Below are 55786 nucleotides of genomic sequence, written 5' to 3'. Positions count from 1 at the left end.
CCCTGCAGCTTGTAGTTCAGCTTCATGGAGAGCTGTCCCTTGTCGATGGCATATCCGGCGTAGGTACTGGAGTAGGGGGTGAAAGTGGTGAGCTCCAGGTTGCTGAAGGTGACCGCCACATCGAGCACGGGCTGCTCGATCAGCAGATTGGTGTTGCCGCGAATGGTCACGGGGGCATAGCGGTCAACCTTGCCGTTGAAGGCGAGATCCGAACGTTGGCCGGGAATATTGCTGATATGGCGGCTCTGGCCGCTGAGGGAGGCAATGTCCACCACGAATTCCGGGCTCAGGCTGCGATCGGCAAAGCGCAGGTTGCCCTGTTCGGTGCGGACCTGATCGATGGTAATGCGGGGGACGGGCCCGTTGGCGGGCTCTGTGCTGGCGGCTTGTGGCAGCACCAGTTGCTGGAGGTTGGTGATCCCGTCTTCATTGATCTCGATGCGGGCGAAGGGTTTGCGCAGCAGTATGTCGCCAATCTTCACCTGCTGGCTGATGCCGTCATAGTGCAACCCGCTCAGCTCCAGACGATCTATCTGCAGCAGGCGTTGATTGTCGGCCCGATCAAGCACGAACAACTGGTCTATGTCGAGCCCCCCTGTGACCTCGAGTGTGCTCAGCGCCCCCTCGGCATTGGTGGTCAAGGCCAGTTTGGTACGGCTGGCAAGCTGGCCGTCGCGCACCGTGATGCGCAGCAGATCCTGCAGGTAGGGTTGGGCCCATTTGAGGGGCAGCCCCTGCTGCTTGAACTCGCCCTTGAGGGTGAAAGGGGCCAGGGTGAGATCACCGTCAAATCCGAGGGAACTCTGGGTGTTGAGGGTGGCATTGAGGTTGAGCGGGCTGGGCTGATCAGACTGACTGCCAAGGGGACCCAGCGAGAGGTTCAGTCCGGAGATCTCGCGCAGCAGCGGCTTGCCGCTGCTCGACTCGGTCAGCTTGAACTCCCCCTGGCTGATGCGCGTCTCTTTGAGCGACCAGCGCCAGGGGTTGCCCGGGGCCGGCTTTTTGCCCGAGGGTTTATCCGCTGGCTGGGGGACAAGCAGTGCTGTCAGGTCCAGCTGCTGCGCGGCGTCGAGGGTTGCCGTGACCGCCGGGGCCTTGAGTGCGATCTTGTCGATCCTGACCGACTGCTTGTTGCCATCCAGGGCTATGCCTGCCAATGCCAGCTGTTTGAAGCGGGCAAACTCGGCGCCCTTGTTCTGCTTGAGTTGCCAGTCGCTCAAAGTCAGCTTGCCCTTTGACAACTGCCAATCCAGCCCATGCTTGCCCTGACTGAGCTGGTAGTTCAGTTCGGCGCTGGCCTCGCCCTTGACCAGATTGACCTTGAGGTAGGGGGCCCAGAGCGGCGCGAAGGGCGAGAGCGCAAGCTTGCCGAGACTGAGCTGGCCCTTGCCAGCCCCCGTCATGATATCGAGCTGGCCGCTCGCCTTGAGCGGGCTCTGTTTGTTGAGCCGGGCGGTCAACTGGAAGTGGTTGGTATTTTTCGCCGCAGTGGAGAAATCCGGCAGTTGCAGATCGAGCCCGCTCAGGGTGAGCGGGGGTATCCAGCCTGCATTGTTTTTCTTGCGACTGTCCTGGTAGCTGATTTGACCCTGTACGGCGGCCAGTTTGGCTATCTGTACCAGAAGGGGCTCGCTGCTGGTCGTGACGGGCGTCTGCGAGGGCGTCAGCACGCTGGCCAGGGCATCGGTCAGATTGAAACGTACCTCACCTTTGCTGTCGGCCCGACGGATGAGATTCACCATCGGCTTGGTGAGGGTGGCGTTACTCAGAATAATGGCCTTCTGCCGCCAGCTCTGGCCAAGCTCGGGGACAAGCTGCAACTGCTCGAAGGCGATGATGGGTTGCTGTTTTTCATCGAGCAGCGCCGAGGGACCGATGGCAAGGGAGGGATGGCGCAGGCTGACATGGATCTCCCCCAGCGTCAGGTTCAGACCATAGTGTTTGGCCAGCCAGGCGGGCAGGTGGCGCTGGGTGAGGGTCGGCGCTTGCCATAACAGGACCAACAGGGAGATGAGCAGTGCGGCGAAGAGATAAAGGGTATAGCGCAGCAGGCGGACACGCAGGGGTTTGGGCATGAAGGTCTCCAATTGATGCGCACAGGGTAGCAAGTTTTCAGGACATAATCATGGTGCCGCTTGATGCTGTACGCCGTACTTTGTCCACAGGCGTGCCAGGGTTCCGCTTTTCTTCAACTCGGCCAGCCAGGTTTCCAGCTGGCGGGTCGAGATGTCTGCCGTCGGGCTGAGCAGTGCTCTCAGCTCATACTGCTGATCCCACTTGTCTGACCGCAGCAACTGGGCTGCCAGCTCGGGATACTGTTGGCTGAACTGGTTGAGGTAAGCGAGGTTGAGGATGGCCACCTCGCCGCGCCCCTTGAACAATCCCTGTATGGCGGTGGCATTGTCTTTCACCAGCGTGATGCGAAAGTGCTGCTTGAGCGCGTCCGCATTGGCATTGAAGTCGGCAAATCCATAGTGATAACCGGTGACGCCGATAAGCTTGCGCTGATCAATGTGTTCGAAGAAGGTTTGATCACGCCCGGGCACCTTGAGGGCGACATATATTTCGCCCCCCAGCAGTAAAGGTGGGGTCATGTGAACTTGTTCCGCATCCCAATTCCAGCGGATATCCTCGAACAGCATGAGGGAGAATCGGCCGAGTGCCAGCGCCTGATAGCGATAGGTGGCCGAGGTGGGGACAAAGACGAAACGCACCTCTTGCTGAACTTCGTTGAGCGCCGAGATGAGATCCAGCGTCAGTCCCCGATAGCGGTTTTCACTCTCCTTGACCACGAAGGGAGCATAGGGGTAGCCCCCGACCCGGATCAGGGGGTGGCTCCAGGTCGTGGAGCAGAACAAGAGTAACAACCAGCACCAGCATTTCATCGGGGGCACCAAGATGGTGAGATGATCCCAGATTCGGTTAATCTGCGCTGGTTTTCAAGCTGTTAAGGGAATTTGCACAGCGCAGCTCGGCGGCTTCCAGCTCTGCCATCACCATCTGGATATCCTCCAGGTGCTGGTGCAGGGATTGGCGCTTGGCATTGATGAGCTGGATCATGGAGTGGAGCTGGGTCTTGCTCGAGCGATCCGTGTCATACATGTCGAACAGCTCGCGGATTTCCGCCAGGCTGAAGCCGAGCCGTTTGCCGCGCAATGTCAGCTTGAGGCGGATCTTGTCCTTGTGGCTGTAGATGCGGGTCTGTCCCTCCCGGGTCGGGGTGATCAGTCCCTCATCCTCGTAGTAGCGGATGGTCCTTGGCGTGATATCAAATTCATGGGCCAGCTCCGAGATGCTGTAGGTGATCTCCTTGCCGGGCAGGGACGGTGGCATGGTAGTGACTCCTGTTAGTGCGAGGATGACTGGCAAAGGCGCATCCGCAGCCGCTCTGCATTGGCGTGGAGGGCCTGGCCTACCCGGGAGCCGTTGGGACGGCCGAGCCGTTCGCTTACCCATTGGCCGGTGGCCGCCAGCTTGTCCAGATCCACCCCTGTGCTCATGCCAAGGCCGTGCAGCAGATAGATCACCTCCTCCGAGGCGATGTTGCCGGAGGCACCCGGTGCGTAGGGGCAACCGCCGAGTCCGGCTACCGAGCAGTCTATGGTGCGGATGCCGCGCTCCAGCGCCGGCAGCAAATTGGCCAAGCCCTGGCCGTAGGTGTCGTGAAAATGGACCGCGAGCCGTCCTGCCGGGATCTCGTGCAGCACAGCATCCAGCATGGGGGCGACCGTGCCAGGGGTACCGACTCCTATGGTGTCCCCCAGCGAGATCTCATGACAACCGAGATCAAGGAGTCGCTCGGCCATGGCCGCTACCCGTTTCGGGCGGGTCGGACCATCGAAGGGGCAGGCGATGACGGTGGAGAGATAACCGCGCACCTTGATGCCGAGGCGGCGTGCCTCCTGCACCAGAGGGGCGAAGCGCACCAGTGACTCCTCCACACCGATGCCGATATTGGCGCGGGTAAAACCGTCAGAACAGGCGGTGAACAGACCAATCTCGTCAGCCCGGGCGGCAATGGCGGCCTGCAGGCCTTGCAAGTTGGGCACCAAGGCACCGTAGCGGGTTAGCCCCTTGCGCGGCAGGGCCTTGAACAGTTCGGCAGAGTCGGCCATCTGCGGCACTCGCCTGGGGGAGACGAAGGCCCCCACCTCGATGCGCTGCTGGCCGCTCTCGACGAGACGGGCTATCAGCTCAAGCCGCTGGATAAGGGGCAGGGCATTGGCTTCGTTTTGCAGGCCATCGCGCGGGCCCATCTCCACCAGGCTTACCCTGTCGTCCTGCATGCCAGATTCTCTTTTCATGTACTGCTCTCTTGCGTCTTCAGCGTGCTTTCATCGGCCAGGCCGGCATCGGTAAAACGTACCAGCACGGCGCCCTGACTTACTTGTTCCCCTGCTTTGCATTGCAGGGTATCGATCACACCGTCTTGTTCGGCTTTCAAGACGTGCTCCATCTTCATCGCCTCCAGTACCAGCAGGGGTTGCCCTTTGCTGACGTGTTGCCCGACCTCGACCAGCAGTGCCACTACGATGCCATGCATGGGGGCAATGGCGCCCTGCATGATGGTGCTGGCGTGATCATGATGGGTCTGGTGTGCGTGATCATGGTGGCAAAAGCGAATGCGTTGCCCATCCAGTTGCACCATGAAATCCCTCGCCCCAACAGCCTGTATGGGGTAGCGCTGCCAGCGCCCTGCATGTTGCAGGCGGATATGATCAGCGCCCAGCGCATAGGGAATGTGCTCTCCCTGCCACTCAAGCTTGCCTGCACATTCGGTGAGGCTCAGTACCCGTACCTCCTCGCCGATCTGTACCGCCGCCGTCCAGTTTTTGCGTTGATCCAGACGAAAGCCGGATGCCTGTTGCCAGGGGGCACTGCCTGCACTGCGGCTGGCGAGCCAGAGGGTGGCCAGCGGCCAGGCAAGCTCGGGCACTGCCAATGGTTCTGTGGGGATGGGCCATTGGGTGTGATGGCGCATGGCCAGCACGTCCGGCTCCTGACACAGGCGCAGCAACAAGGGGCCGTTGTGCACCAGGGGGCCGAGTTCCAGCGCACCCAGCGCATCGGCCAGTCTGCCAAAGGCTTCTGCTCGGCTCTGGCCGTGGGCAATCAGCTTGGCAATCATGGGATCGTAATAGGGGCTGACGTCATCTCCGGCAGTCACACCTGTGTCGATGCGCACCCCGTCCGGCCAGTGCAGCCACTCTATGGGGCCGCTGGCGGGCAGAAAACCGGCTGCCACATCCTCGGCATAAAGGCGCGCTTCTACCGCATGGCCGTGCAGGAGCACCTCCTCCTGGGTCAGGGGCAGGGGCTTGCCTTCGCCGACCGCCAACTGCCAGGCCACCAGGTCCTGGCCGGTGACACACTCGGTGACAGGGTGTTCCACCTGCAGGCGAGTGTTCATCTCCATAAAGAAGAATTCGTCCCCGCACAGCAAAAATTCGATGGTACCGGCCCCTCGATAATTGATGGCTTTGGCCGCGGCGACGGCAGCTTGCCCCATGGCTTGGCGCAGTGACGGGAGGATGTCGGGGGCGGGGGCCTCTTCAATCACCTTCTGGTGGCGTCGCTGCAAAGAGCAATCCCTGTCCCCCAAATAGATGGCGTTGCCGAGGCTGTCGGCAAACACCTGCACCTCCACATGACGGGCCTTGGGCAAGTAGCGCTCCAGCAAGACGCTGTCATCGCCAAAGGCGCCCAGCGCTTCGCGTTTCACGGCCGCCAGCGCCTCGTCAAATTCGTCGATCTGTTCGACCAGGCGCATCCCCTTGCCACCGCCCCCGCTGGCCGCCTTGATCAGCAGCGGCAAGCCGGTCAGCAATGCCTGCTCGCGCAGCAGCTCGAGGCGCTGATCCGCGCCGTGATAGCCGGGCAGCACGGGAACGCCGGCTGCCTGCATCAGCGACTTGGCGCCGGACTTGTCCCCCATGGCGAGGATAGCGGCGCCACTGGGGCCGATAAAACGCACACCACGCTGCTCGCAGGCGGTGGCAAAGTCGCTGTTTTCCGACAAAAAGCCGTAGCCGGGATGGATGGCATCGGCGCCTGCCTGCTGGGCGATGCGCAGTACCTTGGCCGCATTGAGATAGCTCTCCCGCGCGGGGGCAGGTCCCAGATGCCAGGCTTCGTCGGCTTCCCGCACATGCATGGCATTTTGGTCGGCATCCGAGTAGAGGGCTATGGTGTGGATGCCGAGCCGACGGGCTGTCTTGATGATGCGCACGGCGATTTCGCCGCGGTTGGCAATCAACAGCCGTCTAATCGGCGTCTGGTTGGTCATGACGGCTCCTCACATTGCGCTGAAAAAGCAAAATGGGATGATGCGCGGCGGGTTTCCTCGCCGCGGTTGGCGATCTGCAGTCGCTTGACGATGTTGCTGTGAGTCATGCTTCATCCTTGAAACGGGGGCGCCAGCTGGGGGGGCGTTTATCAAAAAAGGCCTGCATCCCCTCCTGAGCCTCGAGCCCGACCCGCACCCGGGCTATGGTCTCGACGGTTTTCTCTTCATGGAGGCGGGCGGTATGGCTTTCGATGGCGGCCAGCAGTCGCTTGGTCTCTTTCATCGCCTCCGGGCCGTTGCGACACAGGCGCAAGGCCAGCGCGCGCCCTTCGGCCAGCAACTGCTCCGGCTTGGTCAGCTGGTGCGCCACATTGAGCCGGCAGGCTGTGATGGCATCGAAAGGTTCGGCGCTCAGCATGTAACGGCGTGCCTGGCGCATGCCCATGGTGCGCACCACATAGGGGCTGATCACCGCAGGTACCAGCCCCAGGCTCACCTCGGAGAGGCAGAAGCGTGCATCTTCGCTGGCCAGCACCAGATCGCAGGCACAGACAAGGCCCAATGCACCGCCATAGGCAGCTCCCTGCACCAGCGCCAGGGTGGGGAAAGGGAGCTCATCCAGGGTTTGCATCAGCCTCGCCAGTACCCGGGCGTCTTCCCTGTTGTGTTCAAAGTCGGCGTGAGCGAGATTGCGCATCCAGTTGAGATCGGCGCCGGCACAAAAGTGCCTGCCCTCGGCGCGCAGCAGCAAGGCATGGGGGCGTTCGGCGAGCGATTGACCATGAAGATGGGCCAGTTCGTCGAGGCAATCGAGCAGCCCCAGCATGAGATCGGCATCAAAAGCGTTGTGGCGAGCGGGGCGTGACAGCACCAGTTCGGCCAGGGGCCCATGGCGCTCCAGGCGAAATCCCGCCGGAGGATCATTGAAAAGTGGATCGGACATGACGAACTCCTTACATCCGGAAGATGCCGTATTGCTCGGGTCCCGGCTCAGCACCCCGGCAGGCGGCCAGCGCCAGCGCCAGCACTGTGCGGCTTTGCGCCGGGTCTATGACGCCGTCATCCCATAACCGCGCGCTGGCGTAATAGGGATGACCCTGCTGTTCATACTGGGCGATCACGGGCGCGCGGATGGCGGCGGCTTCCTGCTCGCTCAATACCTTGCCCTCAACGGCCAGCTTGTCCCGGCGCACCTGTACCAGCACACCGGCAGCCTGCTCGCCGCCCATGACAGAGATGCGACTGTTGGGCCAGCTGAACAGAAAATCGGGCTCATAGGCGCGGCCACACATGCCGTAGTTACCCGCGCCGAAGCTGCCGCCGACGATCAGGGTTATCTTGGGTACCCGGCTGCAGGCCACGGCGGTGACCAGTTTGGCCCCATGCTTGGCGATGCCTTCCCGCTCTGCGGTACTGCCCACCATAAAGCCGGTGATATTTTGCAGGAACAGCAGGGGAATGGAACGCTTGTTGCAAAGCTGGATAAAGTGGGCGCCTTTCTGGGCGCTGTCGCTGTGCAACACGCCGTTGTTGGCAAGGATCCCCACCTGCATGCCACAGATGCGGGCAAACCCCGTCACCAGGGTAGTGCCGAACAGTGCCTTGAATTCGTCAAATACGGAGCCATCCACCAGACGGGCGATGAGCTCGCGGGCATCGTAAGGGCGCTTGAGGCTGGTGCCCACCAGACCGTAGAGCTCTTCAATGGGATACCGGGGTTCGTCATAGCCCGGGTCGCGCGAAGCGAAACCCGACGCCGGAATGGTATTTTCCCCCAGATTGCCAACCAAGGTGCGGGCTATGGCCAGGGCATGGGCATCGTCTCGCGCCATGTGATCCGCCACGCCTGAGTGGGCGCAGTGCACCTCGGCGCCGCCCAGGGCCTCGGCGCTGATCTCCTCGCCGGTGGCCGCTTTGACCAGCGGGGGCCCCGCCAGAAAGATGGTGGCCTGTTCCTTGACCATGATGGATTCATCCGCCATGGCGGGTACATAGGCGCCCCCGGCGGTACAGAGCCCCATCACCACCGCCAGCTGGGGAATGTTTTGGGCGGACATGCGGGCCTGGTTGTAGAAGATGCGACCGAAGTGCTCCCGGCCGGGGAATACCTCGTCCTGCATGGGCAGGAAGGCGCCGCCGGAATCCACCAGATAGAGGCAGGGCAGGCGCAGCCGCTCGGCGATGGCCTGGGCCCGCAGGTGTTTTTTCACCGTCAGCGGGTAGTAGGTGCCCCCCTTGACGGTGGCATCGTTCACCACCAGCAGGCAGAGCCTGCCAGCAATCTGGCCGAGCCCTGTTATGATGCCGGCGGCGGGTACAGGTTCGTCATAGACCTGCCAGGCAGCCAGCGCAGAGAGTTCGAGAAAAGGCGAACCCGGGTCCAGCAGCTGGTTGATGCGCTCGCGGGGCAGCAGTTTGCCACGGGCCTGATGGCGGGCGTTGTTGGCCCCGCCCCCGCCCTGGGCTATCTCGGCGAGCCGGGCATTGAGATCCTCGACCAGCGCCTGCATTGCCGTTTTGTTGGCGGCAAATTCCGGGCTGGCCGTGTCGAGACGGGAGTGTATCTGACTCATGCGTTCTCTCCCATCAGCTCCCGACCGATGAGCCAGCGGCGGATCTCCGAGGTGCCGGCGCCGATCTCGTAGAGCTTGGCGTCCCGCAGCAGGCGACCGGTGGGATACTCGTTGATGTAGCCATTGCCCCCCAAGAGCTGAATGGCATCCAGCGCCATCTGGGTGGCATTCTCGGCGGCAAACAAAATGGCGGCGGCGCAATCCTTGCGACTGGTGCGGCCCTGATCGCAGGCGCTCGCCACCGAGTAGACCAGAGCCCGGCTGCTGGCCAGACGGGTATACATGTCCGCCAGCTTGCCCTGTACCAGCTGGAACTCGCCGATGGCCTGACCGAACTGCTTGCGCTCGCGCACATAGGGCAGCACAACGTCCATGCAGGCCTGCATGATGCCAAGGGGGCCGGCGGCCAGCACCACCCGTTCGTAATCGAGACCGCTCATCAGTACCCGGGCCCCGCCGTGCAAGGTGCCGAGCAGGTTCTTCTGCGGGACGCGGCAGTTGTCAAATACCAGCTCGCAGGTACTAGAGCCGCGCATGCCGAGCTTGTCGAGCTTCTGGGCCGTGGTGAAACCTTGTGTACCCGCCTCGACGATAAAGGCCGAAATCCCCTTGGGTCCGGCGCTGGTATCGGTTTTGGCATAGATGACAAAGGTGTCGGCATCCGGGCCATTGGTGATCCACATCTTGTTGCCGTGCAGCACGAAATGATCGCCATCGTGCTTGGCGGTAAGCCGCATGCTGACAACATCGGAGCCTGCTCCCGTCTCGCTCATGGCCAGTGCCCCCACGTGCTCGCCACTGACGAGGGAGGGCAGATAGCGCGCCTTCTGATCAGGGGTGCCGTGGCGGTGGATCTGGTTGATGCAGAGGTTGGAGTGGGCGCCGTAGGAGAGGCCGACCGAGGCGCTGGCGCGACTCACCTGCTCCATCACCAGCACGTGGGCCAGATAACCGAGGCTCACGCCGTCATACTCTTCAGCCACAGTAATGCCGTGCAGCCCGAGTTCGCCCATTTGGGGCCAGAGATCCCGCGGAAACACGTTGCTGTGATCGATCTCGCTGGCGCGCGGCGCTATCACTTTCTGGCAGAAGGCCTCGACCTGATCGGTCAGGGCGCTGAGGGTCTCATCCATCACTGCGTGCATCCTTGCTCTCCTTTGAATGGTTGGTTCTCACCCATCTGACAGCCCCTATGGTCGTAAACAGGGTGTCAAACTGGTCAGTCCATTTGTGAGTTAAGTTTACGTTAGCGTAAACGTAAATTGATTGTTAGTCTAAGGTAAATTTGTCGGGTGGCGGCTGCAAGGTGGCTCGTCCCCCTCCATCAACCGACCTCAAGGAGTGAGCGGCATGACAAGCCAATATCCATTGCAGCCTGCCAGCAAGGAGAGCAGGGCATGAGCAACCATCAGACCCAGTACGGTGATGTGCCGCTTTATATCGGTGGCGAGGCCTGTGCTTCCACAAGCGAGGCGTGGATCGAGGTGACCAATCCGGCGGATCAGAGCCTGCTGGCACGCGTGCCCAAAGCGACCCCGGCCGAGGTGGAGCGTGCGGTGCGCAGCGCTCACGACGCCTATCTGCTGTGGCGGGATGTACCCGCCCCCGAGCGGGCCCGGGTCATGTTCAACTACCAGCATCTGCTTAAAGCCCATCACGATGAGCTGGCCTCCCTGCTGGCCCAGGAGACAGGCAAGAATCTGGCGGACGCCAGGGGGGATGTGTGGCGCGGCATCGAGGTGGTGGAGCAGGCCTGTGGCATCGCCAGCCAGACCATGGGGGAGACAATGGGCAACGTGGCGCGCAGGGTCGATGGCCACTCCTGGGTGCAGCCGCTGGGGGTCTGTGTCGGCATCACGCCGTTCAACTTCCCCGCCATGATACCCCTGTGGATGTTCCCGCTGGCGGTGGCTTGCGGCAACGGCTTCGTGCTCAAGCCTTCCGAGCAGGATCCGCTTACCCCCATGCGGCTGGCCGAGCTGTTCACCGAGGCGGGAGCCCCCAAAGGCATCCTCTCCGTTGTGCACGGAGGCGCCGAGCAGGTGGATGCGCTGCTGTGTCATCCCGATGTGAAAGCGGTCAGCTTCGTCGGCTCTGCTCGGGTCGGGGCTCACGTCTATCGCACCGCCACCGAACACCTCAAACGGGCCCAGTGCTTTGTCGGTGCCAAGAACCACATGGTGATCATGCCGGATGCCAACAAGGGGCAGGTGCTGAGCAACCTGGTGGGGGCCGGCGTTGGCGCGGCCGGTCAACGCTGCATGGCCATCAGTGTGGCTGTGTTTGTCGGCAGTGCCCGCGACTGGATCCCCGAGCTTGCCGCCGAGTTTGCCAAGGTGAGGCCCGGGGTCTGGCACGATCCCGAGGCGGCCTATGGTCCCCTCATCAGCCCGGAGGCGAAAGTCAGGGTAGAGGGCCTCATCGAGGCGGGGATCAAGGAGGGGGCTGAGTGTCTGCTCGATGGTCGCTTCTGCGATGTGGCGGGCTATCCGGTGGGCAACTGGGTGGGGCCGACCCTGTTTCGCGGCGTGACGCCCGAGATGCGAATCTATAAAGAGGAGATTTTCGGCCCTGTGCTCGCCTGCTTGGAAGTAGACAATCTGGACGAAGCGCTGACCCTAATCAACACCAACCCCTACGGTAACGGCACCGCCATCTTCACCGGCTGCGGCGCTGCGGCCCGCAAGTTTCGCCACGAGGTGGCCGTGGGTCAGGTGGGGATCAACGTGCCCATTCCGGTGCCGCTGCCATTTTTCTCCTTCACCGGCTGGCGTGGCTCTTTTTACGGAGATCTGCACGCCTACGGCAAGCAGGCGGTGCGCTTCTATACCGAGACCAAAACGGTGACTGAGCGCTGGTTCGACGAGGATATTCCCACAGGCCCCAATATGACTATCAGCCTGCGTTAAGGGGGGCGAAAAGACACAGGACTTGGCAATGCCGACCGGCGCGAACCTGACATCAGCCTGCGTTGAGCGCGGGCCACAGAGACAACAGACAAAGGATACAAGGAAGCGGACAAGATGGACTTTACCCTGACCGAGGATCAACAGGCTTATGTCGAGGCGGCCACCGCCTTTGCCAATGAGGCGTTCAAACCTCATGCCGCCCGCTGGGACAGAGATCACGAGTTTCCCATCCCTACCATCAAGCAGGCGGCGGCGCTCGGCTTTTGCGGCCTCTATACCCCGGAACAGTACGGCGGGCTCGGTCTGCCCCGGCTCGATGCCAGCCTGATTTTTGAGCGCCTCGCCATGGGCTGCACCTCCACCACGGCTTATCTGACCATCCACAACATGGTGAGCTGGATGCTGGGCAGCTGGCTGCCTGCCGCGGTTGCCGAGGAGTGGGTGCCCAGGCTCGCCAGCGGCGAACTGCTGGGCTCTTATTGCCTGACCGAGCCCGGTGCTGGCTCAGATGCGGCGGCCCTCAAGACTCGTGCGGTGCGTGATGGCGAGGACTACCTTATCGACGGCAGCAAGGTGTTCATCTCGGGGGCGGGCAGTACGGACGTGCTGGTGGTGATGGCTCGCACCGGAGGTGACGGGGCCAAGGGGATCTCTGCCTTCATGGTGCCCGCCGATAGTGAGGGGATTGTCTACGGCAAGGCGGAGGAGAAGATGGGCTGGAACAGTCAGCCGACCCGGGAGGTGGCCTTCAACGGGGTGCGCATTCCCGCCAGCTATCGGCTGGGGCAGGAGGGGGAAGGCTTCAAGTTCGCCATGCAGGCGCTGGATGGCGGGCGTATCAACATCGCCACCTGCTCTGTGGGTACCGCTCAGCAGGCGCTGGACGATGCACTGCGCTATGTGCAGCAGCGCCAGCAGTTTGGCCACCCCATCAGCGAATTCCAGAGCGTGCAGTTTCGCCTCGCCGACATGGCCACCGAGCTGGCAGCAGCGCGCCTGATGGTACGCCAGGCTGCCGACAAGCTGGACAGAGGCAGCCCGGACAAGAGCGCCTGGTGTGCCATGGCCAAGCGTTTTGCTACCGACGTGGGTTATCGCGTCTGTGACGAGGCTCTGCAACTCTTTGGCGGCTATGGTTATATCCGCGAGTATCCGCTTGAGCGCTACCTGCGCGATACCCGGGTACACCGCATTCTGGAAGGCACCAACGAGGTGATGAGGTTGATCATCGCCCGCCGCCTGCTGGCGGATCCCGGTCTGTCACTGGAGTAAGGGGGGCGCCGCTTTTCCTGGAGAGCGCCAAGGCAGGTGATGTGGCTGATCATCGCCCGTCGCCTGCTGGCAGACGCTGGTCTGTCGCTGGAGTAAGGGGACAGGCACCATTGCCTGGACGACGCCAGGGCGGGGGATGGGATTGTGCATCGTCTGCCGCTTGCTGGCGAAGCCCGGCCTGTCGCTGACGTAACATATTATCTGCCTCCGAGACGTCATCAGGCTTTGTGAGCCAGCCGAAGGTTGGCTCCATTCAACCCTGTCATCATGGGGCAGTCTCATTCACAAGGACAATGCAATGACAAGGATCAGGCTCGAATATCATGGTCACGTGGCCTATATCACCCTCGACCATCCGCCCGCCAACACCTGGACCCTGGCCAGCTTGCAGGCCTTCTTGCAGATGATGGTGGAGCTCGACAGTCGCCCCGATGTGGTGGCTCTGGTGATCCGCGGGGCGGGGGACAAGTTCTTCTGCGCCGGCGCCGATCTCAAGATGTTTGCCGATGGCGATCTGGACCATGCTCGCGAGGTTGCCGAGGCCTTTGGTCATGCTTTCGAGGCGCTGGCCCGTTTTCATGGCGTCAGCATAGCCGCCATCAATGGTTACGCCATGGGCGGCGGACTGGAAGTGGCGCTGGCCTGTGACATCCGCATCGCCGAGCTGCAAGCCAAGCTTGGGTTGCCGGAGGCGTCCGTGGGTTTGCTGCCCTGCGCCGGTGGCACTCAGCGGCTCACAGAGCTGGTGGGGCCTGGCTGGGCCAAGCGTATGATCTTGTGCGGCGAGAAGGTCAACGCCACCCTGGCCTACGAGATGGGGCTGGTGGAGGAGGTGGTCAAAGAAGGGCACGCCTGGGACGCGGCGCACCAGATGGCCCAGTTGGTGGAGCGTCAGAGCCCGAGTGCCCTGCGCGCCTGCAAGACCCTTATCAATCAGGGGCGCAGCGGCCCTCGTGATGCTGCCTTGCCGCTGGAGCGCAGCCTGTTTCTCGAGCTGTTTGCAGACGCCAACCAGCGTGAAGGGGTGGCGGCCTTCCTGGAGAAGCGCCCGCCCCGCTGGCAGTATGAAAAATCCAATGGAGTGACGAATGAGTGAATCGGTACGCATAGAGACCCATCCCACGGCGGACGGCCATCATGTCGGCGTCTTGACCCTGGACAGCCCTGCGTCTCTCAATGCCCTGAGCCTGCCGATGATCCAGGCTCTGCAGCGCGAGCTAACGCGCTGGGAGCAGGATCCCGGCGTGGTCTGCGTGCTGTTGCAAGGGGCCGGCGAGAAGGCATTTTGCGCCGGTGGTGACATCCGCTCCTTCTATTACCGCAAACAGGAGGAGAGCGAGCAGGCGCTGTTTGGCTATGCGCGGGATTTCTTTGAGCAGGAGTATCGGCTCGATCACCATATCCACCGCTACGGCAAGCCCCTCATCTGTGTGGCGGATGGCATCTGTATGGGGGGGGGGATAGGCCTGTTCGCCGGCGCCGATTTTCGGGTGGTGACCGAGAAGAGCCTGTTCGCCATGCCGGAGGTGACGATCGGCCTCTATCCGGATGTGGGCGCCAGCTGGTTTTTGAGCCGGATGCCGGGGCGACTCGGGCTCTGGCTCGGGCTGACCGGCGCCCGTTTCAACGGCGCGGATGCCATCGGCCTGGGGCTGGCGGATCACGCCATCGCCAGCAGTGAGCGTGCGGCCTTGTTGCCTCGCCTGGCCGGGTTGGACTGGTGTGGCAGCCAGGCGCCACGGGATCAGCTCGATCTGCTGTTGAGGGGCTTGCAGGCAGAGGCGGACAAAAAGCTGCCAGCGCCTGTGCTTTTGCCCCACAGGGTCAAAATTGACGCCCTGCTGGTCGGTCGCACCCTGCAAGGGGTGCTGGACAGCGTGTTTGATGCCAGCTTCGATCCCGATCAGGGTGAAGGGTGCCTGGCGCAGGCCCGCGAAACATGCCGCAGTGGCAGCCCCATCAGCCGCGCCATTCTGTGGCGCCAGTATTGGCAGGCGCGTCGCCAGTCGCTGGCCGAGGTGTTTGCCGATGAGCTGGCGCTGTCGGTCAATTGCGTGTTGAAAGGGGATTTTGTGGAAGGGGTGCGGGCACTGCTCATCGACAAGGACAAGTCCCCCCATTGGCAGGCGCCGCAAGTCGGCACTGACTGGCTGGATGCCTTCTATCACTGGCCCGAAGGGAAAAACCCCCTGGCGCCTTGAGTCTTGGAGTGTAAGGCGTCAGGGCGGATGAACGGACACAGGTTGCTGGAGATCCAGCACGGCAAGGAGCAAACGAGATGACAAAGATTGGATTTATCGGGCTGGGCAACATGGGGGGCCCCATGGCCGCCAATCTGGCCAGGGCGGGGCACGGGGTCCGGGTATTTGACTTGATGCCGGAGAGTGTCGCCAAGGCGATCGCGGCTGGCTGTATCGCCGCCGGGGATGCCCGCGAGGCGGTGGCCGATTGCGAGGTGGTCATCAGCATGCTGCCCGCCGGTGAGCACGTGCGCGCGCTCTGGCTCGGCGAGAGTGCTGGAGAGAGGGGCGGACAGGATCTGCTGGCGGCCTTGCCAACGGGAGCCCTGGTGATTGACTGCTCCACCATAGACGTGGCGTCGGCCCGCCAGGTGGGGGAAGCGGCGAAGGCGCGGGGCATTCGCTTTGTTGATGCCCCCGTTTCGGGTGGCGTGGCCGGGGCGAGCGCAGGGACTCTCACCTTTATCGTCGGCGGTGAACTGGCGGATTTCGAGGCGGCCAGCCCCATTTTGGCCCACATGGGACAGAACCTGTTCCATGCCGGGGCGCTGGGGGCGGGTCAGATCGCCAAGATGTGCAACAACATGCTGCTCGCCATCCACATGGCGGGCACGGCCGAGGCGCTGGCGCTCGGGGTGAAGGAGGGGCTGGATCCGAGCGTGCTCTCCACCATCATGGGCAAGAGCTCGGGCAACAACTGGAGCCTGGAGCGCTACAACCCCTGGCCTGGTGTGATGGAAAACGTGCCCGCCGCCCGCAACTATCAGGGGGGCTTTATGACCCGCTTGATGGTCAAAGATTTGGGACTGGCCATGGCGCTGGCCGAGCATGCCCACAGCGCCGTCCCCATGGGGGCGCTTGCCCGCAACCTGTTCAACCTGCACGCAAGCCAGGGCCAGGAGAGCAAGGATTTCTCCAGCATCGTCGAGCTCTATCTGGATAAAATGCGGGATCAGTCCAAAGCCGGTTGATCTCGGGTGCTCTGCTCTCAACTCATTCACCCAATCATGTATGGCCAGACAAACTGGCAAGGAGTACCCATGGATATCAAGCAGAAGATCATCGCCGTCACGGGCGCGGGGCGGGGGCTCGGCCGGGCCATTGCCCTCAGTCTGGCCAGTCAGGGCGCCGTACTGGCGTTGATCGATGTGAATCGTGCGGATTTGGAGGTGACCGAAGCCGAGGTGCGCAGTCGCGATGGTCAATGCACCCTGTTCGTCTGCAACGTGGCGAGCGAAGCCGAGGTTGAGGCGACCTTTAGTGCCATCAAAGAGCAGCTCGGCGCCTTGCATGGCCTCATCAACTGCGCCGGCATCCTGCGGGACGGCATGCTGATCAAGGTGAAAGAGGGTGCGCTGGTGGAGAAGATGAGTCTGGCCCAGTGGCAGGCCGTCATCGACGTCAACCTGACCGGCACTTTCCTCTGTGGTCGCGAAGGGGCAGCCCTGATGGCACAGGGGGGGCAGGGGGGCGTCATCGTCAACATCTCCTCCATTGCCCGTGCCGGCAACATGGGCCAGAGCAACTATGCCGCCAGCAAGGCGGGTGTGGCCTCTCTGGTGGTGACTTGGGGGCGGGAGCTGGCCCGCCACGGCATTCGGGTGATGGGCATAGCCCCCGGCGTGTTTGCCACCGACATGACGGCGGCGATGAAACCGGAGGCAATGGCCCGCATGCAACAGGCCATCCCGGTTGGCACCCTGGGGGAGGCGCACCAGCTGGCTGACACCGTGCATTTTATTCTCGCCAATGACTATCTGTCGGGCCGTATGATAGAGCTCGACGGTGGCCTGAGACTCTAGTTTTGTCGTCCACCACTAGATGCCCCTGGCCGCTGGTACAGGGGCATTTTTATTGTGCGCTTGACTCGCGGGCCGGCCCGGCGGCGCTGACGGTCATCTGCATGCCCATGCAGGTCTGATCCGGAAAAACGGGGGCCAGGTCATGGAAAAATGTGAAATATCAACGGGTCTTTCTTAATTTGAACCAGCTCACAGGCACTCGGGGTCAGTACTGTAAAATTGCGCGCGGTCAAGACGGGGCATGATTGACGGTATGAGGGATTGCGGTCGGAATAGTCATGCAATATAGTTGCCGCCTTTTTCACGGGGTACGGATTTTTCGCCCCTCCCATATTGCGCGCAGTATGAATACGGACGCTCTGCCGCCGCCTAATCAAACAGGATTGAGATGGACAAGAAACTAGGGCTTGGCGCCCTCATCTCGCTGGTGATCGGCTCCATGGTCGGCGCCGGGGTCTTCAGTCTGCCACAAAATATTGCTGCTCATGCCAGTGCCGGGGCCGTTGCCCTGGGTTGGGCCATCACGGGTCTGGGCATGATCTGCCTCGCGCTGGTTTACCAGAATCTTTCCATGCGCCGCCCGGATCTCGATGGCGGTATCTTCAGTTACGCCAAGGCCGGTTTCGGCGATTTCATCGGTTTCAACGCCGCCTGGGGTTACTGGCTCTGTCAGCTGCTGGCCAACGTCTCCTATGCCATCGTCGTGTTCAGCGCCCTGAGCTACTTCTTTGACACGCCGGACAACGTCATCTTCGGTGACGGCAACACGCCGGTGGCCATCATACTGGCCTCCATCCTGATCTGGTCGGTGCATGCGCTGGTGCTGCGCGGGATCCAGGTCGCCGCTCTGGTGAACATCATCACCACCATCGCCAAGATGGTGCCGCTCATCGTGTTCTGCGTCGCCATACTGCTCGCCTTCAACATGCAGACCTTCACCCTGGATATCTGGGGCCACGACAACGTGGAGCTGGGATCCGTGATGGATCAGGTCAAGTCCACCATGAAGGTGACACTCTGGGTCTTCATCGGCATCGAAGGGGCTGTGGTGGTCTCTGCCCGTGCCCGTCACCGCAAGGACGTGGGCCGTGCCACCGTGCTGGCGCTGCTCGGTGCCCTGACGCTCTACGTCATGGTGACCCTGTTCTCCCTGGGGGTCATGAGTCAGCCGGAGCTGGCCCAGCTCAAGAATCCTTCCACCGCCATGATCCTTGAAAAAGTGCTGGGTCCCTGGGGTGCCTGGCTCATCAACATAGGTCTGGTGATCTCCGTGATGGGGGCCTTGCTTAGCTGGACAGTGCTGGCAGCGGAAGTACCTTACATAGCCGGCAAGACAGGTGTCTTCCCCAGCTGGTTTGCCAAGGAGAACAAGAACGGCTCGCCGCAGGTGTCGCTCTGGTGTTCCACCTGTCTGGTGCAGATCTTCCTAATCATCATCTACTTCCAGAGCAGCACCTATCTGGCGCTGGTCAACATCGCCACCTCGGCGGCGCTGGTGCCCTACGTCTTCTCTGGTGCCTATGGCCTCAAGCTGGCAATGAAGGGAGAGACCTACGAGGGTCAACCCCATCAGCGCAAGCGTGACCTGCTGCTGGCCCTGGTGGCCACTACTTATGGCTGCTGGCTGGTCTATGCCGCCGGTGTGGAGTACCTGCTGCTGGTGGCGCTGCTCTACAGCCCGGGCATCTTCATCTACTGGAAGGCGCGTCAACACCACGGGCTGCGCGGCCTCAACCGACTGGAGCAGGGGATGACGGCGGCCCTGCTCGGGTGCGCCGTGCTGGCCTTCTACAAGGTGATGGACGGTACCATTCCCTTGAGTTAACCGGCACAATGAAGAGATGGCCCAAGGGCCATCTCTTTTTTTATGCGCGTGTTGGCCTTGGGGCCACAGAGCTGCCTCGGGAAGGAATGTTTATGCTGTTTATGGGTTATCTGTTGCTGGGCGCGTTTGCTGGCATGCTGGCTGGGCTGTTCGGCATTGGCGGCGGTCTTATCATAGTGCCCGTGCTGGTGGTGAGCTTCAGGGCCATGGGATTTGAGCCCGACATCATCACCCATCTGGCACTTGGCACCTCGTTGCCCACCATGATCTTCACCGGTTTCAGCTCGCTGCGGGCTCACCAAGAGGCAGGTGCGGTCGACTGGGTGATGATACGGCGCCTCGGAGTCGGCATGCTGATTGGTGCCTGGCTCGGCGGCATGACCGCCAACCTGCTCAGTGCCAGCACCCTCAATGTCATCATCGGCTGTTTCGCCTGGGCCATGGCATTGCAGATGGGGCTCAACCTCAGACCCAAGGCGGAGCGCCATCTGCCCGGCCCAGTGGGAACCGGCATAGCGGGCACCCTCATCGGCTGGATGTCGGCACTGTTCGGCATAGGCGGTGGCTCGCTGACAGTGCCTTATCTCTGCTGGAACAGCGTACCGATGCGCAACGCGGTTGCAGCCTCTGCGGCCTGCAGCATGCCCATAGCGCTGGCGGGCAGCCTCAGCTATCTCTACGCCGGTTGGGGCCATGCGGACCTGCCCGAGTGGAGTGTCGGTTTCATCTATCTGCCCGCCCTGCTTGGCATAGTGCTCACCAGCACCCAGTTTGCCCGGGTGGGCGCCAGGCTGGCACATCGACTTTCTCCCAAGCGGCTCAAGCAGGCCTTCGCCCTGCTGATGTTGCTGGTCGGGGCGAAATTCATGCTGTTTAGCTGACTCATTCGGCAGATTGTTGAAAAATAAGGCAAACGGTACGCCCGCAGGCAGAAAGCCATTGCAATGAAATGGGACTTTGCTATTCTCCTCGCCGGTGGTCCCATTGGTCCTCTCGCATTGATAACTCGTCAACCTGGTCAGGACCGGAAGGTAGCAGCCAAGGCGGGGGACTCGAGTGCCGGGATGTGGCTGGTGGGGCCACCACCTGTTTCTGCAATTCAATAAGTTACAGCTGATAACCCCCTTCCGACCTCTTGGTAATCCACTTTGTGTGGATGAATCAGGAGTCCTCAAAGTGAATCTCTGGCTCAACTTCCACGGCATCTGGTATTACCGCAAAGTCGCCATACTCCCCTGTGATCGTCGTAAAGAGATCAAAAAATCCCTGCATACCCGAGACAAGCTTTGTGCACGCCACAAGGTCGCCCAGCTGCTTGCCTTTGTGCGTTCCAGAGCGAAGCCCATTCAGTTGCATGCAGACGTCACTGTCGATCCACAAGAGCAATCAGTAGCCCAGCCGACGACTCCGGCGGCCAAACCGCTTGCACCGCTCCTGTCGGTCTTGAGTGACCGTTATCAGAAAGAGAAGGCCCTCTCCTAGGCTCCCAAAGAGCGAAAGAACCAGAAAAACTATCTCGGTTCCTTCATCGAGGCACTCGGCGACAAGCCAGCGGCAGGCTACGGCAAGGCTGATGTGGTCAAGTTCAAAGATAGGCTGCTGAACTCTGGCAAGAGCCCGACCACTATCAACAAGTATCTGCAGAAGCTCTCCCTGCTGTTTAACTGGCTGGCCAATCATCATGAGAGGGTCGTCAACCACTTCGCCGGATTGAAGCTACAGCGGGTCAAGGAGGTGAACTCACGAGGTGGATACACTGCAGAAGAACGTCGCCAGTTTATCGGGTGGGCTGAGCAGCAGGAGCCCCACCGCAGGTGGATAGCCCTGCTGGGTCTGTTCACAGGGGCCCGTGCCAACGAGATCTGCCAGCTCTATGCTGACGATGTGCAGCAGGTCGACGGCATATGGTGCCTGAATATTCGCGGCGGGCGATCAGACCAAGCTCAAGACAGCCAACAGTGCTCGCCTTGTGCCGCTCCATCGACACCTGCTCCAAGCAAGTTTTATCGAGTTCGTGCAGGGAAGGGCAGGGGGGCGACTCTTCACCGAGTTACCTCATCGCCAGGACGGATACAGCCATCTTTGGGGGCAGTGGTTTAGTCGTCATCGCCCTGTAGACAAAGACTTCCATAGCCTGCGGCATACCGTGGCAACATCATGGTGTACCGCTACAGTACGCGGCGGCGATCTTGGGGCATACCAATGGTGCCATCAGCTATGACAGGTACGGTGGTGGCATAGCAGTCGAGAAGTTGCAGGCAGCTATCGAAGAGGCTCTATATGAACGAGCGTAGAAGCTTGCTGAGTAGCGAGTGCGAGAAGAAGGGGCCGGTGTTTGCCCCTATGAGATGATGAACTTGTGTCGCAATGGTTGAGCCGATTGGACGGCATGTTAATGCTAAATCATGTTTAAACAGCATTTTTTGTACTTAAGTTCACTACCACAAGGACAAGGCTCATTTCTTCCCACTTTCTGCGCACGGGGTCGGTTGTCCGAGTAATTACGATCTGGCCTAGAAGTAGATGGGGTCGCACGTGATGTGCCAAAGTTGTTGATTGTCTGTTCTAGGATGATTTGCTGTTCAATGACGACCGTTTTATCGTCTTTCATCAAGGACATTGCGGTCATTACTGTTGTCAGGAAAGCGAGAAGTAGGCCAAGAAAGGTGTAAAGTTCCATTCTTGTTTTTGGAAGAATGTCGCTGATGCAGGCTAACTCAGGAGCTTCATTTTCAATTTGTTCCTGAACTTCCTCTCTTGTTAGTTTTTCCTTTTGGGCTCTATTGAGTATGTTTACGTAACGACTCAATTGTTCAACAGTCTTTCTTGGCGCATCAATTATCTCGATGACATTTCCCAAGACATTGAACACCCCATCGGGGACACTGCCCATCCCACCGCAAGCTGGACAAGGACCAGATTTATTACCTGATAAAGAAAAATTATGGATACTACCTTCAAAAGCAAATCCAGATGGAAACGCGGTTCCACAGTTGTCGCAAATCGCAGGGAAATTGGGCATTCTGCATCCTGTATGATTGCTCAAGTAATGTGCTTAATGTTACCCGTTTGAAGATGGGGCAACAACAAGAAGCTCGCAATCGACATCTTGCGAATTCCATTGGTAAGTTCTGGAAAAATTCGTGAGGACTTTTAAGGCGTTACCTTCACCCCGCTATCCTCCGTCCCCCCTATTTTCTGCCACTCTCCTAGCCGCCTACTGCTCTTCTGTTCTCCTTCATCTTCAGCATGTCCTGCTGTTCGTCTTAGTGGGGCCTTGTTGGCTCTGGTCTTTTGTGTGTATCACCTTACTGGCCGTTGAACACCACAGTCAGCAATCACAAGACAACACAAGGACGAATCAATGAATACCACAGTTGATAAAGTGAAAAACGTTGTGACTCGAAACACCTATGTTTCGCTGAGTGCGAGTGCGGACCAGATTAACTTCAACGAGATCTTCTCCATCACGGATCCCAACATTGCCCCCCAGGCGTTTGCGATGGCGCAGGTTTTCCAGCAGGCGCTGGTGCCCACTGATGACAAGAAGTCGCTTCGCTTTGATGTGCAAACAGCCATAAACCTCATCAAAAAAGCATCCTGAAATGGCGGTGATCAACTTCACCGATCAAGTGGTCGAACAATCCAACTCAGCCGTCCAGTTGATGGTAGACAAGGTGCTGGAGATATTGAGCAAGGTGTTGGGAGTCGTGCTTGGTGCAGCGCCGAAGCAAAAACTGACCGAGTCCATCGCGAGTGCGTTCACCGGCCTGGATGAACAAAAGAATGATGCCTGGATTTTCTGGGAGCACACGACAGCCCACAAGACTACCTATCAATACAACATCCTGTTCGGGGTCCAGTCCAAAGAAACCGGCCTGTTCCTCTATGGCCTGCCGATGGGGATGGAGATCACCGTCGATATCGAAAAGGAAAAAGTCCTTTTCATCACGCTGAAGGACAAAGAGTCCTACCGTGTACATCTGCAATCGCTCTCTGTTGTTGAGATGATCAAGGCGCACAGCAACCTGAAGCTGGCAGCGAAAGCTGGTGGGAAGGATCCGCATCAGGAAGCGCAAGAGTTCTTCGCTCTGCAGAAGAAAAAAGAGCCGGTCCGCATCTAATTACCGACATGCCTCAACCAAAACGCCCTTCTGTGAAGGGCGTTTTTTTATCTGGTGTCATGTGGTGATGTTCTTCTTCCATGTCAAACACAGCCAATACAGCGTGACGCAGGTTGTGTCGAGGGAACCTTCATTACATAACAACAGCCGAGTCATGCTCGACATGAAGGGGATGTTGGAGCGTAAAGCCAGCGCTTTCCTTGGGTTGTGTCGCGCTAGCCTGGGTTATCTCATGTGTTTCTGGCTCACTTGCCAAGGCGCAAGGTATCTGCGCCCATGCCTACAGCGGCCGTTATGAAGGACTAAAAAAGCCCTCTCAGGCGCCAGGCAACCTTATGCACGTCTGGCCCAGTCGTCAGCCGTTATGAGTGACGCACTCAAGGGGCTTGGGTATTGGCACTGACTTGGTTGACGAGTGCATATAGGGGAGCAGACGTTCGGTTTCTTTCTTCACCACCGAGTAGCATTCACAGCTTAATCGCTCGAGTTTGGGACGATCCAGCACAGTGATTTGGCCCCGACGATATTCGATGACGCCCAGTTTTTGCAGTTTCCCTGCCGCCTCGGTGACGCCTTCACGGCGAACACCCAGCATATTGGCAATCAATTCCTGAGTCATCGTCAACTGGTTGCTGGGCAATCTGTCCAGCGATAGCAACAGCCAGCGGCACAGTTGCTGATCAATGGAGTGATGCCGATTGCAAACCGCCGTTTGTGCCATCTGAGTCAACAAGGACTGAGTGTAACGCAGCATCAGATGCAACAAATCGCCGTGGACATTGAACTCGGTCTTCAACAGCTGTCCTTTCATGCGGTAGGCGTAACCTGCGCTTTGCACAATGGCACGATTAGTGGTGCTTTCTCCGCCCATAAACAGCGCGACACCGATCAATCCTTCATTACCGACGACGGCAATTTCGGCAGATGCACCGCTTTTCATCACGTACAAGAGTGAAACGATGCAGTCGAGAGGAAAATAAACATGGTGAAGCGTATCACCTGATTCATAGAGCACCATGCCTAAAGGAAAGTTCATCAACTCAAGATGGGGATGCAATCTGCTATATGTGTCAGCTGATAGCGCAGCCAGCAGGTGATTCTGCTGGGGATGATAATTATCAGTCATACATATTCCAAATGTTAAACAAAACTTTCACCAGCCTATCATAGTCACAGATTGTTTACCTTCGGTATGTGCGCTATCGCACATAGAGGGATATATATACGTGATGAGGATTAAACAAGGGCATTTTATGTGCTCTATCGTACAGACTAGCCTGACTGGCAGGATTATGATTTTGAGTGACAAGGAATATATATACAGTCAATTTCATAGCGTAGTGACAGGGAGGTGGCGGGCTGAAAAGAACCTCCCTGAATAGTGTTTATCCATTCACTCCTGCGTTGACCCGTGTCTTATGTAACACCGCCAGGTAATATTTCAATTCATGGCTGGCGTCCTTTCACCAAGTATCATGCTGTCAGGTCGGATCGTGATTATTTCATCCGCCCTTTGTCATATTGAACGGGAGAGTAATGATGAGTGAACAAAAGCAAGTCATGTCAGGCGAAAGTGTTTCTGATTCGGTTGACGATACCAGCAAGAGGTTGCATGACGCTGTCGACAGTGCATCCAAGACAGTTCATCCTGCGCTGGATAATTTGAGCGAGCGCTCCCATCAAACGGTAGATAAATTAGCTGACGTTGCTATGAATGTTGCCGAATCCATTGAACAGAAAAGCGATAGTCTGCGAGAAATGAAAATGAAACTGTTCGACCAGTGCCGTACTCAAATTAATGACAAGCCGCTCATGGTGCTCGGTATTGCCATCTCCACCGGATTTTTAGTGGGTTGGTTACTGAAGAAGCGTTAATGAACACGGAGCGAATCACAGAGAGTGCGCCCATTCCTGACGCAGAATTGACACCGACGGAGTCGGTGTCAATTACCAGCCTGGCGACCTCTGTTTTTGGACTGCTTGGTGAACAACTGCAAGAGCGATTGCAGTTATTCAGGCTGGAAGTACAACAAGCAGTCAGTAGCCTGATTGGCATGCTTGTCTGTGGTCTGGTCGGGGCTTTTTTATTAGTCAGCTTGTGGTTGATGTTGGCTGCGGCCTCACTATGTTGGTTACTCGAGCAGGGAATGGCTACGAGTAGCGCCTTATTCATCATCAGTGTGGGCAATGGACTCGCCATTGGCGGGGTCATGATACTGTATCGTCGTTATCAGCAGAATATATGTATCGATGCGGTGGCGACCAGCAATGCACCCGTGCCATCAGACGAGTCCTCAACCATGCCTGGAGCACCTTTATGAAGCAGCCTGTAGCGTGTCATACACGCCCCCTTGTTCAGGGCTCCCGCCGGGAGAAGATTGCTATCTTGCGGCAGCGACTGCAGTCCCGTCAGTTGACGATAGTCGGGCTGTCCCATCTCATGAAGCAGGCACTGCAAACGAGGCTCACTCATCCTCTTGTGCTTTGTTCTGCTGCCTGCGCGGGTTTTGTGCTTGGTTATGAGGGACCGCAAAGGCGAGGCGCGCCAGTCACCACCGGCAGAGTGACGTCAAGTTTGGTGTCGGGCATAGATATGTTTTTGCTGGTGTCACGGCTGCTTGGTCAGCCAGAACAGAAAAACAAAGACATGTCACACCGTCAATAACACATGGCAGAATGGCCACATGTTATATTCATGCTCATGAATATATGCTTGCTTAAGCATGGTTATTATAATTCATGAGCAATCACAACCCATTATTTAGGAGAGTATATGCTATATACCCTTGCTATAGTGATGCTTCTGCTTTGGGCTGTTGGTCTGGTAACAGCCACTACCCTTGGTGGTTTCATTCATGTGCTGCTTGTTATCTCGGTAGTTGTTGTTTTACTTCGTATTATCCAAGGTCGTCGAGTGCTATGACATAATCTGACGTGTGCGCTGGTGAATATACTAACGTTAACCAATTTCAGATGTCACATTATGAATGTGGTGGTCAGTTAACTGGGCGTCATGTTCGTTAGCGCACAGACGACAAGATGATATAGCCGTAAATTATAATGTAGCATGCCAATCAATAAGGTGCTGGCTGCTTGGCTCAACAAGCGTGAGTGTGTGGTTATCGTTATTCACAGTAACGCTATACAGAGTTCTGGCACTCACAGACACCATGTTCTAATGAAGCATACATTTCAGTTTTTAATTTGAAGTGTTTAACACTATTTGGAGTAAATATAAAATGAAAACTACAAATCGCTTTTCAATTCTGTTGGCTATCGCCGTTCTGGTCACTGCAGTAGGTTGTGCATCAACTAAAAATAAAGCAGGCACGGGTGAATACTTGGATGACTCAGTGATTACCACCAAGGTTGTCACGGCTATCTTCAATGATCCGGACCTGAAATCAGCCGAGATCAATGTAGAGACCTTTAAAGGTGTCGTACAGTTGAGTGGTTTTGTTAAAGACAGCGCCAATATCAATAAAGCCGTTGTTGTCGCCAAAGGTGTCAACGGTGTCACCTCTGTCAAAAATGATCTGCGCTTGAAATAAGGCAGTGACAGTCACTATCCAAGTTGCCTAATCCAATGACTTGGCCCTGAATATGCCCCGGGGCGGATCTTGTTATGTGATCTTCCCCAGGTCGAAAAGGGCACGCTGATCACCATGTAAATATGTCTTGGTCAGTTTGATAGCGAGGCCGAACGTTGAATTTATGCTCCTGTTCCGGGAGCATTTTTATATCTATTGATGCTGCATTTTCCCGGGATTTTTCCTGCCATCCGGTGGTGATGAAGGGTGTCAGGTGGTGGTCGATTGCTTCAACGACGTAGGGTGGGTCGATCTGGTGCGCGAAGGCTTTGACTGCGTAGTACGGGTGGGCGCGCTGGGAGCCTCGAGTCTGGTGGCCCGCCTCCAGTGAATGAGTTTGGCGCTAATTGAATCGCGACGTCTCTTTTAGAGACGCATTTGGATTTGATGTCAAGTTTGATATTTGATGATTTGCTCATTATGAGATCTGGCCACGGTCGCTTGGCTAGTCGGGTTCCGTTTCACCTGTCATATTTAAGGCGGTGGCCCAGTGCCGTGATCGGAGCAAGTTTATGCGGGTGGAACGTCAGCGTCTTATTCGTTCATTGTTTGATGAATACATAGAAATGTATTCGGCACGTGATGTTCGTCTTGTTACCTGGTTTAGTGACAATTTCAGTGGCTATGCAGGCAGTAGTGACCAGCTTGTCACCGATCGGGAAGAGTGGATACGCATCACTCGCAAAGATTTCGCACAAATCCCCGAGCGGATCCATATCGAAATGCTGGATCTGTCATTGCAAGATTTGACAGAGGATGTGGTCGTCGCGACCGGTTTTTTCCACATTCACCTGCCCATACCTGACCATATCTTGTCGCGGGAGACGGCCAGATTGGTGTTGATCTTCTGCCACGAAGAGGGCGAGTGGAAAATCGCCCATAGCGGGATCTCGCTTCCTTACGGGTTGGCGCAGGATACCGAAGTCTATCCCGTGGCGCGCTTGTGCGAGCGCAACCTCGAACTGGAACGCATCATTGAGATCCGCACTCATGAGTTGGCCGAAGCCAATCGGCAGTTGGAAATCCTGAGTAACACAGATGCCCTGACCAACATTGGCAATCGACGCCTGTTCGATCACATCCTGCAGCAGGAGTGGAACCGCGGGTTGCGCAGCGGCATGCCACTGGCCTTGATCATGCTCGACATCGATCACTTCAAGCAATTCAACGATCACTATGGTCATCTGGCCGGGGACAGCTGTCTGCGGGCGCTGGCCCAGGCGTTGTCACAGTCCGGGCGCAGGGCAGGGGAGCTGGTGGCCCGCTACGGCGGTGAGGAGTTCGTCATCTTGTTGCCCAACATGAACATGCAGGCGGCGTTTGACACGGCGCAGCATCTTCACCGTCTCATCCTGACACTGGCCTTGCCACGGGCTGACTCGCCGCTGGGGATAGTGACCGTCAGTTTCGGGGTGACCAGTTTGCAGCCCTCCACCACCCAATCAGCCATTGAACTGGTGCAACAGGCGGATGCCGCCCTCTATCACGCCAAATTGGCTGGCCGCAATTGCATCGCACTGAGCGAGTAACAAGGAGATACGTTCTCACTCCACGCCATTATCTGGGGGCACTCTCGATGGAGGCCTGCCGCTTGAAAAGCCCGGGTTTGTTGGTTTTTCGATTTTCCGAAAATACGATGAGCATGCGCTGCAGGGCGATAAAGCAAAACAGCAGCAGTCCTATGATGATCTTGGTCCACCAGGAGCTGAGGGTGCCGTCGAAGTTGATATAGGTCTGGATCAATCCCTGGATCAAGACGCCAAACAGCGAGCCAAAGACGGTGCCTACGCCACCACTGAGCAAGGTACCGCCAATGACCACGGCGGCGATGGCATCGAGCTCGACCCCGACGGCGGCGAGCGGATAGCCCGCCGAGGTATAGAGCGCAAACACGATGCCCGCCAGGGTCGCCAGTGTGGTGGAGAGCAGATAGATGCGGATAGTGGTCTGGCGCACCGAGATCCCCATCAAGGCTGCCGAGGTGGCATTGCCGCCGATGGCATAGACGTTGTTGCCAAAGCGGGTTCGATTGGCGAGCAGCATGCCAAGTAACACCACCGCCAGCATGATCAGGGCCAGCAGGCTCAAGCGCCCACCGCCCGCCATCTTCCATGACAGACTCGACAGGTAGGTAAAGGTCGGATGATCGATGGGCAGGGATTGCTCCGAGATGAGGAAGCTTGCCCCCCGCAGAAAGAACATGCCCGCCAGCGTGATGATAAAGGCCGGGATCTTCAGGGTATCGATCAGCCAGCCCATGAGGGCACCAAAACTGGCTCCCAGCATCATGACCAGGGGGATGGCCAGACAGGGGCTTACCCCCAGCTCGCCAATCAACTTGGCGAGCAAGACCCCGGTAAATGCGATCACGGCGCCCACCGACAGATCGATGCCGCCAGAGAGGATCACGAAGGTCATGCCCACGGCCACTATGCCAAGAAAGGCATTGTCGGTCAGTATGTTGCAAATGATGCGGGTAGATAAAAAGGCGGGAAAGGAGGCAAGGCACACCAGATACCCGACCAGAAACACCATGATGGTCACCATCAAGGGAAGATTGCGTTTAAACATGGCGAGCCTCCCGGGAAAACAGGTGATTGAGTGCAGGGGATTGCATGACGAGCACCGCCAGCACCACCATGGCCTTGACGATTTGATTCCACTGGGGCTGATAGCCGGAGAGCAGAATGCCGGTGTTCACCCCTTGAATGATCAGTATGCCGATCAGGGAGAGTGCGAGGTTGAAGCGTCCTCCCATCAGCGAGGTTCCCCCTATCACCACCGCCAGAATGGCATCCATCTCCAGCCAGAGGCCGGCATTGTTGGCATCCGCTCCCCTGATGTCGGCCGCCACTATCATGCCGGCGACGGCAGCCAGCATGCCACTCAGCAGATAGGTGGCGATCACCACCATGGGAGTATTGAGGCCGGCATTGTTGGCCGCCTTGATGTTGATCCCCACGGCTTCGATGAAGAGCCCGAGCGCGGTGCGCTTGGTCAACAACCAGATGAGCAGCGCCGCCCCCAGGGTGATGATGACAGGGGTAGGAAGATAAAAAAGTGACCCGCTGCCGAGCCAGGCCAGGGCCTCGTTGTTGAAGGTGATGATCTGCCCCTGCGTGATGAGCTGGGCGATACCGCGGCCCGCCACCATCAGGATCAGGGTTGCCACTATGGGCTGGATCTTGAAGACAGCGACCAGCACCCCATTCCACAAGCCGCATAAGAGCCCGACCCCGAGCACGGAGCACAGAATGACGGGAATGCTGTGGTCGCCGGTGGCCATGCTTGCCATGGTTGCGCCGCTGATCGCCATCACGGCACCCACCGACAGGTCGATGCCGCCGGTGGCAATCACCAGTGTCATGCCAAGGGAGAGCAGGGCCACAGGGGCGCAGCGGTTGAGAATGTCGATCAGGCTGCCGAACAGGCGGCCATCCTGAATATGGATGGCGAAAAAATTGTCGGCGACCAGGGCGTTGATGAGCAGCACGCAGAGCAGGGCCCCGCATTGCGCCGTGCCTGTGGGCAAATACCGGCTGGCCCGCGCTCGCCGGATGGGGATGGGTAGTATGGATGACGTCATATCAGGCCTCACATGGCAATGGCATTCATGATGGCAGGGACAGAAAGCGCATCGGTCGCCAGCTCTGCCACCTGTTTTCTGTCTCGCAATACGATCACCCGATCGGCATAACTTACCAGCTCCTCCAGCTCCGATGAGATGACCAGCAGCGCCAGGCCATTGGCACAGAGTGATTCGATCAGGCGGATGATCTCGGCATGGGCCCCCACATCTATGCCCCGGGTGGGTTCGTCCAGGATCAGAAACTGCGGTTTGGTCAGCAGCCAGCGGGCCAGCAGCACCTTCTGCTGGTTGCCCCCTGACAAGAACTGGATCGGCTGCTCCGGACCCGGGGTCTTGATCGCCAGCTGTTCAATGAAGCGCGCCGTGATCTCGTCCTGCTCCTTGCGTGACAGGGGATGCAGCCAGCCCCGCTGGGCTTGCAGGGCCAGCACCATGTTCTCTCGCACCGAGGCCGAGGCGATGATGCCGGCGTTCTTGCGATCCTCCGGGCAAAAGCCAAAGCCGCTGGCGGCGGCCTGTCGAGCGGAGCGGATTGAGATAACCTTGCCGCGCACCCGGCATTCGCCACTGTCGCTGGGCTGAATGCCAAACATCAGCTCGGCGGTTTCGGTACGACCCGACCCCAGCAAGCCAGCCAGACCGACTATCTCCCCCGGCATGACGTCCAGGCTGAAGGGGGCTATCACTCCTTTCTTGCCATAGTGTTTGAATGACACTGTGGGGTGGTTGCTGCGCAGGGTTTTGCCCGCCCGCTGGAGCGCATTCTCGGCCAGCTCGCGCCCCAGCATCATCTTGACCAAGTCCAGCTGCGGCAGTGTGGCGGTTTCACGGGTGCCGACCAGCTCACCATTGCGCAGCACAGTGATGCGGTCGCTGATGTCGTAGACCTGGTCGAGAAAATGGGTAATGAAAATCAGGCTGACGCCCTTGTCTCTCAAGCTGCGCATGATGGAAAACAGCATCTGCACTTCGCTGGTATCCAGGCTCGCCGTCGGTTCATCCAGGATCAGGATCTTCGCTGACAACGAGATGGCCCTTGCGATGGCGACAATCTGCTGCATGGCGACCGAGTAGTGCCCCAGTGGCAGCGAGACGTCCATTTCGAAACCGTGGCTGGCCATGATGGCGCTGGCTTGCCGTGACATGCTGGCCCGATCGATGAGGCCAAACCGACGGGGTTCATGGCCGATGAACAGATTGTCGGTCACCGACATATTGGGGAGCAGGTTGACCTCCTGATAGACGGTGCCAATCCCCAAACGCTGGGCGTGGGCCGTGTCCGTGGGGGCTATCAGGGCACCATCCAGCTCGATGCGACCCGCATCACCTTGATAAACCCCGGTGAGGGTTTTTACCAGGGTGGATTTGCCCGCCCCATTTTCGCCGAGCAACGCCATTATCTCTCCCCGACGCAGTGAGAAATCCACCTGGTGCAGCGCGCGAACCCCGGGAAATGTCTTGCAGATCCCGGTGGCGTTTAATATGAGTTCATGATGGTTATCTGGCATGAAAATAGGCACTCCGGTATAGCCGGCCATATAAGAGGTTGCACTTATATGGCCGGCTATTAAAAGGACTGGCTCACGACGGACGTGACTTAGTAACCCATGCTCTTCTTCATGTCGAGCTGGGCCTGTGCATTGTCAGGCTGGAACAGAATCGACGCTGTCTTGATGTGTTTGGGGGGCAGGCTGCCATCTTTTTTATAAGCCAGCAGGGCGTCAAAGGCGGGGCCTGCCATATTCGGTGTCAATTCCACCGAGGCATTGGCTTCACCGGCGATCATCGCCTTGAATATATCCGGCACGCCATCAATTGAAATGATTTTGATGTCTTTACCCGGTTTCAGTCCTGCCTCTTTAATCGCCTGAATGGCACCGATGGCCATGTCGTCGTTATGGGCATAGACGGCGCAAATATTCTTGCCATTATTCTCGGCCTTGATAAAGCTCTCCATGACCTCTTTGCCCTTGCTGCGAGTAAAGTCGCCTGATTGGGTCCGGATGATCTTGATGGTGGGTACTTTGGCCACGGTATCGAGGAAGCCTTTTTTGCGATCCAGTGCCACGCTGGCGCCAACAGTGCCTTGTAACTCAACGACATTGCAGGCTTTTCCATCGAGTTGTCTGACCAGCCAGTCTGCAGCCACAGCCCCTTCATGCACGCTGTCTGCGGCGACGCCCGTCATGAAGAGCGAGTCATCTTTCACGGTAATATTGCGATCCAGCAGGAAGACGGGAATATCCGCCTCTTTGGCTTCTTGCAGCACGGGTTCCCAACCGGTCTGGACGACGGGGGCAATAAAGATGGCATCCACACCCTGGGCGATGAATGAGCGAATGGCCTTGATCTGGTTCTCCTGTTTTTGCTGGGCATCTGCAATTTTCAGTGTGATGCCACGTTTCTCGGCTTCTGTCTTGGCCACCGAGGTTTCGGCTGCCCGCCAGCCAGACTCGGAACCAATTTGAGAGAACCCCACCGTCATGTCGGCAGAATAAACAGTTCCCGAGAGCAAGACTGCACTGATAATTCCTGCCAGCTTCATCTTTTTATACATATGACACTCCTTTGTGATGCGTTTTTAAATAAACAGGGCTGAGCCAAATTGGTTATTGTGCCAACCAAGAGTAGAGGCTTATTTTTTTAGCGGCGGGAGCTGGTTCACAGAAAATTTTTGGCAGCATAATTCTTCATACAAACAGCAGGTAAGTTCATATATTCAGCAGGGGAGCTGTTGATTTATTTGCCTATTTATTTCGATCCCTGACCATTGTGTCCAGAGCCGGCGGATGAGGTGCCGTCAACAGCCGTACTGTCAGAGTCGCAGGCGCAGGACTAGTACGGCTCTGACTTCAGCTCGCTCATGGGGGAGACAACCCGCCAGAAGGCGTCGATGAGCGGGCCCTTGCTGTGGGGCGGGCGGATAAGGCCTATGGTCCAGCTCGCTTCGCGCTCGGTGAGAGGCAGGGTGAGCACATCCGGGTGCTCTATGGTGGTGGAGGAGGGCACCAGGGTCCAGGCGATGCCGGCAGCTGCGGTGGCCACCCCGGCTGCGAAGTCGTTCACATACTGGATATCGCGAAACCGCAATCCGCTCTGGGCCAGGTAGTTCATCAGATGATCGTAAAACGAGGGCGCCTTGTCCCGGCGCAGGATTGCCAGCGGTTTGTCCACCAGATCCGCCAGCTCGCTCACGCCGCTGTAACTGGCGGGCAGCACGGCGACAAAGTGGGCCTGCACCACGGGCAGGCAGTGCCACCCCTTGGGGGCGGGCAGGCGGCAGAAACCGAGATCCAGTCGCCCTTCGCTCAGGGCCAGCAGCTGGTGATGGGTGGAGAGATCATTGAGCTCTATGGTCACCTGCTGCCGCTCGGCGCGAAAACGGGCGATGGCGGCGGGCACCAGTATCTTGGTGGCAACGCCAAAGCCGATGCGCAAGGTGCCGCTATTGCCTGCCAGCACGTCACGAGCGGTGCGTGCCAGCTGTTCGCTGGAGGCCACCAGAGCGCTGGCATCTGCATAGAGCGCCCGCCCCAGCACGGTGAGCCGGGTGGTACTGGCATTGCGCTCGAACAGCTCGCCGCCAAGCTCCTCCTCCAGCCGTTTTATCTGCTTGCTCAGGGCCGACTGGGTGACGTGCTGGCGCACCGCTGCCTGACCGAAGTGCAGCACTTCCCCCAGGGTAACGAAGGCTTTCAGATCTCTGAGCTCCATTCTGGCTCCTTTCATTCCCGTCAGGAATGTTGAGTGGTTAAATTTGTCATTGGACGGAATTTTAGAACTGTTCGATGCTTATGCCAATTCATTTGGGGCGCCTTGAATGGGGTGCCGACTTATCAGAGATGGCTGACACCATCCGCGCAGAAGGAGCAACACCAGATGCATCACCACAAGTTCAACGATTTCCCCAAGGATTTCCTGTGGGGCGCCGCCTCTGCCGCCTATCAGGTAGAAGGGGCCTGGAACACGGATGGCAAAGGGCCCTCGGTGTGGGACCTCTTCACCAAGTTGCCGGGCAAGACCTTTGAGGGCAGCAACGGTGACGTGGCCGTCGATCACTACCATCGCATCGAAGAGGACGTGGCACTGATGGCCGAGATGGGGCTCAAGGCCTACCGCTTCTCGGTGAGCTGGCCGCGCATCTATCCGACCGGCCGGGGTGAGGTGAACGAGGCGGGTCTGGCATTTTACGAGAAGCTGATCGATACCCTGCTGGCCCACCAGATCGAGCCTGTGCTGACCCTCTATCACTGGGACTTGCCCCAGGCGCTGCAGGATGAATACGGCGGCTGGGAAGATAGACGCGTCATCGAGGATTTCGAACGCTACTGCGTGACCCTGTATCAGCGCTTTGCGGGCAAGGTGAAGTACTGGGTGTCCCTCAACGAGCAGAACTACAACCTGACCAACGCCTACCAGCTCGGCACCCATCCGCCTGCAGTGCAAGACAGAAAGCGCTTCTTCGCCGCCAACCACATCGCTTTTCTGGCCAATGCCAGGGTGATCAAGGCGTTTCGTCAGCACGTGCCAAACGGCCTGATCGGCCCGAGCTTTGCCTACTCGCCCGCCTATCCGGTGTCGTGCGATCCCAAAGACATGCTGGCGTTTGAAAATGCCGAGGAGTTCACCAACTACTGGTGGCTGGATGCTTACTGCTTTGGCCGCTACCCCCAGGCGGCGCTCGCTTACTTGCGGGAAAACGGCGAGGCTCCCGAGATACTGCCAGGGGATCTGGAGCTGCTGCGGGAAGGCACACCGGATTACATCGGGGTCAACTACTACTACACCCTGACCTATACCGACAACCCCCTCGGCGGCCAGACCTTGCAGCGCATCAATACCACGGGGCAGAAGGGCACCACCCCCTCGAGCGGCATTCCGGGCCTCTACAAGACAGCGCCCAATCCACATCTTGAGACCAGCAACTGGGACTGGGCCATAGACCCGACCGGGATGCGCATCGCCCTGCGCCGCCTCTCGTCCCGCTACGGGCTGCCGCTGATGATCACCGAGAACGGGCTGGGGGAGTTTGACCAGCTGGAAGCGGATGACAGCGTGCACGATGCCTATCGCATCGCCTACCTCAAGAGCCATCTTATTGCCTGTCAGCAGGCGCTGCAGGACGGGGTTGAGCTGATTGGTTACTGCGCCTGGTCGTTCACCGACATCTTGAGCTGGCTCAATGGCTACCAGAAGCGTTACGGCTTCGTCTATATCGACAGGGATGAGCAGCACGTCAACTCTTTGCGCCGCATCAAGAAAGACAGCTTCTACTGGTATCAGTCAGTCATCAGTTCAGGTGGCAAGGCGCTTTAACGCATCCCCTGGCCTTGTCATACGAAAAGGCCCTGCCGTGAGGCAGGGCCTTTTGCATGGCCGTTTTCCCGCCCAGTGATGGGATGGTTCGCTAGATGAACATGCCCCCCGAGGCCTCGATGCGCTGGGCATTGACCCAGCGATTGTCATCCGAGAGCAGGGCCGCTATCACGCCGCCTATGTCGTCGGGCTGGCCGACTCGCCCGAGCGCGGTCTGGCTGGCGATGAAGTCGTTGACCGCCTGGTTGTCCCGCACCACACCCCCGCCAAAATCAGTCTCGATGGCACCGGGTGCCACCACGTTGACGGCGATCCCGCGCGGGCCCAGCTCCTTGGCCAGATAGCGGGTCAGCACCTCGATTCCTCCCTTCATGGCGGCGTAGGCGGCGTAACCGGGCAGCGCGAAACGGGTGAGGCCGGTCGAGAGGTTGATGATGCGCCCGCCATCGCGGATCAGGGGCAACAGCTGCTGGGTCAGGAAGAAGGTCCCCTTGAGGTGAATGTTCATGAGGGTATCGAACTGCTGCTCCGTAGTTTGCTCGAAGCTGGCGTGGATGCCGATGCCGGCATTGTTGACCAGAAAGTCGAACCGCTCCCGTTGCCACTCCCGCTGCAGCAACTGGTGCACCTCAGCCGCGAAGGCGGCAAAGGAGGCGCTGTCGGCCACATCGAGCGGCAGAGCATGCGCCTTCACGCCGAGCGCATTGGCCTGCGCCACCACGGCAGCCGCCTCTTCGGCCTGGCTGCGGTAGGTGATGATGAGGTCGACGCCTTTGGCGGCGAGGGCAAGAGCCGAGTGTTTGCCGAGGCCACGGCTGGCGCCTGTGATGAGAGCGATGGAACGGGTCATGGTACGACTCCTGTCAATGGGGTGGGTGCGGGCTCGAGACGAGCCGGTAGTGCCACTCTATTGGTACGTACATTATGGATAAAGAGGGTAATAATAGATGCACTGTTCCGTTTAAAGTGACAATGACGCCATGGATCAACTGGATGCGATGAGAATGTTTATGCGGGTGGCCGAGCTTGAGAGCTTCACCCGCAGCGCCGAGCAGATGAGCATGCCCAAGGCGACGCTCTCCGCGGCCATTCGACGGCTGGAGGAGCAGCTGGGAGCCCGCTTGCTTCATCGCACTACCAGGCGGGTGCAACTGACCACGGATGGCCAGCTCTGCTACGCCCGCTGTCAGGCGTTGCTGGCCGACATGGAGGAGTTCAATGGGCTGTTTCGGCAGCATGGGCAACTCAGCGGCCAGCTGCGGGTGGACATGCCAAGCCGGATGGCGCGTCATCTGGTCATACCGGCGCTGCCCGCCTTTCTGGCGGCTCACCCTGACTTGCAACTGATGCTGAGCAGCACGGATCGGCGTGTCGATCTGGTGCGCGAAGGCTTCGACTGTGTAGTGCGGGTGGGGGCGCTGGAGTCCTCCAGCCTGGTAGCCCGCCCCCTGGGCCACTACCGCCAGATCAACTGCGCCAGCGCCACCTATCTGGCCCGCCATGGCATTCCACAAACCTTGGCCGACCTGACGGGGCACCGACTGGTCCACTATGGCGCCGTGCCGGGGGATAAAGAAGCCGGGTTCGAGTACTTGCAGGCCGATGGCACCCGCGCCGTGCTGGCGATGGCCGGCGCCCTCACGGTGAACGATAGCGAAACCTATCTGGCCGCGGCGCTGGCGGGGCTCGGGATCATCCAGATGCCGCGAGTCGGGGTAGAGGCACTGCTCGCCAGTGGGGAACTGGTCATGGTGTTGCCCCAGTGGCAGGCGCCTCCTTTGCCCATTCATGCCCTCTATGCCCATCGTCGTCAGCTCTCGCCCAGGGTGCAGGCCTTCATTCACTGGCTGGGCGGCCTGCTGGAGACGGCGCTCGCCAGTGAACCTGCCCCGGCATTGTCGAGCGGCCAGTGACGGGGCGCCTCCCTCTGTCATGCACGACATCGGTGGTCAGATGTTCTGGTCGGGCTCTCTATAGTGGTAATCGAAAGTGATCATCGAAGATCCCGGTTTGGCGCGGGCGGGGCAGATAGGCATAATGGCGCTCTCACAGAGCAGAGGAGATCTCATGAAATATATTGGAGCCCACGTCAGTGCCGCCGGCGGGGTGGAGAACACCATAGCCCGCGCCCAGGCCATCGGTGCCAACGCCTTCGCCCTGTTTACCAAGAACCAGCGCCAGTGGCAGGCTGCGCCGCTGTCCGAGGCCAGCATCAGAGCCTTCAAACTGGCGTGCGAGAAAGCCGGTTTTCGCCCGGAGCAGATCCTGCCCCACGACAGTTACCTCATCAATCTGGGCCATCCCGATCCCGACGGCCTGGCCAAGTCTCGCGATGCGTTTCTCGATGAGATAAAGCGCTGCGAGCAGCTCGGGCTTTGCTACTTGAACTTCCACCCTGGCAGCCATTTGAAGCAGATCCCGGAAGCGGCCAGCCTAAGACTGGTGAGCGAATCCATCAACTGGGCGCTGGAGCGCAGCCAAGGGGTGACGGCCGTGATAGAGAACACAGCCGGGCAGGGCACCAACCTCGGCTGGTCGTTCGAACACCTGGCCACCCTCATCGACGGGGTGGAGGACAAGAGTCGGGTCGGTATCTGCTTCGATACTTGCCACGCCTTCGCCGCCGGTTATGACTTGCGCACCCCTGAGTCCTGCGCTCAGGTGTTTGCCGATTTCGATCGGATTGTCGGCTTCCAGTATCTCAAGGGGATGCACATCAACGGCGCCAAGTGCACCTTCGGCAGCCGGGTCGATCGCCACCACAGCTTGCGTGAAGGCAATCTGGGGGAGGCGGTATTCCACCACATCATGAATGACGACCGTTTCGATGGCATTCCGCTGATCCTGGAGACCATAGACGAGACGATCTGGGGCGACGAGATCAGTTGGTTGCGCAGTCTGGCAAAGGCGTAAAGCGCCGCGGCCACCGCATAAGGAGCAATGATGATGCAAGAAGATCCACACGCGCGGCCACTGCGCTGGGGCATTGCCGGGGCGGGGGCCATTGCCCGTCGCTTTTGCAAGGACGTGAATGAGCACGCCAGTCTGGGGCTGGTGGTGGCGATCGCCGCCCGTGATCAGACGCGGGCCCGGGACTTTGCCGAGGAGCAGGGATTGCCCCTTGCCTATGGCAGCTACCAGGCGCTGGCGGCAAGCACCGAGGTGGAGGCCGTCTATGTGGCGGTGATCCACCCGGAGCACGCCGACCTGATCAAGCAGATGTTGCTGGCGGGCAAGCACGTGCTGGTGGAAAAACCGGCGGTGACTCAAGTAGCAGACTGGGATGCGCTGGTGCAGCTCGCCCAGGCCCGTGGCCTGCTGCTGATGGAGGCCATGAAGGTGATGTGCTTCCCCGCCATGCGCGAATTGCTGCGGCGACTCGGCGCCTTGCCTGCCCCCAATCGGCTGCAGGCGGCCTTCGGCTCGGTGCAGGAGAGATCCGGCAAACTGTTTGATCCCGCCTTGGCCGGAGGCGCTGCCTGGGATGTGGGTGTCTATCCGCTCTGGCTCTACGCCGCCATCTGTCACCAGCTGGGGCTGGCTGCGGGTGAGCCGCAGGTCGCTCTTTCCCGCCAGACGGGCGAGGTGGACGAGGCCGCCAGCTTCCGCTTTGCCGGCCCCCTCGCGGCCGAGCTGGATGCCTCCATCGTCCAGGATCTCGACAAGGCGGCCTATCTGGGCGGTGAGGGTTGGGCCCTGCAACTGGTCGGTAAGTGGTGGAACCCCCAGCAGGTACGCTGGGTCACAGGCGATCCCTTGCCTGCCTGGCCGGGAGACATAGAGGCGCAGGTAGCGGGCGGTGGCATGCAGCACGAGGCGGATCATTTCGCCGCCTGTGTCAGGCAGGGATTGAGGGATTCCCCCTGGGTGCCGCAGGCCCTGACCAGACAAGTGCTGGGGTGGGTCGAGCACGGTTTGCAACCCGCAGCCTGATAACGGATAGAGAGAGAGGGCGCCTGGGCGCCCTCTCTTTTTTTGTCTGCGCAAGGGGAAGCCAGATGATCGGGCGCGATCATCGAGCCCGATCATCTTATTGCGCTTTTGTCCGAGTGGTTATGTCCGCCAGGGGTTGAGGCAGGGCCCCCTCTTGCGCGCGGCAAAACTGCAGAAAGCGGCGCAGGGTGGCGGAGTGGTATTTCTGCCGGTGCCAGATGAGGGAGAGCTGGCGGGGAAAACGCCGGGCAAGGGAGAAGGCCACCAGACGACCGGCTTGCAACCGATCCGACACCGCCAGGCGGGAGATGAAGGAGATCCCCAGCCCCTTTTCAACCGCCAGCATCACGGCCTCCAGGGTGTTGAGCTCAAGCCCTGCCTGCCAGCGAGGCAGCCCGGGCTGGATCTGTTGCTCGAATTGCTCGCGGCTGCCTGACTGTGGCTCGCGCAGTACCCAGGTTTCATCGCTCAGCTGGCTGAGCGACAGGCGACTGCGCCGGGCGAGGGGATGATCGGGATGAGCCACGATCAGCATCTCGTCATTGAGCCAGGGTTCACTCACCAGATCAGCATGGTGGTTCTGCCCCTCTATCAAGGCCAGATCCAGCTCGAAGTTGGCCAGCAAATGGCACAGCTGGTGGGTGTTGGTGATGGTGACTCTGGGGGGCAGGCCCAGCTCCTGTTTGCTGCTGGCCAGCAGGGTAGGGAGCAGGTAGTTGCCTATGGTCTGGCTCGCTCCCAGGCGCAGCTGGCCGCTTGGCTCTGCATCCGGGCTGAACAGGGTTTCAATATCCTGCATCCGGGTCAGCAGCTCTTCGGCGGCCGGTTGCAGCAAGCGCCCCTCGTTGTTGAGCTGCAATCTGGGGTGAATGCGATCAAACAAGGGAGTGGCGAGCTGACGCTCCAGCTCCTGCAATGACTGGGACACGGCGCCCTTGCTCAGGCAGAGCTCGTTGGCGGCCAGCCCCAGATTGCCGTAGCGGGCTATGGTGGCGAAGACCTTGAGTTGTTGCAGGGTTAGTTTCATGTTTGGTTTACCTGAACAATTGATTCAATTCATTTAGATATCGTAAACGATAGCGGCGCTTTATCCTATACTCATCGTCTCTCACAAGAGGTTTCAGCCATGATCGCAAGAACTCGTCAATCCCTAGCCGCGGCACCGACCCCCATGGCGGGCCTGGCACTCGGGATCGCCAGTCTCGGTTGGTGCTGGGAAAACGCCGGCCAGTTCGATGGTCGCCTGCAACTGCTGGGCGCCGCCGTTGCTGCCGTGCTGCTGGTGATCCTCACCTTCAAGTTTCTGCTTCATCCACGCCTGCTGTGGCAGGATCTGGCTCACCCTGTGGTGGGCAGCGTTGTGCCTACCTATGCCATGGCCACCATGGTGGTCTCCAAGGCGGTCGGCATGCTGGCCCCCGGTCTGGGCGAGGGGCTCTGGTTGTTTGCCGTTGTGCTGCATCTGCTGTTTCTGGCCACGTTTGTCTGGCACAGGGTCAAGCAGTTCGAGATCCATCACATGGTGCCGAGCTGGTTTGTGCCGCCGGTGGGCATCATAGTGGCTGACGTGGCCTTTCCGGGTGGCCAGTTTGCCGCGCTGGCCGACGGCCTGCTCTGGTTTGGCATGCTCTGCTACGGCCTGATGTTGCCGCTGATGCTCTATCGCCTCATCTTCAGTCATGAAGTACCGGATGCCGCCAAGCCGACCATCGCCATTCTGGCGGCCCCTGCCAGTCTGTCACTCGCCGGTTACCTGACCGTGACCGAGGATCCTTCCTTGCTGCTGGTGGCCGTGCTGCTGGGGATCGCCATCCTGATGACCTGCATCATCTATCTGGCGTTCATCAAGTTGTTGCGCCTGCCGTTTTCACCGGGGTATGCCGCCTTCACCTTCCCGCTGGTGATAGGTGCCACCGCCCTGTTCAAGGTAAGCCACCTGCTGGCGCAGTGGCCACAAGCAACCCACTATGTGGAGCAGGTCAATCTGCTGGCCCACTTCGAACTGGGTGCCGCCACCCTGATCGTCGGCTATGTGGCCTTGCGCTATCTGATGTTCTTTTTGCCATTAAGGGAGATCAACATGGATCACGGCATCGCCCGACACGGCGCCTGCCGCTAGGCACGACTCTCCTGGAGAGACTCGGGGTAAGGGGTCAGTCAACGAGAAGGGCATGCGTGCACGACATGCTCCACTGGCCAGAAGTAGTGAGAGCGCTCCGCCATGGGTGGAGCGCTTTTTTGTCTGCGGTTAAGTGTTGAAGGAGACTGTTTTTGCCGCTGGGAAATCCATTTTTTGAACCAGCGCTCACCCTGAGGTGCTCACGATGAATTTCACTGGTATTACCTGTCAGGACGAATACAATGCAACCCCATTTTCTTCGTTTGACCTCATTCATGTCTTCCCAAGATCCTGTGTTTGATTCCTCTTTTCAGACCCGTTTATTGCGACCGCGTTACTGGCCAAGCTGGTTGGCACTCGGCGCACTCTGTGTGCTCGCCTTCGTGCCGCCTCGCTGGCGTGACAAGCTGGCAGAATGGCTGGCGCCGCTGGTAGTCAAGGTCTCCAAGAAACAGATCTACATCGCCAAAACCAACCTCGATATCTGCTTTGCCAACAAGAGCCAAGCCGAGCGTGATGCCATCCTGATGACCTCCATCCGCATCGGTCTCAAGACCCTGCTTGGATTTGGTGAATTTACCGTGCGCAGTCCCGCCTACCTGATGAAACGTATCCAGGTGAGTGGCTGGGAGCATATCGAGGCGGAGCAGGCCGCCGGCCGCCCCATGATACTGGTGGTGCCCCATAGCTGGCCGGTCGATGCTGCCGGCTACTACTTCACCCAGCGTGGCGTGCCCATGTGCGCCATGATGAAGAGTGCCCGCAATCCGGTATTTGACTGGCACATCAATCGGGAACGAGCCAAGAATGGTTGCCTTGTCTATGAGCGCAGTGCTGGCATCAAGTCGGTGATCAGAACCGTCAAGCGTGGACACAGTTTCTTCTATCTGCCGGACCAGGATCATGGCCGTGAGGCGAGCATCTTTGCGCCCTTCTTCGGCTATCCCAAGGCAACCCTGCCGGCTCTGCCGCGGTTGGTGCAGGTCAGTGGTGCCAAGGCAGTGCCCATGCTGGCCTGCTACGATGAGGCCAAGTACTGCTACCGTCTGGAGATAGAGGCGCCGTTTGCTGATTACCCCAGCGGCGATCTGATGGCGGACACCTGCCGCATGAACAAGATGATTGAGCAGCAACTGACTCGCGATCCGGGCCAATACATGTGGTTCCTCAAGATTTTCGATACCCGTGAAGAGCAGGAAGGGTCGGACGGCCTCTATGAAGAAGGGATCAAGCGGATCCGAGGTGATCTTCCTCCCGGCGCCTGACCTGTCATCGTGATCATGGCCCTGCGGGGCCATTTTTATTGGGTACGAGTCTGTGTGTTGGTAAGACCACTGCACCCCAAAGTGGAAAAAATTGTCAGGATAATTAAAATAACCGTTTATTTTCTATGACTTGATGGCGGCGATGTCTTCACACGATCCGGTTTTTGATACCTCATTTCATGCCCGTCTGCTTCATCCGCGCTGGTGGGGCAGTTGGCTGGCGCTTGGTTTTTTGTGTCTGCTGGCATGGGTGCCTCACGGTGTGCGCGGGCGTTTTGCCAATGCCGTGGCCCCGGCCTTGCTGCGACTTTCCAAAAAGCAGGCCTACATTGCCGAGACCAATCTCAAGATCTGTTTTCCCAAGCTGGATGACGCGGGCCGTAAGGCGCTGCTGCTCAAGGCGATCCGGACCGGTCTCAAGGCATTCATGGGCTTTGGCGAGCTGACCCTGCGCAGCTCCGCGCATCTCAAAAGCCGCATCAAGGTACGGGGCTGGGAGCATATAGAGGCGGAGCTGGCCGCCGGGCGCACCATGATACTGGTCGTGCCTCACACCTGGGCGGTGGACATGATTGGCCGCTACCTGACCGATGAGGGGCTTGCGCTCTGTACCATGATGAAGAGCCCGAAAGATCAGGTGTTTGACTGGTATATCAACCGCGAGCGATCCAAAGCCGGCAAGGTGTATGAGCGCAGTGTCGGCATCAAACCGGCCATCAAGTCCATCCGCAGCGGCTACAACTTCTTCTATCTGCCGGATCAGGATCATGGTCGTGAGAAGAGCATCTTCATCCCTTTCTTCGGTCACCCCAAGGCAACGCTGCCGGCCCTGCCCAAGCTGGTGAAGCTGACCGGTGCCCGTGCTGTGCCCATCCTCGCCTGCTATGACGAAGATGAAGAGTGCTACCGGCTTGAGATTGAACCCCCGTTTTATCCATATCCCACGGACGATTTGACCGCCGACGTCAATGCCATGAACCGCATGGTGGAGCAGCAGCTGAGCCAGTATCCAGAGCAGTACATGTGGTTTCTCAAGATCTTCGAAACCCAGGAACATCAAGAAGGGGAGGATGGTCTCTACGAAGAGGGGATTAAGCGGATCCGCAGCGGTCTGCCACCCGAACCCTGAAGGGAAAGACACTGGCTGGCGACCTGAGATGACAGCGGTGACAAGCGCTTGTCCTTTAAGCAGTTTGGTGAGTAAAACAGCGGCAAATGGGGCACCGGAAGGTGCCAAGGAACAGGGATATGCAAGCTGGCCTCATAGGGGCTATCTTCTGAGGCGCAAATAGGGTAAAAGGGCGGCCATGAAAATTCCAAATCGAATCCAACCTCTGGTTGATGACGGCCTGGTCGATGACGTCATCAGCCGGCTGATGAGCGGCAAAGAGGCCGACGTCTATGTGGTGCGCTGCGGCGACGAGATCCGCTGCGCCAAGGTCTATAAAGAGGCGTCCAAGCGCAGCTTCAAGCAGGCCGTGGTGTATCAGGAAGGGCGCAAGGTGCGTAACAGTCGCAGCGCCCGCGCCATGGAGAAAGGCTCCAAGTACGGCCGCAAACAGCACGAAGAGGTGTGGCAGAACACAGAAGTGGATGCCCTGTTCAAGCTGGCGGCAGCTGGCGTGCGGGTACCGCAGCCCTATGTCTGTCTCGACGGTGTGCTCTTGATGGAGCTGATCACCGACGAGGATGGCAATGTGGCGCCCCGTCTCAATGACGTGGCACTCTCACCCGAGCAGGCTGTCATCGATCACGACAAGGTGATCCGCTATGTGGTGCGCATGCTCTGCGCAGGCCTTATCCACGGGGATCTTTCCGAGTTCAACGTGCTGGTGGATGCCCAGGGCCCCGTCATCATAGACCTGCCCCAGGTGGTGGATGCCGCCGCCAACAACCAGGCCAAGGCGATGCTGGAGCGGGACGTCAACAACATGCGCAACTATTACGGCATGTATGCCCCCGAGCTGCTCAATACCCGTTACGCCAAGGAGATGTGGGCCCTGTTTGAAGATGGCAAGCTGACCCCGGAGAGCGAGTTGACCGGCCTGTTCGAGGAGAGCACAGAGGCTATCGATATCGATTCCGTGCTGCACGAGATCGAGAGCGCCGAAGAGGAAGCCCATGCCCGTCTGGCCCGAATGAACGCCGAGTAGGAAGACAGCTACTGATCGCCACTCATCATCACGTCATCAGTCACAGCATGAGCGCCTTCGGGCGCTCATGTTGTTTATGGCTGCCGTTTGACGCGGCATCTGGCTGGCGGCTCAACGCAGGAGCGGGAGGCGGTAAAACCGTACCCAGCAGTCATCCCCTGCATGGTAGCGACGATCCAGCCACTGTCCGTTGGCAGCTTCAATGATCTTGAGGGAGGCTGCATTCGTTTCGTCGCAGCTGATGAGGACGGGGCCGGTCAATACATGTTGTTGCAACCAGCACAGCAGGGTGCGGGCAACGCCCTCACCGCGGCGGGAGGGGCGGGTATCGTAACCTATGTGGCCAAGCCACTGCGCCGTGGCCGGGTTGTCGCCGTGGCGTAGCCGCAGTGTGCCGAGTATCTCCCCCTCCTCAAGTGCAAAGTAGGTAGTGGTGGGCAGATACCCCATGGGCAGATGACGGCCCTCTGAGTGATCGAGCAGGCTTTGCAGCCAGCCGTCAGGGTCAAATTGCGCCACCTGATAGAGCGGTAGACCCGCTTCGCCGCACTCGGTCACATAGCTGCGATAGGCGGGGACATCGTCAGGTTGCGCCGGGCGGCACTCTATGGTCGACGGCCTGTTCACGAGCCAGTGACCAGGGGTTGGAGCAGTTGCGGCTCGCTGTGGTGGGGCTCCTGTACGCAGGTCCGTTGTCGCCCCCCTTGCTTGGCCGCATAGAGCGCCCTGTCCGCTCTGGGGTATGCCTGCTCGAAGCGCTCTCCCGGCTGCAGCGACGTCAGGCCTATGCTCATGCTGATGGGACCGCCAGCGAGCTGCGAGGTGGCCTGGGCGATCCGTTGCTGCAGGGTGTGGCAGTAATGTGGCAGCGTTTGCGGATTTTCCATCAAGAAAATGACCAGCTCGTCTCCCCCCAGTCGCCCCGCTATCCCCTGCCGTGGCAGGGTAGTGCGTATCACCTGACCCACCAGTCGCAACATGGCATCCCCGGCGGGATGACCGTGCCGGTCATTGATCTGCTTGAAGTCATCCAGGTCGATCAGCAACAGCTGACAGGGGTTGGCTCCTGCACTGACCTGCGCCTGTAACAGTTGCTGAAAATAGTGGCGGCTCAGCAGACCGGTCAGCTCATCCTGATTGGCCCGCTGCTCCAGCTCGCGCTGGGTCGCCAATAGTGCCTGCTGCTGGCGGGTATGGACAAGGCTGAGCAACAGATAGCTGCGGGCTATGGTAAAGAGCAGGCTGAGCAGGATCACGGGGCCGAGCAAGGGGTCGGTAAAGGTACTGGCGTTGAGTTCCGGCTGCCAGAGGTGCTTGGCTATCCGGAGCAGCTGCAGCAGCAACTGCAGACCGAGCAGCAGTATGGCAAAGCGCAATACCCGATAGAGGGGGGCCAGACGTTGATAACGCCAGAGCTGCCAGATCAGTACCGCGAATTGCAGGGAGAGCACGGCGGAGAGGACCATGATCCGGCTGTGTACGTCAGACAGGGGGCGCAGGCTGGCTGTCAGGGCAAACAGCACAAATCCGATGAGCGCTATGGCAGGGCAGAGCCAGCCAAGCTGGTCTGCCTCGCGTCGAAAGAAGTGGCGCAAGCCCCGCTCATACAGCAGGGGCGCGGCAAGCAGCAGCAGGTTGGTCAGCAGTATGTTGGCAAGGGAGATATCCCCCTCGAGCGGCCGGAGCAGCAGGCCGCAGAATGAAGCGGCGATAGCCAGTTCGCTGGCAGACCAGTAGAGCAGGCCCCTGATGCGGCGCTGGGTATGCCACACATAGGCAAAAATGACCGCGACCCCGACATGGGACAGCGTGACAAACAGTACCAGACTCAGCAATTGTGCGGAGGAAAACAGATTATGCATCAAGGGTCTCTCAGGGCTCTTCCACCTGTTAACCGCGTCCCGACGTATGAGGTCGATAGCTGGCAGTGCTGGATCACAGCATGAATCCAACCCATTATCAATGGCTTAAGCATCCAGCCATGCATCACTGTGAAGCGACCGCCCTGGCAGCCGCTGATGCGTGTGTGGGGAAAAGCAGCCCCTGATCCGCTGCCCGTCACTCAGCCAGTACTGGCAGGATCATGACGGTGGCTTCTCGGCCCAGATGGGTCAGCAGGCGGCGTACATCGTCCAGCCTGATGAGCAGGGTGGCGGTATTGACCAGGGGATGACACTGCACCTGTTCGGCCTGCCACACTTGCTCATCCACCACCAGTTCAACCGCCTGCTCCGTATCACGCACCATGGCGAGCAGGGTGACGGCACCCGGGGTTAGACCGAGCGCGGCATGCAACCGCTCCGGGGAGCCAAAGCTCAGTCGCTTGACTCCGAGCTTGGCAGCCAGCGCCTTGAGATCGACCCGGCTCTCCTGTGGCGTGACCACCAGAAACAGCCGCTCGCTTTTAGGATCGCGTAAGAACAGGTTCTTGGTCCTGGCGGCTGGCAAGTCAGGCAACAGCTGACTCGCCTCCTCACAGGTAAAGACGGGAGGGTGATCGAATCGCTGGTAGGGAATGACCAGCCGATCCAGCAGGGAATAGAGTGCCACTATGGATTCCTTGTATGGGGTGAACCGGTGCAAGCAGGTATGCCAGTGACAGCACGCTTGCCCACGTGTGCGCGTCTTCGAGCTTACCAGCATGAGCCTTGCGGTGCAGCCTGGCATGACGATTGCGGGCAAGCACTGTATGAACGTACAATACTCCCATCCCAAAACCGGCCCCTTTATCCTGAATGATTGCGACCCAGCCCACCGTGACGACGACCGCTCCTGCAAACGCGCCCCTGGACGGCTTCATCCTGACCCGCCATGGTCGGGACGTGCGCGGACGCACAGAGATAGTGATGTGGCTCTGGAGCGAGCAGGGACCGGTACGGCTGGTGGTGCCCGGGCAGGAGCCTTTGTTCTTCCTGCCACAGAGCCACATGCAGGAAGCGGCCGAGCTGTTCAAGGGCTCAGGCGTGAGCGGGCGGTTTCGGCGCCTGCCCATGCACACCTTCGATGGGCGTGCCGTGGTGGCTTGCTATTTCTCCACCTTGAGCGCTTTTCACCGTGCCATCGAGTTGTTGCTGATCCGCGGGCTGGAGCACTTCGAGGCGGATATCCGGCTGCCGGAGCGGTTTCTGATGGAGCGCTTCATCACAGCCGGAGTCCGCTTTGGCGGCAAAACGGCGCGCAAGGGGGGCAAGCACGGTTACTGGGAGGTGAACGAGGCGCGCTGTGCGCCGCAGGCGGTGACGCCGACGCTCTCCTGGGTATCTCTGGATGTGGAGTGTGCCATGGACGGGGCCCTCTTTTCGGTGGGGCTCTACAGCGAGCAGGATGCCCGCGTCATCATGATAGGCTCCCCCGAGGTCGGCGCGGATGAGTGGAGCACGACCCTGGAGTGGGTGGCGGACGAGAATGCCTTGCTCGGGGCGCTGGAGCAGTGGTTCAGCCAGCATGATCCAGACCTGGTGATCGGCTGGAACGTGGTGAATTTTGACTTTCGGCTGCTGCTGCGCCGCGCCGAGCTCAACAAGCGGCGGCTGCGGCTCGGGCGGGGGCGGGAGCTCTGTTTCTGGCGCTCATCGCGTAACGATCCCCAGACCGGCAATGTCATCATACCGGGGCGCATGGTGCTCGACGGCATAGATACCCTGAAAAGCGCCACCTGGCAGTTTGCCAGTTACAGCCTGGATGCTGTAGCAAGCGAGCTGCTCGGCCGCGGCAAGGATATCGAGGATGTGGCCAATCGGGGGGAGAAGATCACCGAACTGTTCCACTCCGACAAGGAGGCGCTGGCCCGCTACAACCTGGAAGATTGCAGGCTGGTATGGGAGATCTTCGACTACTGCCACCTCATTCCCTTTGCCATCGAGCGGGCTTCCCTTACCGGCCTTGAGCTCGACAGGGTCGGTGGCTCTGTGGCGGCGTTTACCAACCTCTATCTGCCGCGGCTCCATCGCGGTGGCTATGTGGCCCCCAATCTGCCTGCCGACGGCGGGCTGGCAAGCCCCGGCGGCTATGTGATGGACTCCAAACCCGGTCTCTATCGCCACGTACTGGTGCTCGATTTCAAGAGCCTCTATCCCAGCATCATCCGCACTTTTTGTATTGACCCCATGGGGCTGGTGGAGGGGCTGCAGCATCCTGATGAGGCGATCCCCGGCTTTCGCGGCGCCCTCTTCTCCCGTACTCGCCACTTCCTGCCGGATCTCATCGCCACCCTGTGGGCGGCGCGGGACAGGGCCAAGGCGGCCAGCAACAAGGCGCTTTCCCAGGCCATCAAGATCATCATGAACTCCTTCTACGGCGTGCTGGGCTCGGGGGGCTGCCGTTTCTACGACCCCAGGCTTGCTTCTTCCATCACCCTGCGCGGTCACAGCATTATGCAGCAGACTCGGGAGTGGATTGAGGCGCAAGGTTTCGAGGTGATCTACGGCGACACTGACTCCACTTTCGTCCACCTGGCCAGGGAGACAAGCTCGCAGCAGGCCGATGAGATTGGTCATGGTTTGGCGCGGATGATCAACGACAACTGGACGGCACTGATCAAGCGCGAGTTCGACCTGCCCAGTCATCTGGAGATCCAGTACGAGACCCACTACCGCCGCTTTTTGATGCCGACCATTCGCGGGCTGGAGAAGGGCAGCAAGAAGCGGTATGCCGGTCTGGTTGGCAAGGCGAGCGAGGGGACGGAACAACTGGTGTTCAAGGGGCTCGAGTCGGTGCGCACTGACTGGACCATGCTGGCCAAACAGTTCCAGACCAGGCTCTATGAGCTGGTGTTTCACGATGAAGATCCCAGCGGCTATGTGCGCACCATGGTGGATGAGACTCGGGCCGGCTTGCACGATGATCTGCTCATCTACCGCAAGCGGCTGCGCCAGAAGCTGGAGGAGTACCAGAAGAACGTCCCGCCCCATGTGCGGGCGGCACGGCTGGCCGATGAAGAGAACCTGCGCCGGGGCCAGCCCCAGCGCTACCAGCACAGGGGCACCATTTCCTATCTGATGACCCTCAATGGGCCTGAGCCGCTGGAATACAGGCGCAGTGCCATCGACTACGAGCACTACATCGACAAGCAGATCAGACCCATAGCGGATGCCATACTGCCGTTTATCGGCGAGTCATTCGAGCGGATCTGCGGCCAGCAGCTGGATCTGTTCTAGTCCCGTCAGACAGTGTGTTGTGACAGGGCAACGAAGGGGAAGCAGAGAGGTCAGCAAGTTGGGTAGTGAGGCGGCTTATTCAGTACAGCATCAAGGGGAGGGCGCACGGGCCCGGCCTGTTGATCCCGTAGCGATGCAGGTGGCCCTGACATGCAAAAAGCCCGCTCATGGAGCGGGCTTTTTTAATCTGGTGCGTCCTAGTGGATTCGAACCACCGACCCCCACCATGTCAAGGTGATGCTCTAACCAGCTGAGCTAAGGACGCAGGGTGCGCAATGCGACTTCTGTTTGCAGGGGAGTGGTGGGTTTAATTGGATTCGAACCAACGACCCCTACCATGTCAAGGTAGTGCTCTAACCAACTGAGCTATAAACCCACATCTGCAATCTATTATGGTGCGTCCTAGTGGATTCGAACCACCGACCCCCACCATGTCAAGGTGATGCTCTAACCAGCTGAGCTAAGGACGCATACTCGGTATTCTGTGATGGTGCGTCCTAGTGGATTCGAACCACCGACCCCCACCATGTCAAGGTGGTGCTCTAACCAGCTGAGCTAAGGACGCATCACAGAAAAAGTGGTGGGTTTAATTGGATTCGAACCAACGACCCCTACCATGTCAAGGTAGTGCTCTAACCAACTGAGCTATAAACCCACTGCAAGAATCGGTAATGACCGCTTCATGACACCAGCACTGCTGACGTGGTCGGCATACTACCCATGCCCCCAAAGGCTGTCAACAGGCGGTATGCACAAAGGAGACCGTTTGCCGAGTTCTTGCGCAGCCTGTTGATTTTACAGGCACACCCTATCCGGACTTGGGTAGCAGGGGGGGCTTGCCGCCGGGTGCTTCACAGCGCAAAAAGACCCCTTGCCAGGCCTTGGCATGGCGCACTGTGGCGGCGCGAAAATCCAGCCAGACGCGGCTCTCCAGCCCGCTGGCGTAGCTTGTCTGCCATGCCTGCAGGGCTGGCGGGGATGCATTGTCAAACAGGGCGGCCAGGGAAGGGGAAATCTGGCGGAACTGGCGATCAAGCTGAGCCAGCCAGGGTTGCAGCCCCCTGGCATAGTAGTGCGTCATTGCACCCCGCAGACGATCTTGTCGCTGTGGATCCGTGGCCGGGCAGAGTGTGGTGATGGGCAAGGGCTCCAGTTGTGCACTGATCTGATTGAGCCAGGCCGTGGCCAGCGGCAGTGAATAGAGGAGCCGGGGCAGGGCATCCGATCGGTAGAGGCTCTCCAGCGCATCCGTCAACGGAGGCAGGGATGCAGTCACATGGTCGGGACGGGCCACCGCCTCTTGCCAGCGCTGCAACTGACCCAGTGCCTGGCGGGTCTCCTGCAGAGTACTGGTCAGCGACAAGGGGGTTCGTCTGGGGGTCAGTACCCGGCGCAGCTCCGGGGTGCTGACCAGCGCATTCCAGAAGCGATCCGGCAACATGGCCGTTTTTTGTTGTCGAAGGCTGGTCAGCCACTGTGCTACCTCGGGGTCCTGTGTCTTGCAGCGCGCCAGCCCCTGCACCAGTTGCCACTCATAGGCCAGCTGGCTGAAGTTGTCCGTGCTGCGCCCGACAGGGCCGTTGCGTTCGGCCACCAGGGTGCCGAGGCCACACTGGTTGAGGGGCAATATATCGAGCAGGCCAATGCGCAGATCTGGCAGCGGACGCTGCAGTTCCCGCTGGGCGGGGAAGGGCACCAGCGTAATGACGGGAGAGGGAGTGGACGGGAGACTCAGTACATGGGCCACCCTGGTTTGATAGGTGGCAAATTGATCCTCTATGGTGGGGGTACAGCCTGCCAGCTGCATCCCCCACAGCCAGATCAGTCCGTTACGGATGGGCGCCGAAACGGCCATAGATCACCTTGAGACGGGCCCCCAGCATCAGGGCTGCGCCGGTCAGGCCGACGATAAAACCGACCCAGAAGCCCTGCGGCCCCATGCGAGGAACGACCCAGTCGGTCAGTCCCAGCAGCATGCCGGTGGGCAGGCCCAGACCCCAGTAGGCGACTATGGTGACGTAGAAAATCGCCTTGGTGTCCTTGTATCCACGCAGCGCCGCGGCCGCTACCACCTGTACCGAGTCGGAGACCTGATAGATGGCGGCGAAGAACAGCAAGGTAGCCGCCAGCGTGATCACCTGCATGTCATCTGTGTAGATGGTCGCTATCTGTTCACGCAGCAGTACTGTCAGGGCGGCGGTGCAGGCCGCGACCGCCATGCCCAGCATGAGGCCGGTACGGGCCGCGACCCGGGCGTGGTCCGGCAAGCCTTCCCCTATGCTGTGGCCGACCCGGATAGTCACCCCCACACCAATGGAGAGCGGCAGCATGAACACCAGGCTGGAGAAGTTCAGCGCTATCTGGTGGCTCGCTACCGTCTCTGCTCCGAACGGGGCCAGCATCAGGGCCACCACGGTAAACAGGGTCACCTCGCAGAAGATGGCCATGGCAATGGGAAAGCCGAGTCGGAACAGGCGCCAGATCCGGCTGCCATTGGGGCGTGCTAGCTGGGCAAACAGGTTGATCTTCGTGAAGTGAGGGGAGAGTTTCACATAGATGATCATTGCCAGCAGCATGGCCCACAGCACGATGGCGGTGGCCACCCCACAACCGACACCGCCGAGTTTTGGCATGCCAAAATGGCCGTGGATGAAGATGTAGTTGGCGGGAATATTGACCGCCAGCCCGACGAAACCTATCACCATGGTGGGCATGGTGTGGGAGAGTCCCTCACTGAAGTTGCGCAGCACCTGGAACAGCACGAAGGCGGGCAGCCCCCACAAGATGGCATGCAGATAGCCGGCAGTCTTGGTGGCCATGACGGCGTCCACGTCCATGAATTGCAGGGTCAGCGGGCTGAAATAGAGCGCTATCATGGCGATGGGAGTGACCATGAGCGCCAGCCAGAAGCCCTGATGCACGGCCGGGCGGATCTCGTCCCGTTTGCGAGCCCCGTTGAGCTGGGAGACGATGGGGGTGAGCGCCATTATGATGCCCTGCACCAGCAAGATGATCGGCAACCAGAAGCTGGTGGCGACCGACACGGCCGCCAGATCCACGGCGCTGACTTGCCCCGCCATCACGGTATCGACAAAGTTCATGGCGATCTGGGCCACTTGGGCGACCAGAATGGGGCTGGCTAAACGAACGAGCTGCCTCGCCTCGGACCAATAACGTTGCACTGACACCTCCGAGTGGATCAGATAAAAAGAGCAAGAACGGATAACAGGATGGGCTTTTGCCCCCTCACCGGGAGGAGACAAAATGCGGGGGTGTCATTCTAGCCTGAAAGTCGCCCGCCGCGAAACGGTTGGCGGCAGGCTTTCTGCCCGGATCAGGCGTCCTGATGATCGCTGATCAGCAGATTGGCGGCGGCATAGGCGGCTTCCTGGCGCAGTTCGGCCGGCACCCGCTCGTCGGAGGCCACAGCATTGAGGGCCCTGATGGTCGCCGCTATGGCCTGCGGCACATAACCCTGCTCACCTGAGCCAATCTGGTTATAGGCGATGCGAATGGCCTCACAACATTGATATACCTGCATTATTTCTTCCTCATTAACCCGAATGTGAACGCCGTCACTATAGCGATCGGGGGCAAGCTTGTCAGCAGGCGTGCTTGTCTGGGCGGCGGGCCGGGGTTAACCTGCCTTTTTTCGTAGCAGGAGAAGAGACATGTTCACCGGCATAGTGCAGGGGACCGCCGAACTGGTTGCCATCAAAGCGCTTCCCAACTTTCGCACCCATGTGATCCGCATGCCAAGCCTGGCCTGGGGTGAGGGATTGGCGTTGGGGGCCTCCGTGGCCCATAACGGCTGCTGCCTGACAGTCACCCGGGTGGAAGGCGATCTGGTCAGCTTCGATCTGATCCAGGAAACCCTGCGCCTGACCAACCTTGGCACGCTGCAAGAGGGGGACAAGGTCAACGTGGAGCGGGCTGCCCGCTTTGGTGACGAGATCGGCGGTCATACCATGTCTGGCCATATCATGGGCACGGCGGAAGTGATCTCGGTCATAGACACCCCCAACAATCGTCAGGTATGGTATCGCCTTGCCCCCACGCTCATGAAGTACGTGTTGACCAAAGGCTACATCGGCATCGACGGCATCAGCCTGACAGTGGGTGAGGTGCGAGAGAGTGAATTTTGCGTCAATCTGATCCCGGAGACCCTGGCTCGTACCAACCTGGGTTGGGTCAAAGCCGGTTGGCACACCAATATCGAGATCGATCCCCAAACCCAGGCCATCGTCGATACGGTGGAGCGGGTACTGGCTGCGCGCCAGTTGGCCTGACCTGGGCGAAAGCTTCCGACATGCCATGGAAAAGGGCCTGCATTGCAGGCCCTTTTGAACGCTCGAATTTTGATGACTCGCAATCAAAACATCTGCTCGTCGTCTGCATCCACAAACAGTTGCAGGCAGTCACGGGCTTCGTCCAGATGCAGCCGCAGGTGGATGGGGTTGCAACAAGCCATGCAATCTTCGTAGAACTCCTGATCCCCCTGGCTGGCATCCAGCTCGACCCGGGTATGATGGCCACAGTGGGGGCAGACGATACGCTTGCTGGTGTACTCGATCATGGTGACCTCCTCGGGCCCTCGGGCCGCCTATCTTCCCTGATTCTAGTTGGCCGGGAGGGAGTTAACCGCGAGCAAGCGCACGTTTATGGCAGTGGTCAGGGGGAGACGGCGATCTGGTCCCTTTAGTGCCCTCGCTGTCTGCGGGAGCCTATGCCACCCAGCTGGCCAGCGTGGCGGCATTCAACTCACCGAGGGATCTGAGCTGGTGATCGGCAATGGCCAGACGGGGATCGCCGACCAATGCCGGATCCGGTACTATGAGCGCCTTCATGGAGGCCGCCTTGGCCGCCAGCAGGCCGGTGAAGCTGTCTTCAATGGCCAGACAGTGTAGCGGTTCTACCCCGAGTTTTTCCGCCGCGTGTATGTAAACGTCAGGATGCGGTTTGCCGAAGCGCTCCACCTCGGCGGAGTGCACCGCCAGAAAGCGATCGCGAATGCCGAGCTTGCCGAGCACCGCCTCGACCATGGTGAAGGGCGAGGAGGTCGCCAGCCCAATCTTGAGCCCTTGTGCCTCCATCAGTGCCAGCGCCTCCAGCACCCCCTCCTTGGGTTGGCCTTCACTCAGGATCAGGGCAATGACCTGATCCAGGATGCGTTGCATCACCTCTTCCTGGCTGGGGCCCACCCAGGGGCGCAGCCGATACCAGTGTGCCACCAGCTGGTCGATGCGCACGCCTATAGTGGAGTTGCAATCCTCCTCGCTGTGGGGATGACCCAGCCCGGAGAACACGGCCATCTGGGCCCGTTGCCAAAAGGGTTCCGAGTCGATCAGAACACCATCCATATCGAAGATCACGGCAGCTAACATCTTGTACTCCTGACAAATTTGAAGGGGGATTATAAGCCTGACGGGCAAATGCAAAAGGGGCATTGCCATGCCCCTTGCGCCTGATCACGTCAGCAACCGGTTGTGGTCAACAAATCACCTCGACCCGGGCGGCGACCGCCTTGGCTTTTTCCACCGCCTCTTCACACTGCTGCCCACGGGCCAGGGCGACCCCGAGCCGGCGGCGACCGGCGATCTCGGGCTTGCCAAACAACCGCAGCTGGGCGCCCGA

General features: G+C 59.4%; 51 protein-coding genes, 5 tRNA genes and 1 other RNA gene (2 of these 57 cut by a window edge). 26 read left to right on the top strand and 31 right to left on the bottom strand.

The annotated features are described in order from the left end of the window. The 8 genes from GWQ29_RS18480 to GWQ29_RS18445 form a co-directional block, all read right to left on the bottom strand. Positions 1-2075, bottom strand: partial view of a DUF748 domain-containing protein gene (locus GWQ29_RS18480; RefSeq protein ID WP_275920030.1) — the 5' portion only. It extends 817 nt beyond the left edge of the window; the window shows 2075 of its 2892 coding nt (coding positions 1-2075); the start codon lies at positions 2073-2075; its stop codon lies off the left edge, out of view. 48 nt (positions 2076-2123) lie between these two features. Continuing rightward, complete coding sequence (locus GWQ29_RS18475; RefSeq protein ID WP_275920029.1) at positions 2124-2885, bottom strand: transporter substrate-binding domain-containing protein; 762 nt, start codon at positions 2883-2885, stop codon at positions 2124-2126. A 37-nt stretch (positions 2886-2922) separates the two neighbouring features. Beyond that, entirely contained in the window at positions 2923-3333 is a 411-nt protein-coding gene (locus GWQ29_RS18470) for a MerR family DNA-binding transcriptional regulator (protein ID WP_275920028.1), read from the bottom strand. A 14-nt stretch (positions 3334-3347) separates the two neighbouring features. Next, positions 3348-4304, bottom strand: coding sequence for a hydroxymethylglutaryl-CoA lyase (locus GWQ29_RS18465; protein WP_275920027.1), 957 nt, complete (start codon positions 4302-4304; stop codon positions 3348-3350). Continuing rightward, positions 4301-6286, bottom strand: a complete 1986-nt coding sequence (locus tag GWQ29_RS18460) for a biotin carboxylase N-terminal domain-containing protein (RefSeq protein ID WP_275920026.1) — start codon at positions 6284-6286, stop codon at positions 4301-4303. Before GWQ29_RS18460 ends, GWQ29_RS18465 begins: the two co-directional genes overlap by 4 nt. Before the next feature lie 103 nt (positions 6287-6389). After that, on the bottom strand, positions 6390-7229 hold the full coding sequence (locus tag GWQ29_RS18455; protein WP_275920025.1) for an enoyl-CoA hydratase-related protein: 840 nt from the start codon (positions 7227-7229) through the stop codon (positions 6390-6392). 10 nt (positions 7230-7239) lie between these two features. Then, complete coding sequence (locus GWQ29_RS18450) at positions 7240-8859, bottom strand: carboxyl transferase domain-containing protein (protein WP_275920024.1); 1620 nt, start codon at positions 8857-8859, stop codon at positions 7240-7242. Beyond that, positions 8856-10004, bottom strand: a complete 1149-nt coding sequence (locus GWQ29_RS18445; protein WP_275920023.1) for an isovaleryl-CoA dehydrogenase — start codon at positions 10002-10004, stop codon at positions 8856-8858. Before GWQ29_RS18445 ends, GWQ29_RS18450 begins: the two co-directional genes overlap by 4 nt. Positions 10005-10256: 252 nt before the next feature. Here GWQ29_RS18445 and GWQ29_RS18440 point away from each other — a divergent pair, with 252 nt between their 5' ends. The 10 genes from GWQ29_RS18440 (at position 10257) to GWQ29_RS18395 (ending at position 20389) form a co-directional block, all read left to right on the top strand. Then, a complete protein-coding gene (locus GWQ29_RS18440) occupies positions 10257-11768 on the top strand; it encodes a CoA-acylating methylmalonate-semialdehyde dehydrogenase (RefSeq protein ID WP_021140241.1) in 1512 nt (503 codons plus the stop codon). Between the two features lie 114 nt (positions 11769-11882). Then, complete coding sequence (locus tag GWQ29_RS18435) at positions 11883-13040, top strand: acyl-CoA dehydrogenase family protein (protein ID WP_275906950.1); 1158 nt, start codon at positions 11883-11885, stop codon at positions 13038-13040. 298 nt (positions 13041-13338) lie between these two features. After that, complete coding sequence (locus GWQ29_RS18430; RefSeq protein WP_275906951.1) at positions 13339-14136, top strand: enoyl-CoA hydratase; 798 nt, start codon at positions 13339-13341, stop codon at positions 14134-14136. Further along, positions 14129-15241: an enoyl-CoA hydratase/isomerase family protein gene (locus GWQ29_RS18425; protein WP_275920022.1), complete on the top strand. Its 1113-nt coding sequence runs from the start codon at positions 14129-14131 to the stop codon at positions 15239-15241. Before GWQ29_RS18430 ends, GWQ29_RS18425 begins: the two co-directional genes overlap by 8 nt. A gap of 77 nt (positions 15242-15318) precedes the next feature. Then, complete coding sequence (mmsB, locus tag GWQ29_RS18420; RefSeq protein WP_275920021.1) at positions 15319-16251, top strand: 3-hydroxyisobutyrate dehydrogenase; 933 nt, start codon at positions 15319-15321, stop codon at positions 16249-16251. Positions 16252-16320: 69 nt separating this feature from the next. Beyond that, the gene (locus GWQ29_RS18415) at positions 16321-17082 is read left to right on the top strand and encodes an SDR family oxidoreductase (RefSeq protein WP_265421456.1); all 762 of its coding nucleotides are present in this window, start codon (positions 16321-16323) and stop codon (positions 17080-17082) included. A 388-nt stretch (positions 17083-17470) separates the two neighbouring features. Continuing rightward, positions 17471-18907, top strand: coding sequence for an arginine-ornithine antiporter (gene arcD, locus GWQ29_RS18410; protein WP_021140247.1), 1437 nt, complete (start codon positions 17471-17473; stop codon positions 18905-18907). A 92-nt stretch (positions 18908-18999) separates the two neighbouring features. Further along, positions 19000-19788, top strand: a complete 789-nt coding sequence (locus tag GWQ29_RS18405; RefSeq protein WP_021140248.1) for a sulfite exporter TauE/SafE family protein — start codon at positions 19000-19002, stop codon at positions 19786-19788. A 101-nt stretch (positions 19789-19889) separates the two neighbouring features. Continuing rightward, positions 19890-19986, top strand: an RNA gene (gene ffs / locus GWQ29_RS18400) — signal recognition particle sRNA small type. Between the two features lie 97 nt (positions 19987-20083). Next, positions 20084-20389: a hypothetical protein gene (locus tag GWQ29_RS18395; protein ID WP_275909856.1), complete on the top strand. Its 306-nt coding sequence runs from the start codon at positions 20084-20086 to the stop codon at positions 20387-20389. 916 nt (positions 20390-21305) lie between these two features. On the opposite strand, the gene GWQ29_RS18390 is transcribed toward GWQ29_RS18395, so the two are convergent. Beyond that, the gene (locus GWQ29_RS18390; RefSeq protein WP_275909854.1) at positions 21306-21929 is read right to left on the bottom strand and encodes an SEC-C metal-binding domain-containing protein; all 624 of its coding nucleotides are present in this window, start codon (positions 21927-21929) and stop codon (positions 21306-21308) included. 342 nt (positions 21930-22271) lie between these two features. On the opposite strand from GWQ29_RS18390, the gene GWQ29_RS18385 reads away from it, so the two are divergent. Together GWQ29_RS18385 and GWQ29_RS18380 are read left to right on the top strand one after the other, a co-directional pair. Beyond that, a complete protein-coding gene (locus tag GWQ29_RS18385) occupies positions 22272-22511 on the top strand; it encodes a hypothetical protein (RefSeq protein ID WP_265421453.1) in 240 nt (79 codons plus the stop codon). Between the two features lies 1 nt (position 22512). Next, positions 22513-23031, top strand: coding sequence for a cytolytic delta-endotoxin (insecticidal protein) (locus GWQ29_RS18380; protein ID WP_021139303.1), 519 nt, complete (start codon positions 22513-22515; stop codon positions 23029-23031). A gap of 355 nt (positions 23032-23386) precedes the next feature. Here GWQ29_RS18380 and GWQ29_RS18375 read toward each other — a convergent pair whose 3' ends face one another. After that, the gene (locus tag GWQ29_RS18375) at positions 23387-24157 is read right to left on the bottom strand and encodes a Crp/Fnr family transcriptional regulator (RefSeq protein ID WP_265421452.1); all 771 of its coding nucleotides are present in this window, start codon (positions 24155-24157) and stop codon (positions 23387-23389) included. Positions 24158-24570: 413 nt separating this feature from the next. Between GWQ29_RS18375 and GWQ29_RS18370 the strand changes: the two genes are divergently transcribed. From GWQ29_RS18370 to GWQ29_RS18355, 4 genes are all read left to right on the top strand, one after another. Then, positions 24571-24906 carry a hypothetical protein gene (locus GWQ29_RS18370; RefSeq protein ID WP_265421451.1) on the top strand — a complete coding sequence of 112 codons (336 nt, stop codon included), beginning with the start codon at positions 24571-24573 and terminating at the stop codon, positions 24904-24906. Next, on the top strand, positions 24906-25352 hold the full coding sequence (locus GWQ29_RS18365) for a hypothetical protein (RefSeq protein WP_265421450.1): 447 nt from the start codon (positions 24906-24908) through the stop codon (positions 25350-25352). Before GWQ29_RS18370 ends, GWQ29_RS18365 begins: the two co-directional genes overlap by 1 nt. Before the next feature lie 918 nt (positions 25353-26270). Beyond that, the gene (locus tag GWQ29_RS18360) at positions 26271-26582 is read left to right on the top strand and encodes a BON domain-containing protein (RefSeq protein WP_011898735.1); all 312 of its coding nucleotides are present in this window, start codon (positions 26271-26273) and stop codon (positions 26580-26582) included. A gap of 551 nt (positions 26583-27133) precedes the next feature. Further along, entirely contained in the window at positions 27134-28150 is a 1017-nt protein-coding gene (locus GWQ29_RS18355) for a diguanylate cyclase (RefSeq protein WP_275909852.1), read from the top strand. Between the two features lie 28 nt (positions 28151-28178). On the opposite strand, the gene yjfF is transcribed toward GWQ29_RS18355, so the two are convergent. The 5 genes from yjfF to GWQ29_RS18330 form a co-directional block, all read right to left on the bottom strand. Next, positions 28179-29192: a galactofuranose ABC transporter, permease protein YjfF gene (yjfF, locus tag GWQ29_RS18350; RefSeq protein ID WP_275920020.1), complete on the bottom strand. Its 1014-nt coding sequence runs from the start codon at positions 29190-29192 to the stop codon at positions 28179-28181. Further along, positions 29185-30207 carry a galactofuranose ABC transporter, ATP-binding protein YtfT gene (gene ytfT / locus GWQ29_RS18345; RefSeq protein ID WP_265421727.1) on the bottom strand — a complete coding sequence of 341 codons (1023 nt, stop codon included), beginning with the start codon at positions 30205-30207 and terminating at the stop codon, positions 29185-29187. Before ytfT ends, yjfF begins: the two co-directional genes overlap by 8 nt. 8 nt (positions 30208-30215) lie before the next feature. Then, positions 30216-31718: a galactofuranose ABC transporter, ATP-binding protein YtfR gene (ytfR, locus tag GWQ29_RS18340; RefSeq protein ID WP_265421728.1), complete on the bottom strand. Its 1503-nt coding sequence runs from the start codon at positions 31716-31718 to the stop codon at positions 30216-30218. Positions 31719-31807: 89 nt separating this feature from the next. Beyond that, positions 31808-32767 carry a galactofuranose ABC transporter, galactofuranose-binding protein YtfQ gene (ytfQ, locus tag GWQ29_RS18335; RefSeq protein WP_265434034.1) on the bottom strand — a complete coding sequence of 320 codons (960 nt, stop codon included), beginning with the start codon at positions 32765-32767 and terminating at the stop codon, positions 31808-31810. A gap of 278 nt (positions 32768-33045) precedes the next feature. Beyond that, positions 33046-33924 carry a LysR family transcriptional regulator gene (locus tag GWQ29_RS18330; protein WP_275920019.1) on the bottom strand — a complete coding sequence of 293 codons (879 nt, stop codon included), beginning with the start codon at positions 33922-33924 and terminating at the stop codon, positions 33046-33048. Between the two features lie 165 nt (positions 33925-34089). Between GWQ29_RS18330 and GWQ29_RS18325 the strand changes: the two genes are divergently transcribed. Beyond that, positions 34090-35526 (top strand): glycoside hydrolase family 1 protein, encoded by a 1437-nt coding sequence (locus GWQ29_RS18325; protein ID WP_275920018.1) that lies wholly within the window; start codon positions 34090-34092, stop codon positions 35524-35526. Positions 35527-35617: 91 nt separating this feature from the next. On the opposite strand, the gene GWQ29_RS18320 is transcribed toward GWQ29_RS18325, so the two are convergent. Continuing rightward, positions 35618-36376 (bottom strand): SDR family oxidoreductase, encoded by a 759-nt coding sequence (locus GWQ29_RS18320; RefSeq protein ID WP_265462144.1) that lies wholly within the window; start codon positions 36374-36376, stop codon positions 35618-35620. A 130-nt stretch (positions 36377-36506) separates the two neighbouring features. Between GWQ29_RS18320 and GWQ29_RS18315 the strand changes: the two genes are divergently transcribed. The 3 genes from GWQ29_RS18315 to GWQ29_RS18305 all read left to right on the top strand — a co-directional run bounded on the left by GWQ29_RS18315 (position 36507) and on the right by GWQ29_RS18305 (position 39459). Beyond that, a complete protein-coding gene (locus GWQ29_RS18315; protein WP_275920017.1) occupies positions 36507-37439 on the top strand; it encodes a LysR family transcriptional regulator in 933 nt (310 codons plus the stop codon). Positions 37440-37593: 154 nt separating this feature from the next. Beyond that, positions 37594-38439, top strand: a complete 846-nt coding sequence (nfo, locus tag GWQ29_RS18310) for a deoxyribonuclease IV (protein ID WP_159166472.1) — start codon at positions 37594-37596, stop codon at positions 38437-38439. A 27-nt stretch (positions 38440-38466) separates the two neighbouring features. Next, positions 38467-39459 (top strand): Gfo/Idh/MocA family oxidoreductase, encoded by a 993-nt coding sequence (locus GWQ29_RS18305; protein ID WP_275920016.1) that lies wholly within the window; start codon positions 38467-38469, stop codon positions 39457-39459. A 97-nt stretch (positions 39460-39556) separates the two neighbouring features. Here the strand turns inward: GWQ29_RS18305 and GWQ29_RS18300 are convergent, their stop codons facing one another. Then, complete coding sequence (locus GWQ29_RS18300; protein WP_059114072.1) at positions 39557-40486, bottom strand: LysR substrate-binding domain-containing protein; 930 nt, start codon at positions 40484-40486, stop codon at positions 39557-39559. A gap of 99 nt (positions 40487-40585) precedes the next feature. Here GWQ29_RS18300 and GWQ29_RS18295 point away from each other — a divergent pair, with 99 nt between their 5' ends. The 4 genes from GWQ29_RS18295 to GWQ29_RS18280 all read left to right on the top strand — a co-directional run bounded on the left by GWQ29_RS18295 (position 40586) and on the right by GWQ29_RS18280 (position 44996). Continuing rightward, the gene (locus tag GWQ29_RS18295; RefSeq protein ID WP_275920015.1) at positions 40586-41578 is read left to right on the top strand and encodes a TDT family transporter; all 993 of its coding nucleotides are present in this window, start codon (positions 40586-40588) and stop codon (positions 41576-41578) included. A 275-nt stretch (positions 41579-41853) separates the two neighbouring features. Beyond that, positions 41854-42843: a lauroyl-Kdo(2)-lipid IV(A) myristoyltransferase gene (gene lpxM, locus GWQ29_RS18290; RefSeq protein ID WP_265421736.1), complete on the top strand. Its 990-nt coding sequence runs from the start codon at positions 41854-41856 to the stop codon at positions 42841-42843. A gap of 133 nt (positions 42844-42976) precedes the next feature. Continuing rightward, positions 42977-43972, top strand: coding sequence for a lauroyl-Kdo(2)-lipid IV(A) myristoyltransferase (locus tag GWQ29_RS18285; protein WP_275920014.1), 996 nt, complete (start codon positions 42977-42979; stop codon positions 43970-43972). 178 nt (positions 43973-44150) lie between these two features. Next, positions 44151-44996 carry a PA4780 family RIO1-like protein kinase gene (locus GWQ29_RS18280; protein ID WP_275920013.1) on the top strand — a complete coding sequence of 282 codons (846 nt, stop codon included), beginning with the start codon at positions 44151-44153 and terminating at the stop codon, positions 44994-44996. 111 nt (positions 44997-45107) lie between these two features. Here the strand turns inward: GWQ29_RS18280 and GWQ29_RS18275 are convergent, their stop codons facing one another. The 3 genes from GWQ29_RS18275 to GWQ29_RS18265 all read right to left on the bottom strand — a co-directional run bounded on the left by GWQ29_RS18275 (position 45108) and on the right by GWQ29_RS18265 (position 47546). Further along, positions 45108-45623 carry a GNAT family N-acetyltransferase gene (locus GWQ29_RS18275; protein ID WP_275920012.1) on the bottom strand — a complete coding sequence of 172 codons (516 nt, stop codon included), beginning with the start codon at positions 45621-45623 and terminating at the stop codon, positions 45108-45110. Beyond that, positions 45620-46858, bottom strand: coding sequence for a GGDEF domain-containing protein (locus tag GWQ29_RS18270; RefSeq protein ID WP_275920011.1), 1239 nt, complete (start codon positions 46856-46858; stop codon positions 45620-45622). The genes GWQ29_RS18275 and GWQ29_RS18270 overlap by 4 nt, the downstream gene beginning before the upstream one ends. Positions 46859-47054: 196 nt before the next feature. Beyond that, entirely contained in the window at positions 47055-47546 is a 492-nt protein-coding gene (locus tag GWQ29_RS18265; protein ID WP_005311224.1) for a prolyl-tRNA synthetase associated domain-containing protein, read from the bottom strand. 185 nt (positions 47547-47731) lie between these two features. Here GWQ29_RS18265 and GWQ29_RS18260 point away from each other — a divergent pair, with 185 nt between their 5' ends. After that, positions 47732-50152 (top strand): DNA polymerase II, encoded by a 2421-nt coding sequence (locus GWQ29_RS18260; protein ID WP_275920010.1) that lies wholly within the window; start codon positions 47732-47734, stop codon positions 50150-50152. A gap of 188 nt (positions 50153-50340) precedes the next feature. Here GWQ29_RS18260 and GWQ29_RS18255 read toward each other — a convergent pair. The 8 genes from GWQ29_RS18255 to GWQ29_RS18220 all read right to left on the bottom strand — a co-directional run bounded on the left by GWQ29_RS18255 (position 50341) and on the right by GWQ29_RS18220 (position 53693). Then, positions 50341-50417, bottom strand: a tRNA-Val gene (locus GWQ29_RS18255). Between the two features lie 34 nt (positions 50418-50451). Further along, a tRNA-Val gene (locus tag GWQ29_RS18250) sits at positions 50452-50528 on the bottom strand. A gap of 17 nt (positions 50529-50545) precedes the next feature. Next, positions 50546-50622: transfer RNA gene (locus GWQ29_RS18245), tRNA-Val, on the bottom strand. A gap of 18 nt (positions 50623-50640) precedes the next feature. After that, positions 50641-50717, bottom strand: a tRNA-Val gene (locus tag GWQ29_RS18240). A gap of 13 nt (positions 50718-50730) precedes the next feature. After that, positions 50731-50807, bottom strand: a tRNA-Val gene (locus tag GWQ29_RS18235). Positions 50808-50960: 153 nt separating this feature from the next. Continuing rightward, positions 50961-52007 (bottom strand): DUF3080 family protein, encoded by a 1047-nt coding sequence (locus GWQ29_RS18230; RefSeq protein WP_275920009.1) that lies wholly within the window; start codon positions 52005-52007, stop codon positions 50961-50963. Then, positions 51982-53334: an MATE family efflux transporter gene (locus tag GWQ29_RS18225; RefSeq protein ID WP_111587791.1), complete on the bottom strand. Its 1353-nt coding sequence runs from the start codon at positions 53332-53334 to the stop codon at positions 51982-51984. The genes GWQ29_RS18230 and GWQ29_RS18225 overlap by 26 nt, the downstream gene beginning before the upstream one ends. Positions 53335-53486: 152 nt before the next feature. Then, entirely contained in the window at positions 53487-53693 is a 207-nt protein-coding gene (locus GWQ29_RS18220; RefSeq protein ID WP_005311233.1) for a YaeP family protein, read from the bottom strand. 130 nt (positions 53694-53823) lie between these two features. Between GWQ29_RS18220 and GWQ29_RS18215 the strand changes: the two genes are divergently transcribed. After that, a complete protein-coding gene (locus GWQ29_RS18215) occupies positions 53824-54441 on the top strand; it encodes a riboflavin synthase subunit alpha (RefSeq protein WP_275909838.1) in 618 nt (205 codons plus the stop codon). Positions 54442-54524: 83 nt separating this feature from the next. Here GWQ29_RS18215 and GWQ29_RS18210 read toward each other — a convergent pair whose 3' ends face one another. From GWQ29_RS18210 to purT, 3 genes are all read right to left on the bottom strand, one after another. Beyond that, entirely contained in the window at positions 54525-54728 is a 204-nt protein-coding gene (locus GWQ29_RS18210) for a CPXCG motif-containing cysteine-rich protein (protein ID WP_017412080.1), read from the bottom strand. 148 nt (positions 54729-54876) lie between these two features. After that, positions 54877-55536 carry a hexitol phosphatase HxpB gene (hxpB, locus tag GWQ29_RS18205; RefSeq protein ID WP_275920008.1) on the bottom strand — a complete coding sequence of 220 codons (660 nt, stop codon included), beginning with the start codon at positions 55534-55536 and terminating at the stop codon, positions 54877-54879. Between the two features lie 106 nt (positions 55537-55642). Further along, positions 55643-55786, bottom strand: the end of a protein-coding gene (purT, locus tag GWQ29_RS18200; protein ID WP_265421744.1) for a formate-dependent phosphoribosylglycinamide formyltransferase. The gene runs 1035 nt beyond the window's last position; only the last 144 of its 1179 coding nucleotides appear in the window; its start codon lies beyond the right edge, outside the window — the gene reads right to left on this strand; it ends in the stop codon at positions 55643-55645.

The organism is Aeromonas sp. 2HA2 (assembly GCF_029237345.1).
In the GTDB taxonomy this organism is placed as follows: Bacteria; Pseudomonadota; Gammaproteobacteria; order Enterobacterales; family Aeromonadaceae; genus Aeromonas; species Aeromonas salmonicida.
The sequence above is the reverse complement of the archived record's forward strand: the minus strand, read 5'-3'. Positions and strand labels throughout refer to the sequence as shown.

Excerpts from the sequence above, each read along its gene's own strand:
- ytfR (WP_265421728.1), bottom strand. The coding sequence starts at position 31,718 with ATGCCAGATAACCATCATGAACTCATATTAAACGCCACCGGGATCTGC.
- GWQ29_RS18230 (WP_275920009.1), bottom strand. The coding sequence starts at position 52,007 with ATGGCCGTTTCGGCGCCCATCCGTAACGGACTGATCTGGCTGTGGGGG.
- GWQ29_RS18390 (WP_275909854.1), bottom strand. The coding sequence starts at position 21,929 with ATGCCCAATTTCCCTGCGATTTGCGACAACTGTGGAACCGCGTTTCCA.
- ytfT (WP_265421727.1), bottom strand. The coding sequence starts at position 30,207 with ATGACGTCATCCATACTACCCATCCCCATCCGGCGAGCGCGGGCCAGC.
- GWQ29_RS18465 (WP_275920027.1), bottom strand. The coding sequence starts at position 4,304 with ATGAAAAGAGAATCTGGCATGCAGGACGACAGGGTAAGCCTGGTGGAG.
- GWQ29_RS18450 (WP_275920024.1), bottom strand. The coding sequence starts at position 8,859 with ATGAGTCAGATACACTCCCGTCTCGACACGGCCAGCCCGGAATTTGCC.
- GWQ29_RS18455 (WP_275920025.1), bottom strand. The coding sequence starts at position 7,229 with ATGTCCGATCCACTTTTCAATGATCCTCCGGCGGGATTTCGCCTGGAG.
- GWQ29_RS18270 (WP_275920011.1), bottom strand. The coding sequence starts at position 46,858 with ATGCATAATCTGTTTTCCTCCGCACAATTGCTGAGTCTGGTACTGTTT.
- GWQ29_RS18375 (WP_265421452.1), bottom strand. The coding sequence starts at position 24,157 with ATGACTGATAATTATCATCCCCAGCAGAATCACCTGCTGGCTGCGCTA.
- hxpB (WP_275920008.1), bottom strand. The coding sequence starts at position 55,536 with ATGTTAGCTGCCGTGATCTTCGATATGGATGGTGTTCTGATCGACTCG.
- lpxM (WP_265421736.1), top strand. The coding sequence starts at position 41,854 with ATGTCTTCCCAAGATCCTGTGTTTGATTCCTCTTTTCAGACCCGTTTA.
- GWQ29_RS18385 (WP_265421453.1), top strand. The coding sequence starts at position 22,272 with ATGAATACCACAGTTGATAAAGTGAAAAACGTTGTGACTCGAAACACC.
- arcD (WP_021140247.1), top strand. The coding sequence starts at position 17,471 with ATGGACAAGAAACTAGGGCTTGGCGCCCTCATCTCGCTGGTGATCGGC.
- GWQ29_RS18405 (WP_021140248.1), top strand. The coding sequence starts at position 19,000 with ATGCTGTTTATGGGTTATCTGTTGCTGGGCGCGTTTGCTGGCATGCTG.
- GWQ29_RS18470 (WP_275920028.1), bottom strand. The coding sequence starts at position 3,333 with ATGCCACCGTCCCTGCCCGGCAAGGAGATCACCTACAGCATCTCGGAG.
- GWQ29_RS18325 (WP_275920018.1), top strand. The coding sequence starts at position 34,090 with ATGCATCACCACAAGTTCAACGATTTCCCCAAGGATTTCCTGTGGGGC.
- GWQ29_RS18300 (WP_059114072.1), bottom strand. The coding sequence starts at position 40,486 with ATGAAACTAACCCTGCAACAACTCAAGGTCTTCGCCACCATAGCCCGC.
- GWQ29_RS18365 (WP_265421450.1), top strand. The coding sequence starts at position 24,906 with ATGAACACGGAGCGAATCACAGAGAGTGCGCCCATTCCTGACGCAGAA.
- GWQ29_RS18460 (WP_275920026.1), bottom strand. The coding sequence starts at position 6,286 with ATGACCAACCAGACGCCGATTAGACGGCTGTTGATTGCCAACCGCGGC.
- GWQ29_RS18370 (WP_265421451.1), top strand. The coding sequence starts at position 24,571 with ATGAGTGAACAAAAGCAAGTCATGTCAGGCGAAAGTGTTTCTGATTCG.
- GWQ29_RS18440 (WP_021140241.1), top strand. The coding sequence starts at position 10,257 with ATGAGCAACCATCAGACCCAGTACGGTGATGTGCCGCTTTATATCGGT.
- GWQ29_RS18315 (WP_275920017.1), top strand. The coding sequence starts at position 36,507 with ATGGATCAACTGGATGCGATGAGAATGTTTATGCGGGTGGCCGAGCTT.
- GWQ29_RS18220 (WP_005311233.1), bottom strand. The coding sequence starts at position 53,693 with ATGCAGGTATATCAATGTTGTGAGGCCATTCGCATCGCCTATAACCAG.
- GWQ29_RS18380 (WP_021139303.1), top strand. The coding sequence starts at position 22,513 with ATGGCGGTGATCAACTTCACCGATCAAGTGGTCGAACAATCCAACTCA.
- nfo (WP_159166472.1), top strand. The coding sequence starts at position 37,594 with ATGAAATATATTGGAGCCCACGTCAGTGCCGCCGGCGGGGTGGAGAAC.
- GWQ29_RS18355 (WP_275909852.1), top strand. The coding sequence starts at position 27,134 with ATGCGGGTGGAACGTCAGCGTCTTATTCGTTCATTGTTTGATGAATAC.
- GWQ29_RS18475 (WP_275920029.1), bottom strand. The coding sequence starts at position 2,885 with ATGAAATGCTGGTGCTGGTTGTTACTCTTGTTCTGCTCCACGACCTGG.
- yjfF (WP_275920020.1), bottom strand. The coding sequence starts at position 29,192 with ATGTTTAAACGCAATCTTCCCTTGATGGTGACCATCATGGTGTTTCTG.
- GWQ29_RS18280 (WP_275920013.1), top strand. The coding sequence starts at position 44,151 with ATGAAAATTCCAAATCGAATCCAACCTCTGGTTGATGACGGCCTGGTC.
- mmsB (WP_275920021.1), top strand. The coding sequence starts at position 15,319 with ATGACAAAGATTGGATTTATCGGGCTGGGCAACATGGGGGGCCCCATG.
- GWQ29_RS18215 (WP_275909838.1), top strand. The coding sequence starts at position 53,824 with ATGTTCACCGGCATAGTGCAGGGGACCGCCGAACTGGTTGCCATCAAA.
- GWQ29_RS18305 (WP_275920016.1), top strand. The coding sequence starts at position 38,467 with ATGATGATGCAAGAAGATCCACACGCGCGGCCACTGCGCTGGGGCATT.
- GWQ29_RS18435 (WP_275906950.1), top strand. The coding sequence starts at position 11,883 with ATGGACTTTACCCTGACCGAGGATCAACAGGCTTATGTCGAGGCGGCC.
- GWQ29_RS18210 (WP_017412080.1), bottom strand. The coding sequence starts at position 54,728 with ATGATCGAGTACACCAGCAAGCGTATCGTCTGCCCCCACTGTGGCCAT.
- GWQ29_RS18360 (WP_011898735.1), top strand. The coding sequence starts at position 26,271 with ATGAAAACTACAAATCGCTTTTCAATTCTGTTGGCTATCGCCGTTCTG.
- GWQ29_RS18430 (WP_275906951.1), top strand. The coding sequence starts at position 13,339 with ATGACAAGGATCAGGCTCGAATATCATGGTCACGTGGCCTATATCACC.
- GWQ29_RS18415 (WP_265421456.1), top strand. The coding sequence starts at position 16,321 with ATGGATATCAAGCAGAAGATCATCGCCGTCACGGGCGCGGGGCGGGGG.
- GWQ29_RS18425 (WP_275920022.1), top strand. The coding sequence starts at position 14,129 with ATGAGTGAATCGGTACGCATAGAGACCCATCCCACGGCGGACGGCCAT.
- GWQ29_RS18260 (WP_275920010.1), top strand. The coding sequence starts at position 47,732 with ATGATTGCGACCCAGCCCACCGTGACGACGACCGCTCCTGCAAACGCG.
- GWQ29_RS18285 (WP_275920014.1), top strand. The coding sequence starts at position 42,977 with ATGGCGGCGATGTCTTCACACGATCCGGTTTTTGATACCTCATTTCAT.
- GWQ29_RS18295 (WP_275920015.1), top strand. The coding sequence starts at position 40,586 with ATGATCGCAAGAACTCGTCAATCCCTAGCCGCGGCACCGACCCCCATG.
- ytfQ (WP_265434034.1), bottom strand. The coding sequence starts at position 32,767 with ATGTATAAAAAGATGAAGCTGGCAGGAATTATCAGTGCAGTCTTGCTC.
- GWQ29_RS18320 (WP_265462144.1), bottom strand. The coding sequence starts at position 36,376 with ATGACCCGTTCCATCGCTCTCATCACAGGCGCCAGCCGTGGCCTCGGC.
- GWQ29_RS18330 (WP_275920019.1), bottom strand. The coding sequence starts at position 33,924 with ATGGAGCTCAGAGATCTGAAAGCCTTCGTTACCCTGGGGGAAGTGCTG.
- GWQ29_RS18445 (WP_275920023.1), bottom strand. The coding sequence starts at position 10,004 with ATGCACGCAGTGATGGATGAGACCCTCAGCGCCCTGACCGATCAGGTC.